Origin of the sequence: Marinobacterium stanieri, assembly GCF_900155945.1 — a bacterium.
GTDB classification, from domain to species: domain Bacteria; phylum Pseudomonadota; class Gammaproteobacteria; order Pseudomonadales; family Balneatricaceae; genus Marinobacterium; species Marinobacterium stanieri.
Genome location: NZ_FTMN01000012.1, coordinates 57,672 through 115,342, shown reverse-complemented (window position 1 = coordinate 115,342; position 57,671 = coordinate 57,672). Strand labels below are relative to the sequence as shown.

Below are 57,671 nucleotides of genomic sequence, written 5' to 3'. Positions count from 1 at the left end.
CGAGCGCAGAATCTGCAGTGCCGGCAGGGTCTGTCGCAGCATGGAAAAGTGTACCCGCGAGCCTGAACCGCCCATCACATCCAGCAGAGGGCCCTGGGTCTGGCGCCACAGCAGGACGTCTTCGGGAACACCCTGGGCACCGGTACGGGGGTCAAAGGTGAGCCAGCGGTCGCCATCATGCACCTGCAGCCAGGGTTCAAGCGTCTGCTGGCGGCGTGCGTCTTCCAGTTTCAGGCCATCGGCAATGCGCGCCGGAATTCCGGCCGAGTTGAGCAGTTGCACCAGCGTGCTGGATAACGATTCCTGGCCGAGCAGCAGGCGGGTGTTCTGGTCTGGTGTTTGGCTGGTCAACAGGGTGATCAGCTCACGTGTCAGGCTGGCAGGGCCACTTGAACGCGCTTCAGCCTGTTGCAGCAGTGCGCTGGCGGCTGTGGCAGCGGGCTCTTCCAGAAACACTTCGGTGGCATCTACCGGGCCGGGCTCCAATGGTGCTTCCTGAGCATAGGCATCAGGAATCAGACGCGTCTTGAAATAGAGTGTCTGTGGGCCGCTGGCATTACGAATAGTCCATTCGGCGCGGCGGTCTTTCTGCTGTTCGGTGATGGCAAAGCCATAGCCGGGTGAAGCGGCTTGCTCGGTCAATGTATAAAAACCGGGCGGCTGCTCGGGGATGTTCAAATTAACTTTGACGGGTTCACCCCAGGCTTCAAAGTCGATTCGCGCTTCGACCAGCCAGACGGGTTGCTGCTTGCCGGGCAGCCAGGGCACACCCATCTGGACATGACGAATGACGGCCAATGTCAGGCCCGCCAGAATCAGCAACATGACGGCCAGGTAAAAGGGGGCACGTGAACGACGAATCATTGTGAGTCTTCCTGGCTATCAGGTGTCTTGAGCCCTTCGGGCAACTGAGTGACGTGTTCCCGCCCGACATCGATCAACATGACATCGCGCAGGACGTTGCGGCCAATCAATACCGGATAGGTCAGGTGGCCACGATCATTGAGGGTAAATTCGGCACTCTGGCGATGGTCGCCAATGACAAACGGCAATTCGACAACCGGACGGCGTTCAGCTTCTTCACTGTTGGCCTGAATAATGCGGGCGCGTCGGGACAGGGGGCGCTCCAGCACGATGGGCTCCTCTGCTTCGGGGTGGGCGATCTCAAATCTGACCCAGTCTTCGCCGTCACGCTCAAAGGGCTGAATGTTGGTGGCGTGCAGGGATGAGGTTGTTGCACCGCTATCGATACGTGCATCAAAGATTAACCCAGGTGTTGCCAGGAAAAATTTCTCTACTTCCCCGACCACCAGCTTGCCCTGGTAACGGCCACTGGTCTGATTGGTAGTGGGTGAAGGATTCGCCGGGCGAGCCGGCGGGCGCGTGTACTGGAGTTGAGCCAGAGAACGGCTTTGCTCTTTCAGCGCAGCACTCATTTCCTGGTGTTGATAGCGCTGGGTCTGGTTCAGCGTATCCAGCTGTTGCTGGTTTACGGCGGCCAGAGTCTCCAGGCGGCTCTGCTGTTGATGCAGTTGCTGATTCAGCTGGTTCAGGTCGGCCCGCTCGATAAACAGATAACGGTCGTGGCTGCAGGCACTGAGCAGAGCGGCAAACAATACTAAAGAGAAGGCGCGGCGAAGCGTACCTTTGGATGTATGCATGGAAATTCTCTCCAGGACACAGCGCGGATGCTGGTCTGCAAGGCTGTTTAGGCGTTGGTTCTGGCGCGAGTCTATCCAGCGATGGCTGAATGAGGGATGAAAGTGAGGGTGTGGGTGCCGGCACAGGTCACCCACGGCTGGAGAGTTCCAGACAGCTCTTCATCAGTCCGGATGTTCGCTGTAAGGATTGTTATAGTGTATCTAATTGGAGACATTGATCAAGATTGAAATGACATAGCCGCAGGTATTCTTATGACGAAGCCGAACCAAGCTTGATGCGAAGCGGGCATTTACAAGGGAAGCGCCTGGGGGCGACAGTAAGCTGAGCAATCAAGAAACGGATAATAGAAGAGGGTGTGCTTGAAACAGGTATCACGGGCCAAGCAGACAAGCAGACAAGCAGATCCTGCACTGTAGCTGCAGCCTAAGCAGACTGTTTACAGATGACAGGTAAATGGTACACGTACAAAAAGATGGCCAGTTGCGACCAAAAGGAGCGATTAGGGTGAATCTCTCTTTCGGTAGCCAGGCAGCCAATCCAATTGGCCCTTGGCTTTGCGTCTGCCGCTCTTGGGGCAGTTGCCTTTTCGGGAGAGATTCTTTCGCTGGAGTAATAAGTCGGATCGCTGACACAGCCAAACCTAGGGTGATAGTAGCAGCAAAAAACCTCGTCTGCCAATTTTTGAGCCTTGATGTGGCTCAAAATTAAGACATTATGTATTCGAAAAGGGACATATAAGGGGTATGAAATGGCGCCCCAGGCAGGACTCTAACCTGCGACCTGCCCCTTAGGAGGGGGCTGCTCTATACAACTGAGCTACTGAGGCACGCACAGGATTCTAACGCTAAGCAGGTGTTTTTACTAGGCTTTACCCAGGCTTCGCTGGCCTTCGTAGCGGCCCTCGTCACCCTGGTTGTTGTAGACTGTGTTGCTGCGGGCATGGCCCTGAAGTAGCGCCAACAGTTGGTCGGTATTTTGTTTACTGCGTAACAAAACCTGCTCGTTGCGCAGGTTGAGTTTTTTGATCGTGTCGAATTGCTGCTCCAGTTTCTCCCAGGCCTGAGTCAACAGCTTATCGGCTGGTGCCGGCAAGCTGGCGAAGAAGGTAAGGACGGACTCGGACGTAGACGCGACCTGATACTGACGCAGCATCTCATCACGTGCCTTGATGACACGGTCGAGTTCGGACAGGCAGGTTACCTTTTGCTCGTTATTCTGAGTCAGCGCACCGGTGTCACGGTCCTGCAGAGCCTGCAGCTCTGTTTCCAGCAGCGGTTCAAGCTGTTCAAGCAGCTTGGTGCTCTGGTCCAGCAGGCTTCCCAGCTGGGCACTGAAATTGGCATCGGGCACGTTGGCTGACATCAGCGTTATTCACCTAAAAGGCTGTCGAGCTCAAGCATACTATCGGCAATACGCTCGTTATTGATCTGGTAAGAGCCGTCTTCAATCGCTGCACGAATACGAGCAACACGGTCACTGTCGACACCACCGTTATCGGAGCTGTCTACAGACGAACGCTGCAGAGCCTGTGCGGTATCACTGATTCGCACGGTATCCGCACGCTCGCCTCGCTCTGGTGTTGTCGCTGGCTGGCCGGCGGCGCCTGACGGGGTGCTGCTCTGCTGGTCGCTGACTTTGCCACGGTTGCCAGCCGACGAAGCCGGGGACAGGCCGGGAAAATCGATAGCCATTTTAAATTTCCTCGCAATCTGTTCTGTGCAAGGGTATCGGTCGCCTTGAAGAAAACTTTAATATTTTTTGTTGCTGGTCAATAAGTGCATCCGAGAGCACTTGAACACTCCGTTGAGTATAGCGAAATGATAGCAGCCTAGCGAGTTGATCAGGGAACCTGGACCCTGCCCGGGCCGGTGATGCGTGCCCGAATTTCGATATTGGAGCGACGGTTGAGCACCGATATCACTTCACCTTCCTTGCCATTTTCTTGAGCAATCCCTTCGGTGCGGATCACGACACTGCCACGCCTTGTTTCTATGACTACCGGGTCGCCTCGCTGGACCGCCTGTGCCTGCGTCAGCATGCGAGGCGTGATGGCGGTATCAGTACCGATGCTGATGCGGGCGACACGCCCAACGACATCCTGCTGGCGCTGAAAATAGTCACCTCTGAGATTGCTGATCTCGCGTTCACGCAGTGTCAGCTTGCCGGCGGACAGACGGCTGCCTTTGACGATCGGGCTGGTGGCGACCACAATCGTTTTGTAGTGCTTGACTGTACCGGTAACAAACAGGCTCCACCGCGGTTGATTACAACTGACCTTTGCCGTGATGCGCTGGCCGCTGTGAAAAGGCAGTTTGACCTGTAAAGGGTTTCTGCAGGGTGACAAGCGCAGCTGTGAGGGGATGGGGTTGAGCTGAATCTGTAGTCGGCTGTCTGGTACTTTGGTGAGAAAGTGTTGTTTAATGGCTTCAGACACCTGAACGTTGATCTGTTCTGAGATAGTATTAGCTGAAGCTGAAACGGCGAATAGCCACGATAAGACTATGGCCAATGCAGCGGTAACTGGTGTTAAATTGGAAGTACTCACGCGGGTGTCCTGGCTGAGCGAAGCCGGGCTAAACTTTTTATCAACGACCTCGGGGTTGGTTAGATCATGTCAGGGATCCTGGATACTGTAAACCTGCGCACGCAGATGGTGGGCCAAAACCGCCTGGAGCTGTTGCTCTTTGGCCTGGAAACCAGTCAGAGATATGGCATTAACGTGTTCAAAGTGCGTGAAGTGCTGCAATGCCCCGATCTAACCGAAGTGCCGCGACAGACCTCTTCTATCAAGGGTATGGCGCATATTCGTGGCGAGACCATTCCGGTGCTGGACCTTTCGGAGGCGATCGGCCGGGCGCCTATCCCCCATGAAGACCAAGCCAAGTGCTTTCTCATCGTTGCTGAATATAACCGCCGCACCCTCGCGTTCATGGTGCGCAAGGTAGACCGTATTCTGAATACCCAATGGGATCAGATCATGGCGCCGCCGAAGGAGATCGGCAACGAAAACTATCTGACGGCCGTGTTTGAGTACGAGAAGAAACTGGTTGAAATTCTGGACGTAGAGCAGATCCTGGCCGATCTTTATCCCATGTCCACCGACGTGAGTGATGAAGTGGCAACTCATGATGTGCGTGAGCGTGCTCGCGAGCATCATGTACTCATTGTCGATGACTCGGCTGTTGCGCGAAACCAGATGCAGCGCAGTCTTGAAGACTTGGGTGTGAAGGTATCCGTGGCCAATAATGGCCGCCAGGCGCTGGAAATGCTGCATGAGCTGCTGGACCGTCAGGTCGATGTGGAAAAACTGTTCCTGATGGTGATTTCCGATATCGAAATGCCGGAGATGGATGGCTACACGCTGACTTCGATGATTCGGGAAGACACGCGTATGGCCAAGTTGCATGTCGTTTTGCATACGTCTCTAAGCGGTGGTTTCAACGTTTCCATGGTGAAGAAGGTCGGTGCCGATGGCTTCCTGGCCAAGTTCAACCCCAATGATCTGGCAGGTGTGGTGGTAAACCGTATCCGTCAGGTCGAATCTGCACAGTAAGTTATACACAAAGGGACCCGGCCTGTGAGCAGTGGCTTCAGCATTACGCCGACAGAGTTTAAGGAGTTCAGCGCTTTTCTGGAGAAAAGCTGCGGTATTCTGTTGGCGGAACACAAGCAGTACCTGGTGCAGAGCCGCTTGAGCAAGATCATGCAACAGCAGGGCTGCGGTGGTCTCAGCGACCTGGTGATGCGCCTCAACCGGCCCGGCGGCAACACGCTGAAGGAGCAGGTCATCGATGCGATGACCACCAACGAGACCCTGTGGTTCCGCGATATTCATCCCTATGAAATTCTGCGTAACAAGCTGCTGCCAGAGCTGAAAGCTGAAAATCGATTCCAGAAACTGCGTATCTGGTCAGCGGCCTGCTCGACGGGGCAAGAGCCCTATTCAATCAGCATGGTGATTGACGAGTTCAAGCAGGGCAATCCAGGTTCATTTTCGTCTGGCGAAGAAATTCTGGCGACCGATATCTCTTCCACGGTGCTTGAACAGGCACGACGTGGTGAATATGAAATGCTGGCTCTGGGACGCGGGCTGTCTCAGGATCGCCTGCACAAGTTCTTCCAGTCCTCGCCTCAGGGTAGTTGGACGGTGAAGCCGAACATCAAGAGCCGTGTACGTTTCCAGAGCCTGAACCTGCTGGGGCAGTACAGTACTCTGGGTCAGTTCGACCTGATCTTTTGTCGAAATGTGCTGATCTATTTTTCCTCCGATGTGAAGTTGGAGATTCTGCGCAAGATGCACAAACAGCTGCGTCCTGGCGGCTACCTTCTGCTGGGAGCTTCAGAATCCCTGTCCGGACTGAACGACCTCTACAAAATGATCCACTGCCGTCCGGGTATTATCTACCAGGCGATCTGATCTCATTCAGAGCGGCAAGTGCCGCTCTTGCCGCCTTGCCGGCCCGCTCTTGCCGCTTTTTACCTCCATTTGCCGTCATTTACTCCTCCGGTTTCGCTATAGCCCAGTAATAACGTGATTCTTCTCTGTTGGCATGCTGATTGCTTTATTTAATGGCAAAACGGGTAGCGGCAATCTTCTGGAGGCATGTGAATGGCGATCAACTTCGATTCAGCACTGGGTGTACATGATGATGCGCTGGCATTACGTGGCCGCCGTGCAGAAGTGCTGGCCAACAACATTGCCAACGCAGATACCCCCAACTTCAAGGCACGTGATATCGACTTTGCTGCCGTTTTGGCCGGTGAGCAAAGCGATAGCTATGAACTGTCTCTGGAGCAGACCTCAACCGGGCACCAGGATGCATTTCTGTCACCTGACACCGCAGCGGACTTGATGTTCCGTACAGCGGTTCAGCCATCGGTGGACGGCAATACGGTCGAGCTGCAGGAAGAAATGGCGCGTTACACCGATAACGCCATCCGCTACCAGGCTTCTTTCCAGTTCCTGAACAGCAAGTTCAAGGGACTGACATCTGCGATCAAGGGTGAATAAGCATGTCACTGAGTAATGTATTCGACATCGCCGGCTCCGCCATGACTGCCCAGACTGTGCGTCTTAACACCACGGCCAGCAACATGGCCAATGCCGAAAGTGTCAGCTCCAGCGAAGAAGAGACCTACCGTGCTCGCAAGCCGGTGTTCTCGCTCAAGGAAATCACCCAGGAGCAGATGCCGGAAGATTATCAGTCGCTGGTGCCGGGGCAGGGTGTTCAGATTGACGAAATCGTGGAAAGTGAAGCGCCGCTGCGCATGGCATACGAACCCAACCACCCGATGGCGGACGAGCGCGGCTACGTGTACTACCCCAATGTGAATGTGGTTGAAGAGATGGCGGACATGATATCGGCGTCCCGCTCTTTCCAGATCAACGCCGATATTATGAATACGGCCAAACAGATGCTGCAGCGTACGCTGACGCTGGGCCAGTAAGGCAGTAAGAGGATTGCGCCATGAGTAACGTAAACGGCGTCGGCAATAACAATATTTACGACCAGATCAACCAGACAAACCAGAGCCAGTCAAAGGCCTTGGATAGTCAGTCTGAAGACAGCCAGATGTTCATGAAGCTGCTTATTGCACAGCTTCAGAACCAGGATCCGACCAGCCCTGCTGATCCGGCTGATTTCATGCAGCAGATTTCAACCCTCAGCAACGTGGAAAGTATCCAGAATCTTGCCAGCACTATGGAAAACATGAGTAGCACCATGCTCAGTAGTCAGGCTGCGCTGCAGGCTTCTTCCATGGTGGGGCAGCGAGCCTATGTAAATACCAATATTGCCCAGTTACCGCAGCAGGGCGGTACAGTCGATGGCCTGGTTTCCACCGATATCAGCGCTGGTGATATTCGCATCTCCATCATGGACGGCAGTAACAACCTGGTCGATCAGGTCAGCATGGGGGCAATGCCTGCTGGTGATCATAACTTTGTATGGCAGGCTCATGAGGACTTGCCGGCAGGCAATTACAAGATTGTTGCCGAAGCGGCTACAGGAGCTGATGGCAGCTACGAAGAAGTGGCCACGTACATGGGTTTCAACATTAATAGCGTCACTCTGGGGCAGAACGGAATTGGTATGAAAGTGAACACCAATATCGGTTCTATCGATATGAGTGATGTGAAACAGCTCGGTTAAGCGAGGACAGAATTATGGCAGGTTTCAGTACAGCAGTTACAGGTCTGAAGGCATCTACTACCATGCTGGATGTGGCCGGTAACAACATCGCCAACTCAAGCACTGTTGGTTTTAAAGCCTCCCGCACCGAGTTCGGAGACATCTATTCAACCGCTGTTGTTGGCGCTGGCTCCTCGAATACCCCGGGGTCAGGTGTGACGGTTACCGATATCGCGCAGGATTTCAGTGCCGGTACCATCGAATTCACCAACAATAACCTTGATCTGGCGATCAATGGTTCAGGTTTTTTTAAACTGGATGATGGTCAGGGTGGCGTGACATATACACGCTCTGGCGCATTTGAGCTGGATAAAGAAGGTAATATTGTCTCCAAAACCGGTAAGTTCTTGCAGGGTTATGGGTTGGATGCCGACGGTAACCGGTTGCCGGTAGAGAACATGAAGGTGACGGAAAAGGAAAGTCCGCCCAAGGCAACAGAAAATATTGATTTGTCGTTTAACATTGACTCACGAGAAGATGCAGGGGGCCTTCTACCTGTATACAACAAGGATGAGCCAGGTTCTTTTACCTACACTACGACTGATCGAACCTTTGATAGTCTGGGTAACGAGCACACCATCAAGTATAACTTTGCCGAGCAGCGCCCGGTGCGTCAGGTATATGACTATGCGCTGGATCCGGCAGCAGGATACCCAACCATTTCAGGTGTAACCCTTGTAGCAGGTGATTTCGATGCTGCAACAGGTGCTTTGATTGATAATTCCCCAACGACGACCGGTTATGATGATCTGGCTTTGGCTGATGATCGAATTGATTTGTCGACCTTGAATTATGATGCTGCAACAGGGCGTTTGAGTTTCGAGCTTAAATCCTGGGCGAGTGACCTGGGTGACCTTGTAGTGCGGGATGGCGCTCTGGCAGAAGCGACCCAAATTAATACCGATGTTGATGACATGTACCGTGACGCCAATGAAACGCGTACTTACAACATTTCTATCAATGGTGACAAAAGTACCGAGCTCGGTGTGGATGGCAGTATAGAAATTGCTGGTGTCAGCATCCCTATCTCCTCTACAGATAATGCCGAAGAAATTGTAACGGCCATTAAAAACCGGGAAGCCCAGATTCTGGACCGCAACCCGGAAGTTGAATCCATTGCGATCGATACCAGTGGCACAGTTCCGACTTTCACCATCCGCTTCAAGGCTGATGAAGGTAATGTGGATGACAGTGCGAACAATTTTATTCCCAAAATTTCCACCGATGCGGCAATTCCTGCGGCTTCTGGCGATTTGGTTATCGGTGATCAAACCATTAATAATGCCAGTGGACAGGTGACCGACCAGGCAATTGGCTTTGATTCAGTGGTGCAGGGCGATAACAGCTATCAGGGTAACTATCGCATGTATGCTTACCTTAACAATGAAGAGCTGTTGGATATCGGTAAGCTGCAGGATCCGGGTGAAGGGCTGGAGAGTGAGCCTGGACCTATTTTGATCAGCTTTAACCCCTCGAATGGTTTGCTGCAATCTATTAATGGCGAAGATTTCCCGGCTGGTGGCCAGGTGCCATCAATTACGATCAGCGGTGCTGATCCGGCCAATGAGCTGACAGAAATTTCCCTGGATCTGGCGGGTACTACTCAGTTCGCATCAGCTTCTATTGTGAAAGCATCACAGCAGGATGGCTATACCAAAGGTGACCTGATTGGGGTGACATTTGCCGGTACTGGTGAAATGATTGCTTCATACAGCAATGGTGAAAACCAGTCCCTGGGTGTTGTGGCATTGGCTACTTTCGAAAACCAGGATGGCCTGCAGCCGAGCGGTGATACCGAGTGGATAGCGACATTGGACTCCGGTGCTGCAATTGTTAACCCTCCAGGTACCGGCCTGAATGGCACGCTCCGCTCTGCTGCCCTTGAAGCGTCGAACGTGGACCTGTCTGAAGAGTTGGTGAAGCTGATTGAAGGTCAGCGTAACTACCAGGCCAACTCCAAGACGCTGGAAACCATGAACACGATTACACAGGCGATTCTGCAGATCTAACAATTCGGCAGTATCGAATTCTACTAAACCGGGCTTTGGCCCGGTTTTTTCGTTTATGGCATGTACTTTGCTTTATATCTGCTAAAGCCACCAAAACGGCAATCCTTTACCGGAGCAGTTGATGGACAAGGTACTTTACGTTGCCATGACGGGCGCACGCGAAAACATGCGGGCCCAGCAGGCACATGCCAACAATCTGGCTAATGCCACTACCACTGCCTTCAAGAGTGATCTTGAACAGGCCCGTTCCATGCGTGTATTAGGCGATGGCTATGAGTCGCGCGTGTATTCCATGAGCGAGCGCCCAGGCAGCAATATGGAATCCGGCACCTTGATGCAAACGGGGCGTGATCTGGATATTGCTGTAGATGGTGATGGCTGGTTGGCGGTGATTGGTCCTGATGGTAATGAAGTTTATACCCGTAACGGTGCTCTGCAGATCAATGCCGCCAATCAGTTGGTAACGGGCAGTGGCTTGCCGGTTATGGGTGCCGGCGGTGCGCCCATCGTGATACCCCCTGCGGAAAAAGTTGAAATCGCAACGGACGGCAGCATTTCCATTCGTCCCCTGGGCGAGAATGCGGTGGATATTGCGTTGATTGACCAGCTTAAGCTGGTTCAGCCTGAGCAAGGCGCCTTGTACAAGGGGCAGGATGGCTTTATGCATACTGATAACGATGTGCCTTTGCCGCCCGGACTGAATGTGCAAGTACGTTCCGGTTACCTGGAAGCCAGTAACGTAAATGCGGTGGATGATCTGACATCGATGATCAGCCTGTCTCGCCAGTTCGAAATGCAGGTGAAAATGATGAAAACCGCCGAAGAGAATTCATCCAAGGCCGCCGAAGTGCTGAGCCTGAGCTGATAAGGAGTTAACAACATGCATGGTGCACTGCACGTCGCAAAAACAGGCCTGAGCGCTCAGGATACCCAGCTCAAGGTCATCTCCAATAACCTGGCAAATGTCAGTACCGTTGGTTTTAAAAAAGATCGCCTGGAATTTGAAGATCTGCTGTATCAGGTGCGCCGTCAGCCAGGTGCCGAGACCGGCGCCGACTCTCAACTGCCGTCAGGTTTACAGGTCGGCAGCGGGGTTCGCACGGTAGGTACTCAGAAGCTCTTCTTTACCGGCGATATGCAGATCACCGACCAGCCTTTTGATCTGGCGATAAATGGCCGTGGTTTTCTGCAGGTGCAGATGCCTAACGGCGAAATTGGTTATACCCGCAACGGTGAGCTGCACTTGGACAGCGAAAACCGCTTGGTGACGGCAGAGGGGTATCCGATTGAGCCAGAGATTACCCTTCCAGGAGAAGTGACCAACTTCTCGGTGGGTGGTGATGGCACTGTCAGCGTATCAGTGGCCGGAGACCCTGAGCCTACCGTTCTGGGGCAGCTGGAAACAGCTGACTTTGTGAATCCGCAGGGGCTGCTGGCAATAGGCCAAAACCTGTTTACAGAAACCGGCGCCAGTGGCGCGCCCATTATTGGTGTGCCGGGTGAAGACGGTCGGGGCATTATGAAACAGGGCATGCTGGAAGGCTCCAATGTTAATGCAGTGGAAGAACTGGTGGATATGATTACCACTCAGCGTGCCTATGAAATGAACTCCAAAGTCATTTCTACAGCGGATGAAATGCTTGGCTACGTAAGCCAGCAGCTCTAACGTATTAAGTCCTGGGGTGTGAGAATGAAATCGTTGATGCGGGTAGGTGTTTTGTTGGCTGTAACAGGGCTGGCTGGGTGTGTGAATAAGCCGCCTGAGCCGGATAATCCCTATTATGCGCCAATCCAGCCTGCACAAATGCAGCAACCCAAGGCAATTGATGGGGCCATTTACCAGGCCGGTGCGGGCATGGATCTGTACAGTGACGGCCGGGCCTATCGTGTGGGCGATATTCTGACGGTTGAGCTGACCGAAAACACCCAGTCGTCAAAGAGTGCATCGACTTCAGTGGGCAAAGACAACAGTCTCTCTATTGGCGCACCTAATGTGCTGGGCCGAGATCTGAGTGTGTTTGGTAATCCGCTCAGTGCTTCAGCCGAGTCCAGCAGCAGCTTCGATGGCGATGGCAGCTCTGATATGAGTAACAGCCTGAGTGGTAATATTACCGTTACGGTCCACCAGGTGTTACCCAATGGCACCATGCTTGTACGCGGTGAAAAGTGGCTGACGTTGAACCAGGGCGATGAGTACATTCGCATCAGCGGGTTGGTCAGACGCCAGGATATCGGGCCGAACAACAGCGTAGAGTCTACCCGTCTGGCTGATGCGCGCATTTCCTACAGCGGCACGGGTGCTGCACATGACGCCAATGTGATGGGCTGGATGTCACGTTTTTTTATCAGCCCGCTTTGGCCGTTCTGAGGAGTCTGACATGCGTACTCTATTGAAGTCACTTACAGCTGTCTTGGTTCTCACGCTCACTGCATTTTCAGTACAAGCAGAGCGTTTAAAAGACATTACCAGCGTGGCGGGGGTGCGCAGCAACCAGCTGGTGGGCTATGGTCTGGTTGTAGGTCTGGATGGCACAGGTGATGGTACCAACTTCACGTCACAGACCTTCCGCAACATGCTTAACAACTTTGGTGTTGCGATTCCGGATGGGGTAGATCCGGACTCCGATAATATCGCCGCCGTGGCGATTCATGCTCAGCTTCCGCCATTTGCCAAACCGGGCCAGACCATTGATATCACGGTATCAACCATCGGAGATGCAGATAGCCTCAGGGGTGGCAGTCTGCTGATGGCGCCCTTGAAAGGTGCTGACGGCAACATTTACGCGATGGCACAAGGGAACCTGGTAGTGTCGGGCTTTGGTGCTGAAGGCAATGACGGTTCGCGCCTGTCGGTGAATGTTCCCAGTGTCGGCCGAATCCCAAATGGCGCCACGGTCGAACGCACCGTACCCAATGCCTTTGCCCGTGGTGACAGCCTGATGTTCAACCTTAATCATCCAGATTTCACCACCGCACGACGCGTTGCCGAACAGATTAATGGCTTGCTGGGCCCGGATATGGCGCAGGCGCTGGATGCGGCGTCTATTCGTGTCCGAGCACCCCGCGACCCCTCACAGCGCGTATCCTTTCTTTCTGTATTGGAAAACCTGGAAGTAGACCCAGGCCAGGAGACTGCCAAGGTCATCATCAATTCCCGCACCGGTACCATCATTATTGGCTCGAATGTGCGTGTGTCACCCGTCGCCATTACCCATGGTGGTCTGACAGTGGCGATCAGCGAAAACCTGGATGTGAACCAGCCCAATGTACTGGGCGGTGGTCAGACTGTAGTGACTCCGCGCAGTGAAATTGAAATCGACGAAGGCTCTGGGCGCATGTTCGAGTTTGCACCGGGTGCAACCCTGAGTGACATCGTAGAAGCGGTGAATCAGGTTGGTGCTGCACCGGGCGATTTGATGGCGATTCTGGAAGCGCTTAAACAGGCCGGCGCGCTCAAGGCTGAACTGGTGGTGATCTGATGGCGATTAAAAGTGGCTTTGACCCATCCACAGCAGGGCTCTATACCGATCTGAACCAGCTGAGTCAGCTTAAGAACCAGGCGGGTAGTGATGAGCAGGCTGCGCTTAAAGGCGTAGCGAAAGAGTTTGAGCAGCTTTTCATGAACATGATGCTCAAGAGCATGCGTCAGGCCAGTGATGTCTTGGCCTCAGATAGCCCGTTCAACTCGGGTGATGTGAAGTTTTATCAGGAAATGTTCGACCAGCAGATGACGCTGGACCTGGCGCGCAAAGATAGCATTGGCTTGGCCGATATCATCGTTAAGCAGCTGAGTCAGAGAGCTGATGGAGTAGTCAGCCCCTCTTCAGACCACGAAGACGAAGATGCATCCAAGCAGAACCTGACAGAGCAGATGTTAAACCGTGCCCTTAATACGGGGCCGGTCAGCCAGCCAGCCGGTTTTGCCTATACTGCGCCGGTTGCTGAAACCAGCGCCAATGAGAATGAAACTGGTGATCCGGTTGATGATGAGTCAAAGCCGGAAGTCGCCTCAGCTCAATCAGAGAGTGAACAGCAAACACAGCATCAGCGTTTTGAAACCCCTGCTGAGTTTGTACAGGCATTAATGCCGCTGGCCGAAAAGGCTGCCAATGCATTGGGGGTCGCACCTACAGTCCTGTTGGCGCAAGCGGCACTGGAAACAGGCTGGGGCAAGTTCGTTACCCGTGACACTGGAAGCGGCAAGAGCAGTTTTAACCTGTTCAACATCAAGGCCGACAGTCGCTGGCAAGGTGATGCCGTTCAAGTGCAGACACTGGAATACCGTGGTGGTGTGCCGGAGAGGGAACAGGCTCGCTTCCGTGCCTATCAAGACTATGCAGGCAGCTTCAATGATTACGTGGATTTCCTGCAGAGCAACCCACGCTACCAGCAAGCCCTGGAGCAGGCTGAAGATCCGAGTAGTTTTGTACGTGAACTGCATGCTGCCGGCTATGCGACTGACCCGGAATACGCCAATAAAATCGAGCGCATTTTTAACGGTGATCTGCTGGCAGCGCTGGGTCAGAACGCTCAAGAAGGCTGATGTCTGGCCGATAAGATACATGTCTGATCGGCAGTGGAGCCGGTCACCGGAGGAACTATGAGTTACGGTTTGCTGAACCTGGGTAGCCAGGCACTGACATCCAATCAAACAGCCCTGAACGTCGTCGGTCAGAACATCGCCAACGTCAATACGGATGGCTATAGTCGCCAACGCCCGGAGTTTGCTTCGCGTGAAAACATAGGTGGCGTGGAGGTCTACGACATTGCGCGCATCGCCGACCAGTTCCTCAACAAGCAGATCTGGGCAGACTCTTCCTCCTATAACAGCTCTGATATCTACAAAACCTACGCGGAAGAACTGGATAACCTTCTTGCTTCGGAAGCCACCAGTATATCCACAGCCATGGATAACTATTTCGGTGCGCTACAGACCGCTGTGGATGACCCTACCAGTATTCCCAATCGTGAACTTTTTGTCGCTGAAGCTCAGGCATTGGTACAGCGGCTGAACGATATGGATGCGAACCTGTCCCGTCAGAATGAAAGCCTGAATGGTCGTCTGGAAAGTGGGGCGTCCGAAGTAAACGCAGTGGCACGTAACCTTGCACAGATTAACGATAAGCTTCGCATTGCATCAGCTGCTGGCACAGAGGTAAATGAGTTACTGGATAAACGTGATGCCGCGCTTGATCAGTTGGCGGAGCTGGTAAATTTTACGACTATCGAAGATACCGGCACGGGTGCGATGAGCGTATTTGTCGGTAATGGCGAACCCTTGGTCATTGGAAAAGATGCCAACGAACTGGTGGCTACCCAAGACCCTGCTGATGCCAGTAAACGTAATATTTCGCTCAGAATCGGCAATAATATCAGTGATATTACTGGCCAGATCGGTGGTGGCGAAATTGGTGGTTTGTTGGACTACCGTGACACCATTTTGGATACAGCTCGAGATCAAGTTGGCGTTATCACGCTTGCGTTTGCTGACACCATGAACCAGCAGCATATGCAGGGTATGGATTTGGATGGTGAGTTGGGTGGACGATTGTTCACTGATATCAATTCCGCCTCTGCCATGAGTAACCGTGTTCTGAGTGATGGTCGAAATACAGCCAACATCAGTAGTGCGCTGGTTCGTATTGAAGATACTGGTGAGCTGAAGGCCAGTGAATATCGCCTGGTGATGAACTCTGAGGATGACTTTACACTCATTCGCGAGAGTGACGGAAAACGTTGGGACTCGTCCGATTTCAATCAGGAGATGGGAGCCTCTTCCGATGTGGATGCTGATCGAGAGTTTCATGTTGATGCTACGACGGGCGAGCTGACATTGCGTGTTGATGGCTTCACCTTATCGATGGAGCCCCAGAGTGGAGGTTTCGCATCTGGCGATCAGTACCTGATCCAACCGATGCGAACGGCTGCTTCAGATATTGATACTGTGATACAGGACGCCCGTGATCTTGCATTGGCGGCACCGGTAAAAGTAGAAGCTAATGGCAGCAATGCAGGAACTGGTGTAGCCAGTATTGCTGTCATTGATCGTGCTGTCTTGGAAGCGAGTGTTGATCAAGACAGCCAGGTACTCACTCCACCCATTCGTATTGAATTCAGTGAGGCGGAGGTTCCGGCTGGGTCTGGAAATGTAGAGACGGTATATCGCGTATTTGATGTGACAGACCTCAGTAACCCCGTCGAAATTGACGACGATGCTGACCCGTTGACGCCTATCCAGCCTCAGGTATTTGCAGCCGGGGAACCACTGCAATTACCAGCTGATTACGGTTATGAGGTCGTGATTAACAATCAGCCGGCTGCGGGCGATACCTTTGATGTTACATATAACGAAGGTGGCGTTTCAGATAACCGAAATGCACTGATCATGTCGGATCTCCAGTTTGACAAAACAACGGTGGATAATGCCTCTTATCAGGACCGATATGGTCAATTGATTGAGCGAGTTGGGACCCAGACCGCTGTGGCACAAATTAATGCTCAGGCAAGCAAGTCTGTGCTGGATAGTAATATACAAGCTCGCTCAAGCATTAGTGGTGTCAACTTGGACGAAGAGGCGACCAAACTGATCCAGTTTCAGCAGGCCTATTCGGCTTCAGCCCAGCTGATCAGAGCCTCTCAAACCATATTCGATGCCCTGATTGGCGCTGTGTAAACGGAGGCCTTATGCGTATTTCAACTTCTCAAGTCTTCATGTCCAACCTGGATAATATCAGTCGGAACAACGCTGACCTGTTCAAGACACAACAGCAATTATCCACGGGTAAAAACGTTTTACAGCCGTCCGATGATCCTTTGGCTGCAGCGCAGATCATAAAGTTGAAGAAAGAGATTGCCCGTAATGACCAATTCCAGGGCAATATCGATGTTTCCCAGCGCCGCCTTGAGCAGGAAGAAATTGCGCTGGATCAGTTGAACAATATCAATATTCGTTTGCGAGAGATTACCATTAAGGCTGGTAGTGAAGTCTTAACCGCAGCTGACAGGAAGTCGCTCGCGGCAGAAGTTGACGAGATGACTCAGCAAATGCTTGGTCTGATGAACACCAAGGATGTTCAGGGAGAGTATCTCTTTTCAGGCTACAAGGGCGATACGGCTGCCTATGCCTATGATGAAGCATCAGAACAATATGTTTTTCAGGGCGATAGTGGGCAACGATTGATTCAAGTAGGCCCGGACAATCGAATCGCGTCTACCGATTCCGGCCAGAAGCTGTTTGAGCAAATTCAGGCCCCAGAGCTGCCCTATGTCAGCAATAACCCTGAAGGTGTTCTCAACGGTGTATCCCTGGTTAATCGGGATAAGTTGGAAGAGGTCATGGCTGATAAGGAGCTGCCGCTTGATATCACCGTGCAGGATACAAGTACTGTACCGCCTACGCTTCTTATCGAAGATGCTGCAGGCACTGTTTTGTTTGATAACAGTGCTGATCCTACCGACCCGCAAAACCAGCTAGGCAATGAATTAGGCATCAGCCTGGGGATAAATCCAAGTGTGCCCCCAGCGCCGACGGGCCCCTTCAGTGCCGAAGTAGACTTGCGCGCAGAGAAGACTAATCCGTTGAACATAGCGCTGAAATTGCAAGAAGGTCTAGAAGGCCTGGACTTGAGCGACCCTGAACAAAAAGAAGCATTTCGAACCTTAGTAGCTGATACGCTGGATACGCTAACCCAGGCAGAAGAAAGCAATATTCAGGCGAGGACCTCGCTGGGCGCCCGTATCAACGCATTGGAACAGCAGGAAACCGTTAATACTGACTACCAGCTGTTTACTAAGGAAACATTGTCATCGTTCGAAGACCTTGACTATGCAGAGGCTATAAGCCGTTTTGCGCTTCAGCAAAATGTGCTGGGAGCTGCATATCAAAGCTTCTCAAAAATTAAAGAAATGAGTCTTTTTAACTACATTTAGGGAATTCAAAACTCACCATATGCTTTACGGGCCTTTTTGCTGACCTTGAGTTTACTAAGTGTCCGGTTAGCTTCATCTCGTTGCTGCTGAAGAAGAGATGAAGCTTGGTTTTCCAGCTCACGAGACTGCTCAATGATTCGCCGGATCTGAAGCAGAGTTTCTTCATCGTCCGGTTGGTGGCTGAGGAGATCAAGTTCGGCAATGAGATGCTGACGTTGCTGTTGAATACTATCGATACTACTGAGTTCTCCTGCCTTGGCCGCGTCAACAAGAGCCAGGGTGGATTGTAGTAGTCTAAGAGCACATTCCTGAATTGGTTTCATCAGCTTTTAGGCCTTCTTAATATCATGGTGAAAGAGCGTCGTTGAATTTTTGTCTTTTTATTCAATAGATTGAATTCAAAAAAGAGAGGTCTACGGCAGTGCAAATTTTGGTTACCGGCGGCGCAGGCTTTATTGGATCTGCCTTGATCCGCTATCTCATTCAATCGACACAGCACTGTGTAGTCAACCTCGATAAACTCACCTATGCTGGCAATGATCTCAATCTGGTTTCAGTTGCTGACTCAAATCGTTATGCCTTTGAACAGGCAGATGTCTGTGACCGTAGAGCAGTAAAAGAAATTTTTAATCATTACCAGCCCGACATGGTCATGCACCTTGCAGCTGAAAGTCACGTTGACCGTTCGATTGACGGTCCTGCAGCTTTTATAGAAACCAATGTGGTCGGTACCTATACAATGCTGGACGTGAGCAGGGAGTATTGGCAGCAGTTGTCCCCTGATAGGCAGATTACTTTCCGTTTTCACCATGTGTCTACAGATGAAGTATATGGTGACCTGCCACACCCGGATGATGATCCGCAGGCTCGCGAGCATCTCTTCCGGGAAGAGACTGCCTATGCGCCCAGTTCACCTTACTCTGCCAGCAAGGCCAGTTCAGATCACTTGATTAGGGCTTGGGGAAGAACCTATGGTTTGCCGGTTCTGGTGTCAAACTGTTCCAACAACTATGGTCCCTGTCAGTACCCGGAAAAGCTGATCCCGTTGGTGATCTTGAATGCTCTCAGTGGCAAGCCAATACCTGTTTATGGTACAGGAAATCAGATTCGTGACTGGCTATACGTGGACGATCATGTCAGGGCGCTATATGCGGTGATTACCCGGGGTAATGTTGGCGAAACCTATAACATTGGTGGCCACAGTGAGAAACGAAATATAGAAGTTGTCGGGGTGATCTGCGACATACTGCAGAAGCTGTTACCCCCGGTAATCTCTGCCACCCATATGCACGAAGGTGCCATCAAATATCGGGACCTGATCCAACATGTTGAAGATAGGGCCGGCCATGATCGTCGCTATGCCATTGATACCGGAAAAATTCAGCGCACTCTGGGCTGGGTACCGCAGGAAACATTCGAAAGCGGGATAGAAAAGACGGTTCGCTGGTATCTGAATAATCTCGAATGGTGCCAACGTGTCGTTGAAAATAACACGCCTGCGTAAACAGGAGGGCAGTGATGAAAGGTATCATTCTCGCAGGAGGCAGCGGTACACGCCTCTACCCGATTACCAAAGGAGTGTCCAAGCAACTCTTGCCCATTTACGACAAGCCTATGGTCTACTACCCCTTGTCTGTCCTGATGCTGGCTGGAATCCGGGAAATTCTTCTTATTACCACTCCCGAAGATATCCACAGCTTTGAACGACTGCTGGGCGATGGCAGAGAGTTTGGCATAGAGCTGAGCTATGCGGTCCAGCCAAACCCGGATGGCTTGGCCCAGGCTTTTACCATAGGTGAAGACTTTATCGGCGGTGACAGGGTATGTCTTGTGCTGGGCGACAATATTTTTTATGGCCAGGGATTTACACCCAAGTTACGTGAAGCGGTCGCCCGTACGCAAGGCGCGACGGTTTTTGGTTATCAGGTAAAGGATCCTGAAAGGTTTGGTGTCGTGGAATTTGATACGGGCTATCGGGCGATTTCTATTGAGGAAAAGCCGCTGCAGCCCAAATCGAACTATGCTGTCACCGGCCTCTATTTCTATGACAATGAGGTTATCGAAATCGCCAGGTCTGTTGTTCCGTCGAACCGGGGAGAGCTGGAGATCACCAGTATCAACCAAGCTTACCTCCAGCGAGGCTCCCTGAATGTTGAGCTGCTAGGGCGTGGTTTTGCATGGCTGGATACGGGCACCCATGAAAGTTTGCTGGAGGCCGCCCAGTTTGTGGAAACTATTGAGAAGCGGCAAGGTTTCAAGATCGCCTGCCTCGAAGAAATTGCTTGGCGCCAGGGCTGGATTTCAGATCAGGATGTGCTCATGGCCGCTGAAAGACTGTCCAGCAGCATTTATGGACAATATCTGGAGCGAGTTGTAACGCTATGACGATAGATTTGTCACCTATAAATCAGTACTACACCGGAAAAATTACGCAGCATGGTGCTAGCTCAAAAGGGGTGGACTGGAAGGATGAGCAGGGGCATGCATTAAGGTTTGAGCAGTTTCTGCCCCTGTTCAAGACGGATACTGTGTTCTCGCTGAATGACTTGGGCTGCGGTTACGGTGCTCTCTATGGCTACTTGGTGGACAGAGGTTATGAGGTGGCCTATAGCGGCTATGACATATCCGAAAAAATGCTGGTGGAGTGCATTAAGGCTTACCCCGATACCGATATGCAGCTGACCAAGTCTGCCAGCATACAGCAGGGGGCAGACTATTCTGTTGCCAGTGGAATCTTTAACGTACGGCTGGGTATGGATGACGAGGCATGGAGTGAATATGTCGAGAGTGTACTGGATAACCTGTTTGAAAGCAGTAAGAAGGGGTTCGCATTTAACTGCTTGACAAGTTATTCAGACGAAGACAAGAAAAGACCCGATCTTTACTATGCTAACGCTCTTGATCTTTTCCACTTGTGTAAAACCAAGTATTCAAGAAACGTATCACTTATACATGACTATGATCTATATGAATTTACGATCATAGTGAGGACTTGATCACATGAGCTATGATCCCAGTGTTTTTACATCGTCCGACATTGGCCAGTTACAGGCACGAGACGAGTTATTCGAGCTGTATCAAAGCTACCAGGCTCCCCAAAATGAGTTGGAAAGAAGTCTTCCTCTGTTCATGAGAGCGTCGCTGCTAGCCAGGGTTCTGGCAGTTCAGGAAGTGTTTCTGGCTGGTATGAAAACCCCTGGGTGCATCATGGATTTTGGCACTTGGCGGGGCATGATTCCCGTACTATGCGAAAACCTGAGAGCTGTTTATGAGCCTATGAATACGCAAAGGCGTATCTATGCCTTTGATACGTTCGAAGGCTACTCTGGGTTCACCCAAGAGGAGGTCCAAGTCGATAATATATCGGATGGGAAATATTCCGTTGAGGAAAATTATGAAGTTTTACTTGGTAAACTTCTAAATATCCATGAGCGAAATAATGTCTTGGGTAGCATAAATGGGAAACATAAAGTAATTAGGGGGTTAGCTGATGAAAAAATCGATGAAGTCCTGTCCCAAAACCCCGGTCTAACGCTTTCTCATGTTTTTTTCGATTTGAACTGTTATGAACCTACGGAAAAAGTGATGCGATCAATACTGCCTCGGTTAAACAACGGTGGTGTTATTGCGTTATGGCAATTTGGTCGTGAAGAAATTCAAGCTGAAAGTCGAGTATACCTTGAGCTTATAGCTGAAAAAATCAAGGGTACCCTTAAAATGTGCAAGACCTATCCTTCTCTTGTTTACTTTGTTAAGGAGTCGTGATGGACCGGATTGCAATTGTTGGTAATGGGATTCTGTCGCTTGCTTCTGCCTGGAGAGTCCTTCAGAAAAACCCTGCTGCCAGGGTGACCATCATCGGGCCCAAGGCACGTACAGGGTCTGCGTCTCTTGCTGCTCCAGCGATGCTCAATAGCTTTGCTGAACTGGTTATGGGATCTCTTGACCATCCTATCGACCGCAAGAAATTTAGTGTAAGCCAGTTAGCTGCCCGTGCCTGGAGCGATTTCCTTGCTGAAATGCCCGAGTATGAGGTCTCCAGACCTGGCATTGGCAAAGGCACCTTTGTGCTGAATAACGGCAGCACGGACGTTTCAGAAGACGAAAGCTTTGATGCCATTGTCGATTACCTTGAAGAGTTTAATGAGGCTTACCAGTGGGTCAGGCCTACGGAGATACCGGGTTATTCGCCTGCAGCATCAGGGCGGGCACTGCGCGCGATTTATATTGAGCGTGAGAACTTCGTCAACAGTGAACAAGTCATTCAGTATGTCGAATGTGCTCTGGAAAATATGGGGGTCAGTTTTATCGATGACTGCGCGGCATCGCTGGAGATGACATCAGGGATAATATCCTCGGTACAACTGAGGTCTGGTGAGTGTGTTAAGGCCGATAGCTACTTGCTTGCCCTCGGAGCCAATCTTACCAAGCTGATGTCTGACTCAGGCATTGATGTTGAAATGCCAAAAATATTCTATGGCAGCGGTGTTTCCATCGAAATACGGCCCCGGGAATCGAAGCTCTCAAACTGCGTTCGAACCCCGAACAGGGGGTTGGCCTGCGGTATTTATAGTGCCCCTCGGACCCAGGATACTGTTGTCATCGGTGCCAGTAATTATGTGGCGGACTATGCATTGGATTATCCCAGAATCGGCAGCCTTGAAAGCCTGATGAAAGGGACCATGGAGCAGTTGAACAGAGATTTCTACAATGCAGAATTGGTCAACCCGCGTGTGGGCTGGAGACCAACCAGTGAGGATACTTACCCTGTACTGGGGAAGTTAAGCATTGAAAACCTGGTCGTTGCCAGTGGGACCAAGCGCGACGGGTTTCACATGTCACCCATTCTCTCCGACTATATTTCCGACCTGCTGTTGAATGGAAACTCTGAGCTTGATGAGCTTTTCTCGGAGTGGAAGCCTGAAAGAGCACTGATCAGGACATATACCCGTGAGAAAGCGGTTACCGAAATTGTAAAGCATAAACTGAGTGCCATGTATCAGCATGACTTTGTGCCGCCCAAGAGCGCCATGCTGGCTGAGCTGACAGAAAGCATACGAACTGAGGTCGAGTCATTCCATGACAGCTTAGGAGCGAAGGATTGGGGCGTTCATCCTGAGTTATATGATTTGTATCGAAATGGCTATATAGCAGCCGAAAAATGAAAAGGGTTGCTATCTCTCAATCGAACTACATACCCTGGAAAGGGTACTTTGACTTGATCAATTCGGTTGACGTTTTTGTGCTGTACGATGATGTCCAATATACAAGGCGTGACTGGAGAAATCGAAACAAGGTCAAAACATCCACGGGCGTGAAGTGGTTGACAATTCCCGTTGATGTCAAAGGGAAATATCTTCAGAAAATTAATGAAACCCAAGTGTCAGATCCGCTTTGGAATATTCGGCACTGGGAGGAAATAAAGCGTCTATACGGGAAAACGCCTTATTTTTCGCTCTATGCCGAACAGTTTGAGATGTTTTATCTGAGCTGCGGCCATAAATACCTCAGTGATATCAACAAAGAAGCTATTTCCCTGATAAATCGTATTCTTGGCATTGGTACAACGATACTGAACTCCTCGGACTTTGTTATGGAACAGGGGCGTACTGAGCGGCTATTGGATATTTGCAAGCAAGTCGGCGGTACAGCCTATCTGAGTGGCCCGACCGCGCAGGCCTATTTCGATGAAGGCCTTGCCCAAAGCATGGGAGTAACGGTTGAATGGATGGACTATGGCGGCTACCCTGAATACCCCCAGCTTTACCCTCCATTTGAACATGGCGTAACAATTCTTGACCTGTTGTTCAATACCGGCCCGGACGCAAGAAGGTACATGAAGAGCTTCAGTGAATGAACATTCCTTTTAACAACCCCCCTCACACCGGCAAGGAAGAGCAATATGTCCTTTCGGCCATCCATGACCATCGCTTGGCTGGCGATGGTAACTATACCCAGCGCTGTCATGGCTGGTTTGAACGGCAGCTACCCGCCCAGAGGGTGCTGATGACTCCCTCGTGCACGTCAGCACTGGAAATGGCGGCAATTCTGGCGGATATCCAGGCCGGGGACGAGGTCATCATGCCAAGCTTCACATTTGTCAGTACGGCCAATGCCTTTGTCTTGCGTGGGGCTAGAATTGTTTTCGTCGATGTGTGCCCGGACACCATGAACATTGATGCGAGCAAGATCGAAGCGGCGGTAACGGATAAGACCCGAGCGATAGTACCGGTTCACTATGCCGGAGTGGGTTGCAACATGGAGGCTATCCTGTCGGTTGCCGAGCGCTACGGGCTGGTTGTGATCGAGGATGCGGCTCAGGGGATACTGTCTAGCTACAAGGGGCAGAGCCTTGGAAGTATTGGTCATCTGGGTACCTTGAGTTTCCACGAGACCAAAAACATCAGCAGTGGAGGAGAAGGTGGGCTGTTGATCGTCAATGACAGTCGTTTCATTGAGCGTGCTGAAATCATTCGGGAAAAAGGCACCAACCGCAGTCAGTTCATTCGGGGGGAGGTGGATAAGTACAGCTGGGTTGATGTTGGCGGCAGTCATCTGGCTTCAGACCTGCAGGCCGCATATTTGTGGGCGCAGCTGGAAGGGGCTGAAGAGATCACCCAATACCGCCTAGCGGTTTGGCAGCGTTATTATGATGGCCTGCTTGCTCTGGCCAATAGTGGAAAACTTAGGCTGCCAAGGGTGCCGCCATCCTGTCGGCACAATGGCCACATATTCTACCTGAAGGCTCATAGTCTTTCTGAGCGCGAAACATTGCGACAATATTTAGCTACACAAGGGATACAGGCGACGTTTCATTATACCCCCTTACACAGCTCATTGGCCGGGCAAAGGTATGGCTACTTTTCTGGCTATGACCTATACACAACCTCTGGCAGCGAATGCTTGCTGAGATTGCCTCTATGGTATGGCATTACATTCGAAGAGGTTGATCGCGTGATTGAGCAGGTAGAACTTTTTTACCGGTAAGTACCCTTACATCGGGCCTGTAAATCTGATTGTGTAACTCCTACGATTATTGAGTGACCCCCTGCATTGATAACATGCGGCGGAAGCTCTTCTTAAAGGATGACAGTGAACTGAAAGTAGTCCCCCTCACTGCACAGCAGGCTTCCAGTAAATCTACGTTGTAGATCTGAAATTGGAAGCCCGCATTGAATCGCTTTATTCTCGAATAGTGTGGCCGCTTGCAAGGTCATCTGATATGGCGTGTGCGGTCACATTGAATTCTTTATAGGCTGCCATGGGCAGGCTTACAGCTTACCTGATTGAAATGGGAGGTATCACACTGCATCAGATAATTGCTTATATGCTTGAGCAAAAGTATCGGCAGAGGATTGTCTTCCATATATTCTACGTGATAGTGATTTGTTTCTTTGGGTAAGCTCAGAATTATTCATGCTTTCAATTGTATGGGCTTTTTTAAATTCCTCATAGTCATGCGCAAAAAAACCTTGCTTCAGAATTACTCGAGACCATACTGGGTTTAATGACTTAAGCCCTGAAACCGTTATTTCTTTTCTCATTACCACGCTGACACCAAAATAAAAACATGCAGCAACATGCCCAAATCCTTGTTGTCTGTTATGAGCCGATATATAGATTTCTGCAGACCCTAAAACCTTGTAGTAATCAGATTTTTTTATATGTTTTGTTAAAATGTGAACATTTTTTATACCTAGGTTTTTAATTTCTTCTTTAATGCTAATGAGTGACTCATCATTTCCATTGTATGTATACGGAATTATAACAGTGTAGTTTTTTATGTCTTGTTTTAAAGCGAGTGACCTCAGAATATCAATATGGTTATTTGATGGGTCTCCGCTATTACCAACAAAGATTAATTTTTCTTTTATTTCTGGAACAGATATGTCTTCGTACCCAAAGTCATATTTTATTTCTAAAGATGGCTTGGGTGAAAACGTATCATTGAAAATTCTAATCTCATCATCGAGGCTAGTTGCTACGTAACTAATATTATTATTCACAAATCCAATAAAATCATTGTTATTCAAATTGCCATATAGATCACCTCCCCATAATGTCCATATACATGGTTTTTCCCCATTTATCTTTTCAATTGCTTTAAGTTGCCATTCAAAGAATATTCCATGAATAAAAACGGCTGTAACGTTTGAATGTAGACACGTTTTTATGACATCGTGTAGATCATCTGAGGCATTAAAAAAATATGCTGAATTGTTTTTCGTTATATCTACATCATAGTTGACCACTGCTCGTGTCTTTTCAATAAAGATAATACTATTATAATCTTCTATATATTTTCCATTACTCAGAGTGTCTAGAAGTGGTTCACTGTGCATATTATTAAAGCATAAATGGACAAAAGTTTTCTTGTTAGGGTTGATTGATGAGATTTCTCTACTTTTTTTCTCTTCACTTTGAAGGGGGGGTGATAAATCTTGCTGGACTTTATCACGTGTCTCTGTGCAAGAAATGCTTTCCGTGGCAAGTCCTTTAGCATGTCTTCTCCAAATTGTTCTTAACACAATAGAAAGTGTATTTGCGTACTCCTTATCTGCACAAACATTAGATTGTAAAAATATTGTACGCAAGTTTTCTCTTATTATAGATAGGCTGGATAAGTCTGATGTCAGTTCTAAAACCCTGGTCTTATATTGGGAAAAACTGTCAGTAACTAGCTCGTACATACCTGCGTTCTTGATATGTGATGCAGAATGTCGACCTGCAAAAGTTGGCCCTGTACAAGTCACAACAGGGACGCCCATTAACATGGCTTCACAAGTTGTAAGTCCACCCGAATATGGCCAAGTATCTAATGCTATATCAACACGGTTATATGAGCGCAGAAGCTCTTGGTGTGGGGACGGTCCTTCCAGAATAAGTCGGTCCTTGTCTATTCCCATAGCTTCCATTTCTTGGGTTATGCGTTTTACTAACTCAGGACTATTAAATTGGAAGCTTTTTAACAACAAACGTGAATTGGGCGTCAAGTGCATGATGTCAGCCCAGCACGAAAGTATGACTTTATTTATTTTAGTTGGATTGTTAAAACAACCGAAAGTTATGTATTCGTTATTTAGTGCTGGTAGCGTATTGACAGCAGGTGTGTATTCTGGGGGATCATAACAAATATAGTCATGAGGCATTTTGATCAGTTTTTCTGTATAATATTGATCGTGCCCTGTCGGCGTCTCAATGTGGTCACTGAGCAAGTAGTCGATGGCATCCACTGCCGTGGTGTTAATGAGGCCACCGACCCATTTTATGATAATGGGGGCAGGCTTCATTGCAATAGCTGACATTCTGGAGCCGTTATTGTGTCCTGCAAGGTCTATAAGGATGTCGATTTTTTGGCTTTTTATATGCTCAAATAGCTCAGGACCAAACAGCTGTGTTATACGGTGCCATTCACTACAGCAATTTGCTATACGAGTAGTGATGTCGTCTCTCGCATCATTGCTACTGAATGCAATAAAGTCTGCTTGTTCTTTTGGGAAGGCTTCCAGAACCGAGGTTATCATCTGTCCTACTGGGCTGCGTTTGAAACCATCCGATATCAAACCAATACGGAGCTTCTTTTCCGGCTCCATGCTGAGATGCTTATGCTCTGTTTCCTGCCATGCAGGAGCGTATTGTTCTTGCCATAACTTGCAGGCTTTAAAAATTTCGTCTCTGGATTTGTCTGGATGATAGTGCAAGGTTGTCAGGTAATTTGAGTACGCTGAAGCATCATCGCCGCTGAGTGTCATCGCCTGCTGATAGCACTCTAGAGCGCGATCCAGATTGCCCAGATCTCGTTCAATATTACCAATGTCCATCCAGTGCCTGAAGTCGGCTGGCTGGAGTTTGGCAAGGTGTTCAAATAAGCCTTTGGCTTTTTCCAGCCGGTGAAGGGCCTTTAGGGCTGAGGCTTTTAGCTGAAGTAACCCTGGTTGCTCGAGGTTCGTTCCCAAGCAAGAGTCGCAGACGTTCAGGGCTGCTTGGTATTGGCCTATGTTGTAATGCATAAGTGCAAGGTCATTACAGAGCTTTGCATCTTTTTGGTTGGTGTTATATGCCAGTGATAAGACTTCAATTGCTTTGTTTATTTGGTCGGCTCTGCGAAGTGCTGCAGCGTATTGCACCGCAATAGATGCATCTTCAGGGGCTAGTTCAAATGCACGTTTCGCTGGTGATAAGGCACGTGCGATGTCACCCTCTTGTAAGTGCCAGGCTGCAAGCCCTTTCCAAACGGCGGGATTGTTAGGGAGGCGTTTGCACTGCTGTTCTAGCTGCTTTAACAGACTCTGCCCCTGATTCGTCTGAGCAGTTCTTGTTGCTTGTTGTTTCCTGTTACGCGCTTTCTTAGCCATGAATTAGATCCTGCCCTTATCTTTGCTCAAAGGTTACTTAAAAATTCCATTTAAATGAACGCTAGATGCGCTGTTCTGGAGTAACTACTGGCGTGGATCCTGTGGAACTTCTCTCGATCCAAGCAGAGGTGTGAAATCAATCTGAATTTTTTCTAAAGCCCTGCTGCAGGGTGCCGATAACAGGATCACAAGCAGACAATGCTGCTCAATTTATACTTCATTGCACAATGGCCGAACAGGCTGCCCTATTGAGGAGAACGACTCATGGCAATGGTAATCAACTCAAACATCATGTCGCTCAATGCTCAGAATCAGCTGAACAAGAGCCAGAATGACCTGAACACCTCGATGGAGCGCCTGACCAGTGGTAAGCGGATCAACTCCGCTGCTGACGACGCGGCAGGTCTGTCCATCGCAAACCGTATGACCTCTCAGGTCCGAGGCTTGGATCAGGCGGTTCGTAACGCTAATGATGGTGTTTCTCTGATCCAGACCGCGGAAGGTGCACTGGACGAGTCTACCAACATTCTTCAGCGTATGCGTGAGCTGTCAATCCAGTCCGCGAACGGAACCTATGATACTGGTAACCGCTCAACCTTGAATGCCGAAGTTGAACAGCTGAAAGAAGAACTGACTCGAATTGCTGAAACTACCAGCTTCAACGGTCAAAAAATTCTTGACGGTACGTTGGGAGATATCTCTCTGCAGGTTGGCTCAGAAGCGAATCAGACTATTGATTTCAGCATCGGTGCACTTGACTCTGAAAACTTGGGTGTTTCCGATTCTGCGGGTGTTGGTTCAATTAGCCGGACTGCAGATGGAGCAGATGTTGCCACTGCGGTTACAAATATGACTCAGCTGGGCACCGGTGACCTGGTTATTAATGGTGTTTCCATTGATGCAGCTGACTCTTCAGCAGACAATGCATCTTCAGCGGGTAAAACTGGCAGTGCTCTTTCTACTGCTGCGGCAATCAATGAAAAATCGGACCAGACAGGCGTTACTGCAGTCGTAGGTGAAACTACTCTTGGCGGTGCATCAATGACCGCGGGTGACGCGGCTGGTACCGTTACTGTAAACGGCGTTGCAATCAGCGTTGAAACTACCGCAGATGCCGCAACTACCCGTGCTGCGATTACTGACGCAATTAACGCTGAAAGTGATCGTACTGGTGTCCGTGCCGTCAACACCGACAGTGACGATGGCGGTATCACTTTGGTTGCTGATGACGGCCGTAATATTGCCTTGGAGCTTGCTGGTGTCACATCCGCTCAGACTGGTCTGGGTGGTAATGATGGCGCGGCTCGAATTGCTACTGGCACTGTAACGCTTGTTTCTGACAGTGGAAGTGATATCACTATTGAATCTGGCGCAACAGGTAGTGCTGCTGATGCTGGTTTCCAGGAAGGCTCCTACAGTGGCGCCGCTTCTCAGGTTTCTTCAAATTTGAATGACAGTACAACAGCGCTGGTTGCCGGAGATGTTGTGATCAATGGCGTGTCTATTGGTGCCTCGTCAGCTGTTGATGATACAGCCTCTAGTGTCAATAAGGATGCGAGTGCGATTTCCAAAGCTGCTGCCATTAACGAGGTCTCTGACAAGACAGGTGTTACAGCTGTCGTAAATGAAAATATCGTTAATAACGATACAGCTCAGACCAATGCAGGTAGTGCAGCGGTGTCCGGCACCATCAACGGTGTTTCAATTCAAGCATTCACAAGTACCACAGACAACAGCATTAACCGTCAGACTTTCGTTGATGCAGTGAATGCTATTTCTGATCAAACAGGCGTGACTGCTGTCGATACAGGTGAAGACGGCACTACCGCAGGCGGCGGTGTGCAGCTGATTGCCGAAGATGGCCGTAATATTGAACTGAATGTTACCAACGGCTCCGAAGTTGGTGTGGCAGCAAACTCTACCTTTATTGGTGAGTTTACTCTCAAGTCTGATAGCGAGATTACTGTTTCCAACGGGTCTACAGGTAATATTGCCAATTCGGGCTTGAAGGTGGGTACTTACGGCGGCGGTGAAGATGGCTCATCTATTGCCAACATCGACATCAGTACTGCTGCAGGTGCTCAGAAAGCAATTGGCGCAATCGATAACGCGCTGGAAAAGATCAACGAGACTCGCGGTGATTTGGGTGCGGTTCAGAACCGTCTGGACTTCACTATGAATAACCTGTCCAACATCTCCGAGAACGTGTCTGCAGCTCGTTCACGTATCGAAGACGCTGACTTTGCACAGGAATCAGCAAACCTGTCCCGTGCTCAGGTATTGCAGCAGGCTGGTACTTCCATGCTGGCGCAGGCCAATGCCGCTCCCCAGCAGGTACTGTCTCTGCTCCAGTAAGCCTTCGACAGAGCTAAAAAGAAAAGGCCACCTTCGGGTGGCTTTTTTGTATAAAAAATAAGCTAAAGATAGTCTCTTGGTGGCCGACATAGAGGCTACGGGGCAGTGCGTTTCATCTGCCTGTAACTGGGGCAAGCGGAGCCGGGTGTGTCATAATGGGATTCTTGCTTGTATGAATAACAGTAGATCACTGGGGGTCATATGAATATCGACTCTTCGGGCGTAGGTAGCGCCCAGGCAATACAGCAGGGTACATCTTCTCGTCAGATGGCAGATGCCGGGTCGACGAATGCATCGGCAGTACCGGTTCAAACGGTTAATGCTTCGTCTGAATCAGTGCAGCAGACGAACGCTACTGAGAAAACTGCGGCTTCGATTGAAGACTTGCAGGAAGCTGTTGAGAAAATGAACCAGCTCATGGATAGCTACAACCGCTCGCTTCAGTTCTCGGTAGATGATTCTACGGAGGATGTGGTGATTAAGGTTGTGGATCGAGATACAGATGAGGTTGTACGACAGATTCCTTCGGAAGAAACTTTGAAGTTTTCTGAGTTTCTTGAAGGAATGGTCGGTCTCATCTTTGATGAACGTGCATAGGCTTGCCAAAGCGGAATTTGGCGTTTGAGAGTCCAGGAGGTTAATTGTGGCAAATAATATTATTTCTTCCCTTGGTGGCGGGTCAGGGATAGATACGTCGAACCTGGTCACTCAGCTAACCGAGCTTGAGCGCGCACCTCAGGAAAACCGCCTCAATAGCCGTCAGGAAAAACTCGAAGCACAAATATCAGCGTATGGCACTTTGAAGAGTGCCATGTCTGAGTTTCAGAGCATGCTATCGCCTCTGGCAAACCCGGATACCTTTGCCGCGCGCTCGGTTGCCTTTCCTGATACTGACCTGATCACACCAAATTCTCTGGATCCAGGGGCTCAAGCAGGTAGTTATCAGATCGAAGTGCTGGACGTTGCTCAGGCGCAGACCCTCGTTATGGCAGCCAATAGTGATAAAGATGCTGCTCTGGGGGCAAGCGGTGAGCTGAGCATTCAGTTTGGTACCTGGACATATGCATCCGGAAACCCGGACACTTTCGGTGTTAATGCTGATAAGCCAGCGTTGAACATTGAGGTTGAAGCAGACGATACACTTGCAACTCTGGCTGAGAAGATCAATGGCAGTGACTCTGGTGTCCAGGCCAGTGTCATGAAAGTGGACGACCAATATCAGCTGATGTTGACCGCGCCATCAGGCGAAGACAATGCAATGTCTGTAACGGGTACTGATGATGGCACCGGTACGGACGCAACTTTCTTGCAGGGACTTAACTTTAACGAGGCCGGCCTGTCCGCTGGCGTTACTGAGACTCAGCAGGGCAGTGATGCAGTTCTAAAGATCAATGGCCTGGAAGTTCGCCGAGAAACCAATGAAATTGATGATGTTATTGATGGATTCAATTTCACGGTCAACAAAGCAAGTGTCGGGGAAAGTATCAATTTCTCGGTCGAGTCGGATTCCAGTGTCGCTGATCAGGCGATTCGTGATTTTGTTGAAGCTTACAACAGCTTCTATGAGACGGCGAAAAACCTTACCGGGTACAGCAAGGACGAAAACAACCAGACAATTCGGGGTGATCTTGCCACTGACGGTACGGCCAAATCCTTGTTGAGCCAACTACGTTCGGTAATAGGCTCTGAGGTTGAGGGGGTCGAATCGGGTTTCACCGCGTTGACGAACCTGGGGATTCGTACTGAGCTTGATGGTACCTTGTCGATCAATGAAGCCGAGTTCAGCTCGGCCATGAATGACAACTTCGACCTGGTTGCGGACCTATTTGCTCAGAAAACATCCTCCAGTAGCAGTTTTCTGGAGGTGGGTGTCGGCACCCGGGGTAATGGAGCTCAGCCTGGTAGCTATGAGGTCGTCATTACTCAGGACCCGGCTAAAGGTGAACTGGTTGGTGCAGATATCCAGAACCTGTTTGATACGCCTCTGGATACAACCGGTGGTGGCTATACTTTCAGCTTGGAGGTCAACGGAGTTGCCTCAAGTACAATTACCCTTGATGGGATTTATAATTCAGCCGAAGAGCTCAGGGCTGATCTGCAGTCATTAATCAATGGCGACAGCAATCTTAAGTCTTCCAATGCTGCGGTAGATGTTGGCTTTGATGCGGTCACAGGTCAATTCAGTTTTACGTCGAGGGAATACGGCGATACCTCTACGGTCAATATCAGTAACCAGTCTGCGTCTATGGACGCGCTTGGTTTGGGGGCAGCGTCTGGTGTTGTCAGTACGGCAGGTCAGGATGTTGCTGGCACCATTAATGGTGAAGAGGGCTTTGGTGCAGGTGAGGTCTTACTGCCTGCTCTTGGTTCCTCTGGTTACGGTCTTAACTTCACTGCCAAGCCAGGGTCTGCTGCTTTAGGCAGCTTTACGGTCGGCTTCTCTCGAGGTATGGGCGGGGAGCTCAGCTCTCTGATTGATCGCTTTCTTGCCAGCGATGGGGCCATATCGACACGTGAAGATAATATGGATAATCAATTGGATGGTATCGCATCTGATCGTGAGGATCTTGACCGCCGTATGGAGCAGTATGAGACGCGTATTAGCGCCCAATTCCTCGCCATGGAACGGATTATAAGCAGCCTGAATGCTACAGGAGACTCCCTGGATGGTATTCTTGACAGGTTGCCATTTACTGCACAAAACAACTAGTTCTAGAACCGTTTTCCCAATCACGAGATTTTTAGCGCATGATCAACAAAGCCCTTAACCAGTACAAAAGCGTCGATCTGAATACCGCTGTCGAGGCAGCAAGCCCGCACCAGTTGATCAGCATGTTGTTCCGTGGTGCACTGGAAGCTCTTGCCAAAGCGGCTGGTGCTATTGAGCGTAAGGATATTCAGCTGCGTACGCAGCAGATTAACAAGGCCAGCGAGATCATCGTTACTCTGAAAGGCAGTTTGAACCTTGAAGAGGGGGGTGAAGTTGCTGAAAACCTGGATGGCCTTTACGACTACATGCTGCGTACCTTGATGCAAGCCAACCGTGAAAACGATGCTGCCAAGGCCAAGGAAATCAGCGAGCTGATCGTTACCATCTCTGAAGGCTGGTCACAGATTCCGGCTGAAGAACACCAGACTACTTCCTACAAGGAAGGCTGAGTTGATAGGTTGTGCTGTATTTACTCGAAGCCGGGCATAGCCCGGTTTTTTTATAATTTTTATCTAGGACTAAACTTAAATATAATTAACCTTTAGTTAAATTGTTATTAAGGTTTTTCTTTAATATTTCAAATATCATTCCCTCCTGCGCATATTTATATACCATAATAGTGCTTATCGTTGCAGTGGTGCGACATTTTTGATTTTCGACACCATTTGGCAACATGTTCTGATTTTTAATTTTAAAAAATACTCTTTAAAACAGTATTCTGCTGAATTAACATGTAGCACGATTTTAAACTGGGCTACCAGGAATTAATTCAATGGAACTGAATTTAATAGTCGTCAATGGGCAACATTTTGGCTCGGGCGCCGAGAGTGTTTTGGTCGATGTGGATGTTTTTTCTATCGGTCGAGGCACGGATAATTCTTGGGTATTGCCTGACCCCGACCTGCATATCTCTAGTAAGCATTGTGTCATTCATCGCAAAAACAACGAGTTCCATTTAACTGATATTAGTACCAACGGTGTGTTCCTGAATGGAGCAGATGAGCCTGTTGGTCGTGGTTCAAGTATCGTCTTGAAGCAGGGTGACTTATTTACTGTAGGGGGCTTCGAAATCAAAGCAGAGCTCTCAGATGTTGGTGCGCCTGAGAGCGTCGGTGAATCTTTTGATGAGTTGTTGTCAATGGATTCCCCTATCGGAGAAACACCTGACTTTGCCAAAATCATTGCGCCAGTTCCTGATCTGGGTTCTCACGGCGCTCATTTAGATAGTCCCCAGATTAACCGTATAGCACAGAAAGTGGTTCCTCCTGAAAAGGAAACTTTCAGGGTGCCGTCTGCCTCCGAGGTTTCACCAGCATTCAGCGGGCCACCCGATGAGCGAGTTGATACGCCAGTTAGCGGGGCAATTCCCGAGAACTGGCTTGACCAGTTGGAAGGAACAACAGTTCCCCCTGTAATCGCTTCAGGCGGGTCAACAGCCGTTACAGGTATGGCCGACGAGCCAGATTTTCAAACCCAGCATGATACTGAAGCGTTTGTGCAGCAGGATTTGAATCGGACGCCTGTTGTAGAGACTGAGGGCTCCTCCGAGGCTTTTACAAGCACTCCACAGGTTGAGCTTTCTGAGGCGCGAGCGGCAAACACTAATCCGTGTAATAACTCAAAAAGTGACTTTGAGTTGTTTCTTGAGTCTGCTGGTGTTTCAGCTGAGCTCAACCGAAGCGATAAAGATACAAGTGAGGTCGCAAAGGAACTGGGTGAATTGTTGAGAATCCTGTTACAAGGAATTGTTGAAGCCTTGGCAACGCGGAGCCTGGTGAAAGGTGAGTTCAGATTGCAACAAACCATGATCAGACCCTCCGAAAACAATCCGCTCAAGTTTTCTCCAACAGGTGTGGAGGCGCTCAAAATTATGCTTATGTCAGGTTCTTCTGCATATATGAGCTCTTCTGCTGCGGCTACGGAGGGGTTTCGTGATGTTCAGGCACATCAATTGGCTATGATGTCTGGTATCCAATCTGCATTTGAAAAGTTGCTTTCAAGGTTTGACCCTGGCCAACTGGAGGATGGTTTTACACGCAGGCCCAGGTACAAAAGCAGAAATATTATGGGGCGTGAGCAGATTGACTACTGGAAAGAGTATAAAGACTTTTATGAGGAAATTTGCTCTCTCATGAAAGACGACTTTCAAAGCCTATTTGCCAATGAGTTTGGTAAAGCTTATGAAGATCGACTAAGGCAGTTGAAATGAAACTGTATTGTAAATGGGTAGTTTTAATTTTTGCTGTGTTGCATCTCGCCGGGTGTGCCAGCAAGAACCCTATAGAAGCCATTCTTAATCCACTTGATGGTATTGAGGAAGTTTTGGTGGATAAGGGAAAGCCCATTAAGCTCGAAATGTATATTGATGCAAATACAGATATAAACCCTGATGACAGTGGGCAGGCATCACCTCTTGAAGTTCGAGTTTACCAATTTGAAAATATCAATGATTTTCAACGGAAAGACTTTTTCTCATTGTATCAAGGAGCCAGTAAGCCCGAAGGGCTTTTGGATGAGCAGTATTTGATATTGCTTCCCGGAGGTAATGAAAGTATCAGCACCGATTTGAACCCGCGAACCCGCTACATAGGTGTCGTCGCGGCGTACCGTGATATCGATGAGTCTAGCTGGCGTGACTCTTTGCAGGTGCGAGATTCGCGAGGTTTTTTGAGTCGTATTATTTCCTCGCAAAGAGCCATGCGGATCGATGTGGTGGCGGAACGGTCCGCAATTGAAATGGTAGAGGGCGAATAAAGGATTATGAGTTGGCATCGCAAGGTTGCGTGGCTTGAAGGGATGTTTATCCGGCCGCAGCATTTTCAACAGCAGGACCGCTATTTAGAGCAAATGTTCAGTGAGACACGTGCTCAACTTCACCCATATGGATGGGGGGTCAGTGCGCTGGAGTTTGATGACTCCGCGTTGCGCCTGGGTAAGGTTGTGATCAGGAAGTGCCGTGCCATCATGCCTGATGGCAGCCTGATTGTTATCCCGGCAGAAGACGATGTTCCCGAACCGCTTGAGCTGACGGTTGAGGATGAAGGCAGCCTGGTATATTTGGCTACGCCTATCTGGCGGGCAGGAACTAAAGATATAGATCGTCAGGTGCAAGCGGATACGAATGCCCGCTACCGGATATCCAGTCTGGAAGTTCCCGATGTAGTCGCAGGATCAAGTACATTGGCAGATATTGAAGTTGCAGGAAAGAAAACGCATCTTCTGCCCGCTCGAGAATATCATCACCAGTTTACGGGGATACCTGTTGCACGTATTCGGTCAGTAAAAAACCAGTCGGTTGAGCTGGATGAAAACTATGTGGCGCCAACCCTGAATGCAATGCATTCAACCTTGATATCAAAAGTTTTGAATGAGGTGCATGGGTTAACACAAATGCGAATTATGGCGCTTGCAGATAGACTTAATTCTGCAGCAGGTGGCGGATCCGTCGAGGTGGCGGATTTTTTACTTTTGCAGTTGCTGAACCGGCAAGAACCTTTACTTGAGCATTATACCAAAACAGATCATCTGCATCCGGCTGAGCTGTACCGTGTGCTTGTGCAGTATGCCGGTGAATTAGCCACATTTACTGCGGAAGGCAAGAAGCTGAGAGGCCGACCGGTTTATCAGCATGAGGATCTTCAACAGACATTCGAAGCATTTGAGGCGGTATTGCAGCAGCCACTTGGTACGATGCTTGATCAAAATGCAATCAAGATTGAGCTCGAAGAAAAAGGGTATGGAATCCGCGTCGGTTATATACCGGAAACAGAATCTGAATCTCTGTTTGTACTCTGTGTCAGAGCGGATATGCCGCGGGAGGATCTAAGGAGCCTGTTGCCGGCCCAGGCCAAGATTGGTCCGTTGGAGCAGATTACCAGTCTGGTTAACCGGCAATTGCCAGGTGTCCGTTTGGAGCCCCTTCCTGTCGCTCCACGTCAAATCCCCTACTACAACGGCGCTGTGTACTTCGAGTTGGCCACTCAGGGAGTCTTGTGGCAACAGATATGTGAGTCCAGAGGTTTGGCATTGCATATTGGCAGCCAGTTTCCTGGTATTCAACTGGAATTGTGGGCAATCAAATAACCACGCTGTAAATGGAATAGGTGGAAATGGATTTCAGCGGTGATCGTACGGTCGTTATTCCAACACCCGGCGGGCAGTCAGGCTTTTCTGAACCTGCAACGGACCCTCATGATCGAGCGACTGGGCAGTGGTCGACGCTTTTTGATGACTGTGATGGCAAGGTGAGTTCCGGCTTCAATCGTCTGGAAAATGCTGCCTTCAAGTTGTTGAGCCTGATTCCTACTATCAGGCGCTCACATTCCAATCCCAGTGCGGGTTTGTTACGCCAGCAGATGAGCGAAGAAATTGAGCAGTATGAAAATAATGCTCGTCAGTCAGGTGTTGACATCAGAACTGTGATGATGGGGCGTTATATATTATGCACAGTTCTGGACGAAGTTGTTCTGAATACCCCTTGGGGAGGGCAGAGTGATTGGCAAACACGCAGTCTTCTAAGCATTTTTCATAATGAAACTTGGGGAGGGGAGAACTTTTTTATCATGTTGACCCGGCTTGAAAAAGACCCGGGAGCCAATGTGGATCTTCTCGAGTTAATGTATATCTGCCTGACACTTGGCTTTGAAGGTCGATACGCCCTGGAGGCAGACCGGATGGGAAAGCTTGCAGAGATCCGTTCTCGCTTGTATCGAGTGATTCGGACCCAGCGTGGTGAGACCATTCGACAGCTTTCACCTCATTGGCAAGGTGTCGCCAGTGCAAATCGAAACCTTCGCAGGTTTGTCCCTCTGTGGGCTTTTACAGCGGTGATGGCAGGTGTGCTGGCATTATTGTTTTTCACCTTGCTATACCTGCTAAACCAAATATCGACCCCCGTGTTTCGTGATGCAGCGAATCTTGCTGAAAGTGTAAGTACTTCTTTCGAACGCCAACGTGTTGTTGATCTCTCGGCCCTGCAAAAGTTGCGTATTTTTCTAAAGCCGGAAATCGATGAAAACCTGGTGGCTGTAGAGGAACGTGATAACCGTGTGCGAATAATCTTGCGGGGGGATCTGTTTTTCCGTTCTGCACAAGCGGGAATTATTGCCAGTTATGAGCCCTTGCTGAAGCGAATCGCCCAGGCCCTGTATGAGGTTGAAGGCAAAGTTCTGGTGGAAGGGCACTCAGATAGTCAGCCAATCAGTACTTTCAAATATCCATCCAATTGGCATCTCTCTTTGGCTCGAGCGGAAGAAGTGGCCGATCATTTGGCCGCTTACACACGTGAATCTGAACGTTTCGAAGTGGAAGCAAAGGCCGACACCGTTCCGGTTGCCGACAACGGTAGTGCAGAAGGAAGAGCCAAGAACCGCCGAGTAGAGATAGTGCTGCTGTCCAACGTTGTCTGGCGAACGGGTGAGGGAGAATAATCATGCGCTTTTTGACTGCTTTGGCTTCGCGGCTCAAAACACTGTTTGGCCTTTTGGCGCTGGTGGTTATTGCACTGCTGATATGGTTTGTTCTGCCAGCAGTAATGATTGGGGGAAATGACCCCTTCGGTTCGGCGTTAACCCGCGGTGGAATGATTGCCGGCATGTTTGGTATGGCCTTGTTGTACAAAGCTAAAACCTATTTTCAGAATAAGCGCAAGAATGAACAGCTTTCGTCTGAGATTGCCTCGAAACCGGAAGCCGAGAAGGCACAGCCTGCCCAAGGTGAAATTGATGAACTGAAGGAAAAGTTCGACACAGCGCTTTCCATGTTGAAAAAAGTCAAAACGCGGGAAGGTGGGCGCGGCAGCTATCTGTATGTCTTACCCTGGTACGTGATGATAGGCCCACCCGGTGCAGGCAAAACAACAGCCTTGGTCAACTCTGATTTGCACTTCCCACTGCAAGATTCTGTCGGCGCATCAATCAAGGGTGTCGGAGGAACACGTAACTGTGATTGGTGGTTCACTGATGAGGCTGTGTTGCTTGATACGGCTGGGCGTTATACCAGCCGAGACTCACAATCAGAGCAGGATGAAGCGGAGTGGCAGGGCTTCCTTGAGTTGCTTGGGCGTTACCGCAAGCAAAAGCCTATCAATGGCATCATTATCAGCTTTCCTGTCGAGAGTTTGCTCAAGCTCCAGGAATCTGAACTGATTGCGCATGCCAGGCAAATCAAACAGCGTATTCAGGAGTTTCAGGAACGTTTCGGGATACGGTTTCCTGTTTATATCTGCTTTACCAAGTGTGACCTTTTGCCTGGGTTCAGTGAATATTTTGATGATCTGGACAGAGAAGAAAGGGAGCAGGTGTGGGGTATCACCTACCCATACGAAGGTGATGAAGAGCAGGATGTTGTCCCAACTTTTTTGACGGAGTTTCGCACCCTACAGGATCGAATTCAGTCACGAGAGCTTGAGCGCCTGCAGGTGGAGAATGATCTTGGGCGCCGCAATCAGATTTATCTGTTTCCCCGTTCATTTGGTCTGCTGCAGGGCTCTATCGTTACTTTTTTACAAGAGGTATTCAAATCCACGCGCTTTGAAACGCAGCCAATGTTGAGAGGGGTGTATTTCACCAGTGGCACTCAGGACGGCACGACTTTGGACCGTGTAGTGAATGCTCTGGGTGCACGGTTTGGCCTTCGGGCTGAAGCGCAAGGTCTCAGGCCAGGCAAAGGCAAGGGGTACTTCCTGCGGCACCTGTTCCAGAAGGTTATTTTTGCCGAAGCCGGTCTAGCCGGTACCAACATCAAGCATGAGAAGCGGATGTTTATTTTCCATATGCTGGGATATGCATCTGTCTTGCTGCTGTCGCTTGGGGTGGCTGGTTACTGGGGCTATGGTTTTGTGGAAAACCAGGGGCTGGTTCAGCGTGCTAATGCAGCTGTCCAGGCTTCGAATGAAAGCATTGCTGAAATAAGTCGCTATGACCAGAGCGTGCTGGCGCCCGCCACCGCGCTGGAACAGGTAAGGCAATTGCCGGGCGGGTATGCCGACCAGCAAGCCAGTTCCATCCCCTGGTGGCACTATCTGGGTCTGAACCAGGGGGACAAAATTGGCCAGGGAGCAGTTTCGGCTTATCAGCAGTTGCTCTATAAGGGCTTTTTCCCACGCCTGCTGTTGCAAGTCGAGCAGCGCCTGCATGACCGTCAAAACAACGCCGATTACTTGTATGAAACACTGAGGGTGTATCTGATGCTGACGTCGCCTCAGCATCTTGAATCGACCGCGGTGCAGGGGTGGTTTAAACGTGAATGGGAACACCGTCTACCACAGGGAACAAGAGGGAATGATCGAGAACAGTTAGAGGCACATTTACATGCGTTGCTTGAGTACCTGCCTCAGGAGTCAGATGTCGAGCCGGATACCGAGCTTGTAGCTGGCGTTCGTCAAATCCTGAGTACGCTGCCTCCCGCTCGGCGCCTGTATTTCCGGCTTCGACAAAATGGCCTTGCTGATCCTGAGCTAACACCCTTTCGTTTAGTGGATGCCATCGGCAGCCAGGCTGTGTACATGTTCAGGTTCCGGAATGGCCAGCCGATCACAGCCGATGTGAACGGGTTTTTCACGCGTGAGGGTTACAGGAAATATTTCCTGGAGAAGCGTGCTGACTTATTAGGGCGCTATCTGAGTGATGAATGGGTGATGGGTCAGGAGTACGGCCTTGAGTCTATTGGCGTCAGTGCAAACAAGATGGAGCGGCAGCTGGAAGGAATGTATTTGGATGAGTACCTTCAGGTCTGGAGAAACTATCTGGATCAGGTGGACTTTACCCCGATGAACAGTCCGCGGGAGACTCTTGGAGTTCTGCGAGAGCTGGCCAGTAAGGATTCCCCTTTGGTTGATCTGCTCAAGGCAATTGCCTATCACACATCTGATGAGGCTTTTGCCAGCTTGCCTGAGGTTGCTGATGTAGATAACAGCACAACAGATGGTGATACTTCAGCCAATCTGATTAATACCGGTGAGGCACTTGCACTTAGAGATCGCTTGCCAAACCCGGTCGTTGAGTACTTTGCGGACTTGAACGTCTTGGTCAGTGCAGAGGAAGATCGGCCGGCACCGATTGAAGGGACAATCAGAATGCTGGATGAACTCTATGTTGAGATGAAAGCAATGGATGGCGCTCTGAACAGAGGACGTACTGCATTCCAGGCTTCATCTGAACCCATGGGATCTTCTTCAGTTCTGCAGGATATGGATGCGGAAGCATCACGACAGCCCGTGTTTCTTGCCGGCCTTATGGGAAAAATTTCCCAGAGCGCGAAGCGTCATACAACCTCGGATGCAAGGCAATATATGAGCCGGCGCTGGGAAAACGATGTGGTGCGACACTGTAAGAAAATGATTGAAGGGCGCTACCCATTCAACAAGCGCAGTCAGCGAGAAATTACGCTGGATGACATGACCGCCTATTTCGCACCAGGCGGAACACTTGATCAGTACTTTAACGATGTTGTGATAGACCATATCGATACTTCCCGTCGTCCCTGGCGGTGGAACTATAGCCAGGGTATCAGCCTGGGCTTCTCCGATGATGTACTTCGCCATTTGGAATTGGGTCGATCTATTCGCGATACCTTCTACAGAACAGGTGCTAACAGCCCAGCCGTTTCCTTTGAAATCAAGCCTGTGCGGATGGATAAATCGATTTTGCGGATGAGCCTTTCTATCGATGGTGAACAAATGGGATATGCGCACGGTCCGGTCACTGGGCGTCGTTTTGTTTGGCCGGGAGCCAACAGGGCTTCTGGTAAGCGTGGTATCGCTCGATTGGTGGTCGTCACTCTTGAGGGTCAGGAATCCATTACCGAGCAAGGCGAGTGGGCGTTGTTCAGACTCTTTGATCGTGCTGATGTGAAACGTTTGGATGCCGAGCGTTATGAATTGACCTTCCAGCTGAAAGGACGCTATCGCGTTTCAATGGAGGTGAAGGCGGGGAGCGTATACAACCCGTTCCAATTAGCTGAATTGCGACAGCTGAGGTGTAACTGATGTCCGGGGTAGAAATTGGAATTTACGGCAAGCTCCCCGCTCATGGGGATTTTGTCAGCCTGCATACAAATGCCGAACTGACGGCAGGTTTGTACGACTGGTGCAATGATGTGATCTACGCAAGTCGGACGAAGATGGGGGAGGTGCCTTGGCTGAAAGCGTATTTGGTATCACCTGCATGGCGCTTTTGTATGCTTGTGCCTGATCAGCCAGCACAAGCGACTGCAGGGGTGATGCTGCCTAGTGTAGATGCGGCCGGTCGCTATTTTCCTCTCTTTCTGTTGTTCCAGCTGGATGCCGAAAGAGTGCCTACGGCATGGTTGTTCAAGGAAGCTGAACCCTTGTTGACTGCTCTTGAACAGTCAGGAATTGAAGCCCTGCAACGCCAGCTGGATGTAAAAGATCTTCAGCTACTGATTCAGCAGAAAACCTCCAGTCTGGCGTTGGGTGATGCGATGACGTTGCCTAACAGTACCGAACTGGTTCAGCGCCGCCTTCCGCTGGTGCTGGATCTCATGGTCGGTGATGTAGGTGGGAGCCTCTGGTGGTCATCCATGTCGCTGAACAGCAAGGACAAGCCTTTTTGCAGTTTTGCCGAGCTGCCTCAGGCCAGTGAATATGAGGCATTGATAACCGGGAATGGATTCTGAGCAGTATGACCACACCAGGATGGAATGGCCACGGACAAACGGATGTAGGCATGGTTAGGAGCGAAAATCAGGATAGCTTCGCATGTCTTAACACCTGCGGAATTTGGTGTGTCGCTGATGGTATGGGTGGCCACAAGGAAGGCAGCATTGCCAGTCACTTGATCACGCAAAGCCTGGAGAGCCTGGAGGCACTTGAGTTCAGAAGTTTTTCTGAATTGCTCAATAAGGCGCAGCTGGTCTTGGATGAGGCAAACACTGCGCTTTGCGATATGTCCAAAAGTTTTTATGTCGACGATGTTATCGGAACAACAGTTATAGCCTTACTTATCCATGAAGAGCAGGCAGCCGTGCTTTGGGCCGGAGACTCGCGACTTTATCGCATGCGAGGCAATAGCTTTGAACTGATTACCCGAGACCATACCCAGTACGAAGCCTTGGTCAATCAAGGTGTTATTTCCACAGACACACCTGAGGGAACTCATCCTGCCAGCCATGTTTTGACCAGGGCTCTGGGTGTGAACACTCATACCAGTGTGGAGTTGAAATATCTTGATCTCGAAATTGGTGACCGTTTTTTGCTTTGCAGTGACGGGCTGTCCAACATGATTGAACAGTTAGAGCTTGGCAAAACGCTTTATTACAGCGAGGACAAGCAACGGGCGGTTGCCAATCTCGTCAACATGGCTTTGGCACGTCAGGCCAATGACAATGTCACCGCGCTGATTGTAGACAGGGAATAAGTGATGAAAGTCGGTTTGAGAGTCAGTCTTATAGCGTCTTTGTTGTTACTGCAGGGCTGTGTTATGAACGCCAAGAAGGAGGAAGCCCCCTATGGAGGGCTGGCCCTTATTGGTGTGATTCATGAGCCTGAATTTGCAGTTCTGCCACAGACCAGCTATCTGGGGTTGGACCAGGTTGGGATTCTTGCTCTTAAAGAAGAAGGGGAAGACTCACGTACTGCCTTTAAGCAAGCTGAGCAATCCTTGTTAGAGTCTGCTGATTATATACAGGCCAGAAAACTGCTGGGGCGTGTACTGTTTCTGGTACCCAACCATCAGCGTGCCAGGACGCTGATGTACACACTGGATGCCGATCTGGATCAGAAGCTGAAAGCTTTGAATGTCGATCCGGAAATGCTTGAGCCATACAGAGTCAAGGCCAGGGAGAGTTTGCCTTCTTTGTCCCGACGGTTTTTGGGTAAAGCGGATTATTACCCGTTGTTGATGCGAATGAACGCGCTCAAATCGGCGAACATTGTAGCGGGGCAAACGTTGTTGCTGCCTGCCAAAGAGGTTAGGCCAGCCCGTCGTCAGCCTGTGGTATCTCGCCCTGTCGTTACTACTGACCCTGAAGAGACCCAGTTACCTCCGGTTGAAAATATCGAGTCTGAACCGACAGGCGAAGCGCTGATTGAAGCAAATGTATCAGAGCCTGCTGCCGACGATGAAGCGGTCGAGCAAAATTCTGAAGTTGAAGAACCGGATACCGAAGTAGTCGCACCAGATGAGGAAGCGGCGGACGACACGGCTGATGCTCAGGAGACAGAGCAAGATGAAGCACCAGTGGAGCAGGGCATCGCTGAAGTTGAGTATTCGGATCAGGAAACACTAGCGTTTCAGGCATATGGCCGGGGGGATCTTCAGACTGCCTATGAACTGCTCAAGGGGCAGCCAGGACAGCGTGAAGGCCAGGTGGATGCGCTCTATCGCACACTGAAAAGATCACTTGTTGAAGTGCCATATGCGCGCGGATTGCAGCTGTATCAGGCGCAAAGACTTGATCAGGCGATCGCTGAGTTTGACAAGGTGCTTTCAGTGGAACCTGAACATGGGCAGGCCTTACTGTACAAGGCCCGCTGTGAGGAACTGCTGGACCGTTTGCGGACAATTGATTAGAGGGGAAGCACATGGAATCAGCTCTACTCGAACCTATCAGCGACGAGTGTATACATGGTGAAGACCTGCGTGAGCATCCAGAGTGGTCGGTCGATTTTCATGCGCTAAGAGATCAGCGTAACGCGATAAGGGCTCAGGAGCGTAAGGTTCTTGACTTGGGGGACCTCTATGCACTTGCTGCAGATTGGCAGCCTATTAAGCAACAGTGTCTGGAACTGCTACAAACGCGTACAAAAGACGTGGAAATATTGGCTTGGCTTATTGAAGCCAGTGTGCGCATAGATGGGTTTGCAGGTTTGGCGGAGTCGCTGGAACTGGCTGAAACCATGTTGGAGCGTTTTTGGGGAGGATTGCACCCTTTGCCTGATGACGAAGGCATCAGTGCAACGCTGTTTCCACTGACGGGTCTGAACGGTGACAACGGCGAAGGTACGTTGATCATGCCTGTTCGAATGGCACCGGTGTTGACCACCCACGAGGGCGAAGCTGTTTCTACCTGGGACTACATCAAGTCCTGTGAGTTGGCACAAATTCAAGATGAAACGCGCCGTAAGCGCAAGATAGAAGACGGCACCAAGACCGTTGAGCAGTGGCAACAGTTGATTTTGGGGCGGGATCGAGACAGCTTGCGTGCTTCAGCTCATGCTATTGACGCCTGCAGAAAGCGCTTCTCGGCGATTGATCAATTCTTGTACGAGCGTTGCGGGCATGATGCGCCACCGACCTCTGCGATCAAGAATATTCTGTCACTTGCCTGGGAAGCCCTCAGCAGCTTTGCCAAGGTAGATGAATCTATTCTGCAATCATCGACTGAGTCTGATTCGGAGCCTGTAACTGAGCTTCAAGCAGAAGTTGAACCGCCGGATACACAAACGACACCAGTGCTTCAACAAAAAACGGCAGCTCAATTTGAGCCTGAGCACTATGTGCCGGCCTCCAGAGATGAAGCGCTTGTGATGGTGTCCAGGTTGAGTTTGTACTTCAAGGAATCTGAGCCTCATTCACCGCTTTCTTATCAAATGGAAAGAGTCGAGCGCTGGGGACGTATGGAGCTCGCGGAGCTGATGGAGGAGTTACTGGATGACGAAGCGGTTCGTGGGCAGTTCTTCAGATTGATTGGTCTGTCCGGGTCTCAATCTTGAGGCATGGGCTCACGCACAAAAATGGAAATTCAAGCGAGGGAAAACAATGGCGATTGAGAGTATTCACAAGAAACTTGCCCGGGTTCGAAAGCCACGTGTACACATCACCTATGATGTCGAGACTGAAGGGGCCGTGATTCAGAAAGAACTGCCCTTTGTCATGGGCATTATGGGGGATTACACCGGTAATGCTCCAGGTGTGTCGGCCAAAAGCCTGAAAGAAAGGAAATTTATTCAGGTGGATAACGATAATCTCAATGATGTCATGGCGCGCATGCAGCCAGGTTTGAGCTTCAAGGTCGATAACAAGCTCAAAAATGATGATAGCTCCATGTTGGTAGAGCTGGATTTCCGCTCAATGGATGACTTTGAACCCGGGAAAGTGGTCGAGCAGATTGAACCACTGAAAAAGCTGCTTGATACACGCAATAAACTGCGTGACTTGCTGACCAAGGCAGATCGCTCTGAAGAGTTGGAATCTCTGCTTGAAAAGGTTCTGCAAAACACCGACGACATGGAACAGCTTGCCAAAGAGCTCAACAGCAGACCGAACGATTGAGGACAGGTGACCAAGGATGAGTGAAACAACTACAGCTCTGAAGTCTGAATCGGCAGTACTGGTTGAAGATTCTGCCAGTCTTTTGGATCAGGTAATTGGTGCGACAAAGCAAACGGAAAGCGATGAAGCCAAAGATCTGCTTAAAACCCTGATTGATGAAGCGCTTGAAGGGACCGTGGTGTGGGATCGCAATATTGCCAAAACGATCAATCATGCCATCTCCATGTTGGATACAAAGCTGTCAGAGCAATTGGCTGCGGTGATGCATTCCGAAGAGTTTCTCAAACTGGAAGGATCCTGGCGCGGGCTCAAATACCTGACCGATAATAGTGAGACCAACTCTTCGCTCAAGCTGAAAGTGCTCAACCTGAGCAAAAAAGAACTGTTCCGGGATTTGGACCGTGCAGTCGAATTTGACCAGAGTGAGATGTTCAAGAAGCTGTATGAAGAAGAGTTCGGTACACCAGGTGGTGAACCCTTTGGGGCTGTCATCGGTGATTATGAATTCACCAGCAAACCGAACGATATTGAACTGCTTTCCAAAATGTCCAACGTTTCGGCAGCGGCATTTTGTCCATTCATTTCTGCTGCAGGCGCTGAGCTATTCGGGCTTGAGAACTGGACTGAGCTGTCTCGACCCAAAGATCTTGAGAAGATTTTTGACTCCAAGGAATACATCAAGTGGCGCAGCTTCCGAGAGTCAGAAGATTCGCGTTTCGTTTCCCTTACCATGCCACGTGTGCTGGCCCGTCTTCCCTATGGGTCGCAAACCAACCCGGTTGATGCATTCGGCTACGAAGAAGCACCTATCGATTCAGACGGTATTGCCCGTGAAGCAAGCCATGATGACTACTGCTGGATGAATGCAGCCTATGTCATGGGCGCGCGCCTGACCGAGGCTTTCTCCAAAACAGGCTGGTGCACAGCGATTCGTGGTGCGGAGGCTGGCGGTCGGGTGGACAACCTGCCGACGCATATCTTCACCAGTGACGATGGTGACCTGGATCTGAAGTGCCCCACGGAAATTGGCATTACAGACCGTCGCGAGGCGGAGTTGTCCAAAATGGGGTTCTTGCCTCTATGTCATTATAAGAATACCGATTACGCAGTGTTCTTTGGTGGCCAGTCAACACAGAAACCGGCGCGCTATGACCGCCCTGAAGCGACTGCCAACGCGGCTATTTCAGCACGCCTGCCTTACCTGATGGCTACGTCACGTTTCACTCATTACCTCAAGGTTATGGGGCGCGACAAGATTGGTTCTTTCATGGAAGCGGATGATGTTGAAGCCTGGCTTAACCGCTGGTTGCTCAATTACGTGAATGATAACCCGGACTCAGGTCAGGATATGAAAGCCAAGTATCCGCTGCGTGCCGCAAAGGTTCAGGTAACGGAAGTACCGGGTCAACCGGGGGCTTACAACGTTGTCGCCTGGATGCGCCCCTGGTTGCAGTTGGAGGAGTTGACCGCTTCCATGCGTATGGTCGCACGTATTCCTCAATTGGGCGGCAAGTAAGCTTCAATGGAATGAATAGGTCGGGCCTGAGTTGCCCGGCCTTGATGAGCAGGGATGGAGAGCGCTTGTGGATAATGCGTGGCTGCAGGAGCTGATTGACGCTGTGGGGCATGACGTCTTGCGTCAAAAGCCTACCAAAATACAGATCTTGCACAGCTTGAACCAGCAGATCGCACACATTGACCAACTGCTTCAGCGTCAGGTGGATGAGGTACTGCATCATCCGGATTTTCAGGCACTGGAGTCTGCGTGGAGCGGTTGTCGTTACCTGCTGGAGCAATTGGCATTCGATCCTCAGGTTAAAGTGAAACTGCTGGATGTTTCCTGGCGGGACTTGCACCGTGACCTGACACGCGCGATTGATGTTGAGGAAAGTGACCTTTTTGCCAAGGTATACAGCACCGAGTTCGGCACGCCAGGTGGTGAGCCTTTTGGCGTTATGCTGTGTAATCATGACGTCAGCTTGACGCCAGCGACCCATGGTGTGGATGACCTGCGTGTGCTGCAGGGGCTGGCAGCAGTCGGCGCGGCAAGCTTCACCCCATTTATATTTAATGCATCTCCATCATTACTGGATCTTGATGATTTCAGCGGCCTGCACACAGGTCTGGACCTGGATACGACCTACCGGCAGGCGCGCTTCATCAAGTGGAATGCCTTGCGTGAACAGGAGGACGTCCGTTTTATTGGGTTGGCTCTGCCCGGGGTGTTTATCCGCAAACCCTATACATTCAGCCGCCTGAGAACCGATCGTTTCGTTTACAGGGAACAGGTCACAGGGGAAAGAGACTACCTCAAAGTGGGCGCTATTTTCCCTCTGGGGGCTGTTATCGCACGTTGCTTCATGCATACCGGCTGGCTCGCTGAAATCACCGGGAAACGTTATTTTGGTGGAGGTGTAGTGCCCAGCCTGAATATTCACACGTCTGATGTCGATACCCAGCCAGTGATTTCGTCCCAGGTCATGATACCGGATGCTCTTGAGCGTTCTTTGTCTGATTTGGGCTTTATTCCATTGTGTTACTCGGCCCACGCCGGACCCGGCGTGTTTTACAGCACGTCTTCGTTGCAGCGCCCTACGCGGTATGACACGCCCCAGGCACAAATCAATGCTCGCTACTCGGCAATGTTGCAATACGTGCTATGTACCTCCCGTTTTGCCCACTTTCTAAAAGTATTGGTAAGAGACAAGGTCGGTTCTTTTTCGACAACCGATGAATGCCAGCATTTCTTGCAGCGTTGGATCATGCAGTACGTCATGTCGACGGATGAAGCCAGTGAAGTGCTGCTGGCAAAGTACCCGTTGAGAGAAGCCCGGGTTCAGGTGAGTGAGCCGGCAGGTGGCCAGGGGGCCTACCAATGCACGGTGCATTTGAAGCCGCACTTTCAGCTCGAATCAATTGAAACCTCGATACAGTTCAGTGCCGAGGTCGTGACTAATCGGATGACAGGATCATGATGAATCTCATGGAGATAGGAGATCAGTTTCGGAATGGTGATCTCGAAACTGCACTCATGCAGGCAAAGGAATATGTGCGTGATAATCCCGATTGCGAGGAAGGGCGCAGTCTGTTGTTGCAACTGTACCTTTTCGTAGGTGAATACGAAAAGGCAAGTAAGCAGCTCTCGGTACTGGAGCTCAACCATCAGGCTGATCCTGCCTCCTATATCAATCTGAAATTGATTGCAGAGCTGGTCAATGCGGCAATATCCCGCCAGGCATTCTTCAGCCAGGCCGGCGGGCTGCCCATCATGTTTGAGGAAGACAGGGTTTGGGTCGAGTCCGCCTATGAGCTGATTCAGGCGTACCAGCAGGGAGCCCTGGTCCCTGGTGAAACTGAGCAATTGCTGGAGCGAGCTCGGCAGGAGCTGACTTTTAAATGTGAAACTCAAGACGAGCCGGAGTATGGCAGCTTGGCTGAACCTGATGATCTAACAGCGCCACTCCTGGAAGTGTTCACTCCCAAGAGTGGCTATGCCTGGCTGGCCTGGAAAAATATCAGCAGTATCGAATTTTTCCCTTATGAAAAGCCGATTGATTTGATGTTTCGTCGCGCGTTGGTCAAGCGTGTGAATGATGAGGCTTCCGCTGCACCGCTTCCGGTCTACATCCCGGCAATTTATGCCAAAACGCCGGTTACCGATGCCAATGCCCGTATGGGACGTCTGACGGACTGGGTAGCGTCAGAGGCTGCTGGGTTAGTACACGGCGTTGGTCAGAAATGCCTGTTAGTGGGGGATGAACTGGTGCCTTTGCTGCAGATTCGTAATCTGGAGCGGGAGGAAGCTCGGGGATGATGTCTGAAGACGCTTTTCAGGCACCGTTTCTGCAGATGCTGCTGGATGATAATCCGGACCGTGCCGCAGATGATTTCTCCTCGCCGGCCATCCGCTATCGCGCCTACAAGCAGAGTGTTATGCGGGACCTGGAGAACCTCTTGAACAATCGTTGTCGGCATGGTGACGAGGCAGTAACAGGCTCTGGAGAAATGTTGCTGACCTATGGTGTGACTGATTTTGCGCATATCAACATTTCTGCGTTGAGCGGGCGGGAAGCTCTGCGTCAGAAAATACTGGACACCATTCGAACCAATGAGCCTCGCTTGAGTGAAGTGCAGGTGGAACTCCTGGAGCGTTCTGCTGAGCAGGACCGTCTGGGCTTTCGAATCGATGCACGCTTGCGCATTTTTACAGATGCTGAACCGGTTGTTATTCAAGCGGCATTTGAACCTTCTCGCAATATCTTCAGCTTTCAGCCGGTGCAACGATGAGCAACGTTCTGATTGATTACTATCAGCGTGAACTGAACTACCTGAAGCGCAGGGGAGAGGCGTTTGCGGAAGAGTTTCCTAAGGTTGCTGCACGCCTGCAGCTGACGGATGACCAAGCACGTGACCCCCATGTTGAGCGCATTATTCAGGGCATTGCATTTTTGAACGCAAGAGTCCGAAAAAAACTGGATGATGAGTTTCCCCAGTTATGCCAAACCCTGATGGATGTGATTTATCCACACTTTCTGCGGCCGCTGCCCAGTTATTCCATCATCAGTTTTGAGCCGGACAAGGATTTGTCGACGCTGGCTTCTATTCCTGCGGGTGAGGACGTTCATGCCGATGTTGACGAGCAATATACCTGTCGATTTAAAACAGTCTATGACGCACAGGTTTTGCCGTTAAAGCTTGAAAGTGCACGTTTGCAGAGCTATCCGGTGGATGCGCCAACTCCAGGCCAGACATCCGAACTGGAGTCGGCTCTTAAGCTCCGGCTGGTAGCCATTAACCCGGATGTGGAGCTTGAAACAACTGGTATTAGCAGGCTGAGATTCTTTATCAAGGGGAACCGGCACTACAGCTTTGCGCTTTATGAACTTATTCACAATCATGCACTGACGGTTGGGGTTGCAGATAATCAATACGATGCCAATGCCGTGTTCATGGATGCGAGCAATGCCATTCAACAAGTGGGATTCAGCGAGCACGAGGGCATTTTTGACTATCCGGAGCAGTCGTTTCTGGGGTACCGGCTGTTGACGGAGTACTTCAATTACACGGATAAGTTTCTGTTTTTTGATATTGAACTTGATGACGCGGCTCAAGCCAAGTTGAACGGCCAGGCATTTGATGTATTTCTCTATTTCAACAAAAGCCTCCCGGATATTGAAGCAACTGTTGATGCCGGTAACTTTGTACTGAATGCGACGCCCCTGCTTAACCTGTATGAACAGTTTGCAGAGCCAACCCGCCTGACACACCAGGAATATGAGTATCCGGTAATTGCGGATGCACGCCACCCGGACAGCGTGGAGGTGTACAGCATTGATAGTGTTTCGGTGAGTGCTGACCAAAGTCAAATCGAAACGGTACGGCCTTTTTTCGGCATCCATGGCTGGGATGTAAGTCAACAATCTTGTGCCAGTTGGCACTCGCGTCGCGAAGAGAGGGATACCGGCAATACGCGTAGCCAGGTATTCCTGTCGTTAATCAATAGCGACGAACTCATGGCGCAGCAGGAGGAAGCGGTCGTACTCACACGCTTGAAATGCTTCAACGGAAACCTGCCCAAGCGGTTGAGCCAGACGTGGAGCCAGCCACCTTTAGTACTCAGCAGCGGTTCTTCAGCTGTTGGTAAAATTTTGATGGAAACCTCGTTCAGTGATGTGGTCCGCCCCCAGTTGGGTGACGACACTTATTGGAACCTGCTTTCACATCTCAATCTGAACTACGTGTCTCTCTCCGCAGATGAAGCTGGTACTTTGGTGTTGCGCAAAATGCTGAGCCTCTACAACAGCAGTCGCAGTCGGGAAAATGCCAATGCAGCTGATGCAGTTAGAGTCAGTCGTGTCGCTCCGTCTACCATGCGCATGGTTGATGAGCGCGGGATACCCTTTTTCTGTCGCGGCAGTCGCGTCAGTCTTGGCATTGATTCTACCCGTTTTTCCGGGAATAGCCCTTTCCTGTTTGCCTCTGTCCTGGAGCGTTTCCTGGGGTTGTACACCCATGTAAATGCGTTCATCCAGCTTAGTGTCGAACTGGATGGTGAGGAAACACCGCTCAAGGTCTGGCCCGCCCGGGCAGGAGAGCAGGCGCTGATATGACTGCGAAAGCACGACTGCCGAATACGCATTTCTTTCAACTGCTCCGGCGGCTGGAAGTCGATGCTCTGAGGGTTGGCCGGAATGCTGCACCCATAGGGCGTGACTATCCACTGCACAGTGAGTTCGCAGAATTCAGGGTCTTACAAAGCCTGGATTTCCCTCATGCGGCCTGTGTCAGGTTGGAACCCTTGCAGTCGCAGGGGTACACCAAGAACCTTTTACATGTGGCCTGTTTCGGGCTTACCGGTCCGGCCGGTGTGCTCCCGGTCCACTACACCGAACTGTTGAAAGAGCGTCATCGGCTTAAAGATGCTGCCTTTATTCGTTTGCTGGATGGCTTTAATTCACGCGCGATCAGTTTTATGTATCGGGCCTGGCGCAAGAATCGCCTTCCTTTGGGGGAAGAGCAGCAGTTGCAACCGGGGCAAGGGCACGAAAAAGGTACTGGGCACCGTGTGCTTCTGGGTTATTCAGGCCTGAGAAATGAATCGGGTGTAAGCGCGGTGAGTACCGAGAGTGAAGCCAAGGCACTCTATTTCTCAGGCTTCTTCAGTAAGCGGCCACGACATGCTTTGGGACTAAAGCGGATTATCGCCAATGCACTTGGATGTGCTGTCAGCATTCAGCAATTTCACGCTCGCTGGTTTGACCTTGATGATGATCAGGTACACATCACCGGGCAGTGCAACAGCACCCTGGGGCGTGATTTTGTCATTGGCAGCGCAGTGTACGAAGGTGCCTGCAGTATTCGTATTCGTACTGAGCCGGTCAACTTGAGTCTGTTTGCAGCATTGCAACCGGGCAAGCCCCGCTTTGTGCAGCTACAGGAATTGGTTCAGCTGTATTTGGGGCAGGATTACTACATAGACCTTCAAGTGGTGCTTAAAGGTCGTGAGAGACCCGATTTAGTCATGTCTGGGGCGACGGATACATCTAAGGCGTTTGGTTTGGGTGAGGGACTTTGGCTGGCGACAGGGCCATCGTTGGTGGATTTGGAAGACACAGTGCACGAAGTGAGTCGTTAACGGGGCAATACTATGGACCAACTTGGACGTTACAAGCTGCAAGGGATTATTGGCGAAGGCGCAATGTCGCAGGTGTACAAGGCTTATGATCCGGTTTTGCAGCGCACACTGGCGATCAAAGTATTGCGGCCGGAGTTTGCTGAAGATAAAGAACGCCTGAGGTTCTTTCTCAATGAGGTACAAGTATCCGGCAAATTGAATCACCAGAATATCGTCCACATTTTCGATGTGGGTGAGGTCGACAACATGCCGTTTATCGTTATGGAGTATGTCGAATGCCAGAGCCTGGACGACTGGATTCGGGAGCAGTCGGAGCTCGAGCTGGATACAACGATTGATATCGTTTCACAGATAGCTTCGGCGCTGGAATATGCACATGAAAAGGGCATTATTCACCGCGATATCAAGCCCAGTAACATCCTGATAGAGCCCAGTGGCCGGGTACGGCTGACAGATTTTGGCGTGGCATATCTGCATGAACACACCGAAGTCGGCTGTGGAGAAGCCATCGTGGGTACACCGTTTTACATGTCGCCAGAACAACTGGCTGGACACTCGCCCGACCGTCGCAGTGATCTGTACTCGTTAGGCGTGGTGTTCTACCAGATGGTCTTTGGACAGTTGCCGTTTGAAGCCTCCAGTATTCGAGACCTGATGGCGTTGATTCAGCAGTCGGATGTTGACCTGTCCACCTCACGCTGTCCACATGCCATCAAAAAGGTCATACAGCGTCTCCTGCATAAAAAAACCTCCTTTCGTTATCCAAGCGCTGCTGAGCTGATCAAGCAGCTGGATGCGCTGGAAATCGAATTGTCGGCGCAGGACCCGAGCTGGAGCGAAAAAATCAATGCCAGCTGGCGCTATACCGCTATTGTTGCCACCACGCTCAGTGTGTTGTTGATGGGTGTGCTGGTGCTGACTCTTAATGACCTTTCCGGCAACTTGTCAGGCGTGCTCAGTAGTTATGGACGCATGCTGGTGCAACAAACCCGAGAGCAGGTTGATGAAGCCCTGTTGCTTGGTGACGAGCTCAATCTGGGCATTACGGTAGAGCGCATGTCTACGAACACTGAGATTGCGTATTTGATTATTACCGATCATCAGCATCAAATCGTAGCCGCAAGTCATAGCGAGCGTGTTGGCGAATTGTATCGTCCACCGCTTGAACTGGAAAAACTCGAAGAAAGCCAGAACGTCAGCATTTTCGAACGTCAGATGGACGGGGAACGTCTCTACCATATGACTTCTCCCATCATATTCAATGAAAAGCAGATCGGTGCTGTTGTTATGGGGCTGTCTGCAGGTTCGATCGATGATGTGTGGGATAGCACCGCATGGTCACTCGGAGCCTTTGTGATTTTGGCCTGTGTATTGATCACGGTTGTGGTGTATTACCTGTGCCGTTTTTTTGCCGGGCAATTCAAACAGTTGGCGCGAGCTCTGCAAAGCCTGTACGTCGGCAACTACTATACCCGGCTGGATGTGACGCGCATTGACGAGATTGGTCATGCCAGACGTCAGTTCAATGAATTGGCCGAACAGATGGAATCCTTCATCCGGGAGTCCGATCCCGATATTGAAAAAGAGGCACTGCCCGAATCGGATATTCAAGAAACCGAAGACAGGACAGTTGTTATCAAGAAAACAGAGGATGTTACATGAATATGCGTGCCCTGATAGGCAAACTCTCGGATACCAGCCGCGTCGCTTTTGAAAAGGCAGCCGCGCTGGCGGTCAGCCAACGTCATTACGCTATTGAGCCTGAACATCTGTTGCTGGCGCTGACTCAGCATGAAGCAACAGGCGTACGGAGGGCATTGAACCGTCATGGTGTTGATACCGAACGCCTGGAAAATGAACTGGTGGCATGCTTTGAGGTATTTGACCGTGGCCACAGCAGTGCCCCGGCATTTTCGCCGAATGTAATAGAAATGATTCGTAAGGCGTGGCTTCTTTCCAGTCTGGAATACGGTGAAGGCGAAGTGACAGGCATCGCCTTACTCGTTGCTGTCTTCAAGGAAGAAGCGTTTAGTCTGCCGCTGTTTAGTCATCTGCCGAGCCTTGCAATGATAGACAGTGATGCCTTTGTCCGTAATGGCGCGCGTTTAATTCGATTGGAGCAGGAATCGGCCGGCGAACCGGGAACTCAAGCAACCGAGCAGGCTGCGACCGAAGCGGCTCCAGCCTCTACCGGTCGCCCTTCAGCTCTGAGTGCATATACACAGTGCCTGACGGCCCAGGCGCGCGAAGGAAAGCTTGACCCTGTCGTCGGGCGGGAGCCTGAGATTCGGCAGATGATCGATATTCTTTGCCGTCGTCGCCAGAATAACCCGATCTTGACCGGCGAAGCCGGGGTGGGCAAAACGGCGGTTGTCGAAGGTCTGGCGTCTCGCATTGTCGATGCGGAGGTTCCGGATAGCTTGAAAGACGTCGAGATTCATATTCTTGATTTGACGCTTCTGCAAGCGGGCGCAGGTGTTCGCGGGGAGTTTGAGAACAGACTCAAAAGCGTGATTGAAGAGGTCAAGCAGTCGAGTCGCCCCATCATTTTGTTTATCGATGAAGCCCATACACTGATTGGGGCCGGTAATTCCGGAGGGCAGGGTGACGCAGCCAATATTCTCAAGCCAGCACTGGCACGGGGTGAGCTTCGCACTATCGCAGCGACAACCTGGGCGGAGTACAAAAAATACTTCGAAAAAGATGCAGCGCTGACCCGGCGCTTTCAGGTCATCAGGGTCGATGAACCAGAGCCGGAACAGGCAATGCGCATGCTGAGAACATTGCAGCCGGCATTTGAAGAGCACCATCAAGTGATGGTACTGGATGAGGCAGTGCGTGATGCAGTGCTGCTATCAAAACGATACATATCCGGTCGGCAGCTACCGGATGTATGCGTATCTGTCCTGGACACAGCTTGCTCCCGAGTGAACCTGGAACAGCGCAACGCACCTGCCGCCCTTGAAGATATTAAAGCCCGTCTGGACCAGTATCAGAAAGAACTGGATAGTGCGCGTCGTGAGCACAGGGCTTACGGGGGAGATGATCAGGATATTGATAACTTTGTGGAGCGAATTGCTGCCTTGCAGGAACAGCAGCACGCATTGGAGGCGCGGTGTCAGCAGGAAAAACAACTGGTTGAACAGATTCTTGAGCTGCGCCTGACCCTTAGTGAGCAGGCTGAAAGCCAGGATGAAGTCATGCGCGGCAAGCTGGATGATCTGCGCGGGCAGTTGGCACAGGTTCAAGGCGAGCAGCCTCTGGTGCGCCCCCACGTGGATAGCCAGGTTGTGGCTGAAGTTATTGCCGGCTGGACCGGTATTCCGGCCGGTCGCATGGTGTCCAGTGAAATACAGAAAGTGCTGGGTGTGCAGGACGCACTGAAGGAGCGCATCATCGGGCAAGATCATGCACTCGAAGCTGTGAGTCAAAGTGTTCGTATTTCCAGCGCAAAACTGCGTGATCCAAGACAGCCGATTGGTGTCTTCATGTTCTGTGGCAGCAGCGGGGTAGGTAAAACCGAAACCGCGCTGGCATTGGCCGAGTTGTTGTATGGAGGAGAGCAAAACCTCACGGTCATCAACATGTCCGAGTTCAAGGAAGAACACAAGGTTTCACTTCTGATGGGATCTCCTCCGGGATATGTCGGCTACGGTGAAGGTGGCGTATTGACGGAGGCCGTTCGCCGCAAGCCTTACAGTGTGATTCTGCTGGATGAAATGGAAAAAGCGCACCCCGGCGTACAAGACATTTTCTATCAGGTATTCGACAAAGGCTCCATGAAAGATGGTGAAGGGCGGGATATCGATTTCCGCAATACTCTTATCATCATGACGACCAATGCGGGAACCGAGACTATTTCACGTGTGTGCGCAGACCCGGATACCAAGCCGGCTGCTGAAAAACTGGAAACACTGGTCAAGGATGAACTTCTGACCCATTTCCGCCCCGCATTTCTGGGACGTAGTCGCTTGATTCCTTTCCTTCCGCTTCATGATGACGTCATGGCCGGCATTATCCGGTTGCAACTGGCACGTGTAGGGGAGCGTCTGAGTGAACAGTATCAGGCTCAGTTCACCTTCTCGGATATGGT

General features: G+C 50.5%; 49 protein-coding genes, 1 tRNA gene and 1 riboswitch (2 of these 51 cut by a window edge). Of the genes, 42 read left to right on the top strand and 8 right to left on the bottom strand.

Annotated elements, in window-relative coordinates:
• The 6 genes from BW956_RS20335 to flgA all read right to left on the bottom strand — a co-directional run.
• Positions 1-864, bottom strand: the 5' portion of a protein-coding gene (locus BW956_RS20335) for a UUP1 family membrane protein (protein ID WP_076465908.1). Its footprint begins 660 nt before the window's first position; the window shows 864 of its 1,524 coding nt (coding positions 1-864); it begins with the start codon at positions 862-864; its stop codon lies beyond the left edge, outside the window.
• Positions 861-1,661 (bottom strand): ATP-dependent zinc protease family protein, encoded by an 801-nt coding sequence (locus BW956_RS20330; protein WP_076465906.1) that lies wholly within the window; start codon positions 1,659-1,661, stop codon positions 861-863. Before BW956_RS20330 ends, BW956_RS20335 begins: the two co-directional genes overlap by 4 nt.
• A gap of 517 nt (positions 1,662-2,178) precedes the next feature.
• A riboswitch (cyclic di-GMP riboswitch) is annotated at positions 2,179-2,255 on the bottom strand.
• 156 nt (positions 2,256-2,411) lie between these two features.
• Positions 2,412-2,488 (bottom strand) — tRNA-Arg (locus tag BW956_RS20325).
• 35 nt (positions 2,489-2,523) lie between these two features.
• Positions 2,524-3,024 carry a flagellar export chaperone FlgN gene (gene flgN / locus BW956_RS20320; protein ID WP_076465903.1) on the bottom strand — a complete coding sequence of 167 codons (501 nt, stop codon included), beginning with the start codon at positions 3,022-3,024 and terminating at the stop codon, positions 2,524-2,526.
• Positions 3,025-3,029: 5 nt separating this feature from the next.
• Entirely contained in the window at positions 3,030-3,353 is a 324-nt protein-coding gene (gene flgM, locus BW956_RS20315; RefSeq protein ID WP_076465900.1) for a flagellar biosynthesis anti-sigma factor FlgM, read from the bottom strand.
• Between the two features lie 149 nt (positions 3,354-3,502).
• The gene (flgA, locus tag BW956_RS20310; RefSeq protein ID WP_175612049.1) at positions 3,503-4,096 is read right to left on the bottom strand and encodes a flagellar basal body P-ring formation chaperone FlgA; all 594 of its coding nucleotides are present in this window, start codon (positions 4,094-4,096) and stop codon (positions 3,503-3,505) included.
• Between the two features lie 177 nt (positions 4,097-4,273).
• Between flgA and BW956_RS20305 the strand changes: the two genes are divergently transcribed.
• From BW956_RS20305 to flgL, 13 genes are all read left to right on the top strand, one after another.
• Positions 4,274-5,215: a chemotaxis protein CheV gene (locus BW956_RS20305; RefSeq protein ID WP_076465895.1), complete on the top strand. Its 942-nt coding sequence runs from the start codon at positions 4,274-4,276 to the stop codon at positions 5,213-5,215.
• A 24-nt stretch (positions 5,216-5,239) separates the two neighbouring features.
• Positions 5,240-6,079 (top strand): CheR family methyltransferase, encoded by an 840-nt coding sequence (locus BW956_RS20300; protein WP_010325250.1) that lies wholly within the window; start codon positions 5,240-5,242, stop codon positions 6,077-6,079.
• A 192-nt stretch (positions 6,080-6,271) separates the two neighbouring features.
• On the top strand, positions 6,272-6,673 hold the full coding sequence (gene flgB, locus BW956_RS20295; protein WP_076465892.1) for a flagellar basal body rod protein FlgB: 402 nt from the start codon (positions 6,272-6,274) through the stop codon (positions 6,671-6,673).
• A 2-nt stretch (positions 6,674-6,675) separates the two neighbouring features.
• Complete coding sequence (gene flgC / locus BW956_RS20290) at positions 6,676-7,110, top strand: flagellar basal body rod protein FlgC (protein ID WP_010325252.1); 435 nt, start codon at positions 6,676-6,678, stop codon at positions 7,108-7,110.
• 20 nt (positions 7,111-7,130) lie between these two features.
• Positions 7,131-7,814, top strand: coding sequence for a flagellar hook assembly protein FlgD (locus BW956_RS20285; protein ID WP_010325253.1), 684 nt, complete (start codon positions 7,131-7,133; stop codon positions 7,812-7,814).
• Between the two features lie 14 nt (positions 7,815-7,828).
• Positions 7,829-9,862 carry a flagellar hook protein FlgE gene (locus tag BW956_RS20280; RefSeq protein WP_010325254.1) on the top strand — a complete coding sequence of 678 codons (2,034 nt, stop codon included), beginning with the start codon at positions 7,829-7,831 and terminating at the stop codon, positions 9,860-9,862.
• A gap of 121 nt (positions 9,863-9,983) precedes the next feature.
• A complete protein-coding gene (gene flgF / locus BW956_RS20275; protein WP_076465889.1) occupies positions 9,984-10,727 on the top strand; it encodes a flagellar basal-body rod protein FlgF in 744 nt (247 codons plus the stop codon).
• 15 nt (positions 10,728-10,742) lie between these two features.
• Complete coding sequence (gene flgG / locus BW956_RS20270; protein WP_076465886.1) at positions 10,743-11,528, top strand: flagellar basal-body rod protein FlgG; 786 nt, start codon at positions 10,743-10,745, stop codon at positions 11,526-11,528.
• A gap of 24 nt (positions 11,529-11,552) precedes the next feature.
• Positions 11,553-12,230 (top strand): flagellar basal body L-ring protein FlgH, encoded by a 678-nt coding sequence (gene flgH / locus BW956_RS20265; RefSeq protein ID WP_076465884.1) that lies wholly within the window; start codon positions 11,553-11,555, stop codon positions 12,228-12,230.
• A gap of 10 nt (positions 12,231-12,240) precedes the next feature.
• Positions 12,241-13,341 (top strand): flagellar basal body P-ring protein FlgI, encoded by a 1,101-nt coding sequence (locus tag BW956_RS20260; RefSeq protein WP_076465881.1) that lies wholly within the window; start codon positions 12,241-12,243, stop codon positions 13,339-13,341.
• Positions 13,341-14,405, top strand: a complete 1,065-nt coding sequence (flgJ, locus tag BW956_RS20255) for a flagellar assembly peptidoglycan hydrolase FlgJ (protein WP_076465879.1) — start codon at positions 13,341-13,343, stop codon at positions 14,403-14,405. The genes BW956_RS20260 and flgJ overlap by 1 nt, the downstream gene beginning before the upstream one ends.
• 69 nt (positions 14,406-14,474) lie before the next feature.
• Entirely contained in the window at positions 14,475-16,535 is a 2,061-nt protein-coding gene (gene flgK / locus BW956_RS20250; RefSeq protein WP_175612048.1) for a flagellar hook-associated protein FlgK, read from the top strand.
• Positions 16,536-16,546: 11 nt separating this feature from the next.
• Positions 16,547-17,791: a flagellar hook-associated protein FlgL gene (gene flgL, locus BW956_RS20245; protein WP_076465873.1), complete on the top strand. Its 1,245-nt coding sequence runs from the start codon at positions 16,547-16,549 to the stop codon at positions 17,789-17,791.
• Between the two features lie 5 nt (positions 17,792-17,796).
• On the opposite strand, the gene BW956_RS20240 is transcribed toward flgL, so the two are convergent.
• On the bottom strand, positions 17,797-18,114 hold the full coding sequence (locus tag BW956_RS20240) for a flagellar protein FliT (protein WP_076465870.1): 318 nt from the start codon (positions 18,112-18,114) through the stop codon (positions 17,797-17,799).
• Between the two features lie 98 nt (positions 18,115-18,212).
• On the opposite strand from BW956_RS20240, the gene rfbB reads away from it, so the two are divergent.
• Genes rfbB through rffA form a run of 7 tightly spaced genes read left to right on the top strand, consistent with a single transcriptional unit; the run spans position 18,213 to position 24,778 of the window.
• Complete coding sequence (gene rfbB / locus BW956_RS20235) at positions 18,213-19,295, top strand: dTDP-glucose 4,6-dehydratase (RefSeq protein ID WP_076465867.1); 1,083 nt, start codon at positions 18,213-18,215, stop codon at positions 19,293-19,295.
• 14 nt (positions 19,296-19,309) lie between these two features.
• The gene (rfbA, locus tag BW956_RS20230; protein WP_076465865.1) at positions 19,310-20,176 is read left to right on the top strand and encodes a glucose-1-phosphate thymidylyltransferase RfbA; all 867 of its coding nucleotides are present in this window, start codon (positions 19,310-19,312) and stop codon (positions 20,174-20,176) included.
• A complete protein-coding gene (locus BW956_RS20225) occupies positions 20,173-20,787 on the top strand; it encodes a class I SAM-dependent methyltransferase (protein ID WP_010325264.1) in 615 nt (204 codons plus the stop codon). Before rfbA ends, BW956_RS20225 begins: the two co-directional genes overlap by 4 nt.
• A 4-nt stretch (positions 20,788-20,791) precedes the next feature.
• Complete coding sequence (locus BW956_RS20220) at positions 20,792-21,556, top strand: TylF/MycF/NovP-related O-methyltransferase (protein ID WP_076465863.1); 765 nt, start codon at positions 20,792-20,794, stop codon at positions 21,554-21,556.
• A complete protein-coding gene (locus BW956_RS20215; RefSeq protein ID WP_076465860.1) occupies positions 21,556-22,956 on the top strand; it encodes an NAD(P)/FAD-dependent oxidoreductase in 1,401 nt (466 codons plus the stop codon). The genes BW956_RS20220 and BW956_RS20215 overlap by 1 nt, the downstream gene beginning before the upstream one ends.
• Entirely contained in the window at positions 22,953-23,648 is a 696-nt protein-coding gene (locus tag BW956_RS20210) for a WbqC family protein (protein WP_076465857.1), read from the top strand. Before BW956_RS20215 ends, BW956_RS20210 begins: the two co-directional genes overlap by 4 nt.
• A complete protein-coding gene (rffA, locus tag BW956_RS20205; protein WP_076465855.1) occupies positions 23,645-24,778 on the top strand; it encodes a dTDP-4-amino-4,6-dideoxygalactose transaminase in 1,134 nt (377 codons plus the stop codon). The genes BW956_RS20210 and rffA overlap by 4 nt, the downstream gene beginning before the upstream one ends.
• A 314-nt stretch (positions 24,779-25,092) precedes the next feature.
• Here rffA and BW956_RS20200 read toward each other — a convergent pair whose 3' ends face one another.
• Positions 25,093-28,146: a TDP-N-acetylfucosamine:lipid II N-acetylfucosaminyltransferase family protein gene (locus tag BW956_RS20200; protein ID WP_076465852.1), complete on the bottom strand. Its 3,054-nt coding sequence runs from the start codon at positions 28,144-28,146 to the stop codon at positions 25,093-25,095.
• Positions 28,147-28,410: 264 nt separating this feature from the next.
• Between BW956_RS20200 and BW956_RS20195 the strand changes: the two genes are divergently transcribed.
• The 22 genes from BW956_RS20195 to tssH form a co-directional block, all read left to right on the top strand.
• A complete protein-coding gene (locus BW956_RS20195; RefSeq protein WP_076465849.1) occupies positions 28,411-30,501 on the top strand; it encodes a flagellin N-terminal helical domain-containing protein in 2,091 nt (696 codons plus the stop codon).
• A 201-nt stretch (positions 30,502-30,702) separates the two neighbouring features.
• Positions 30,703-31,098 (top strand): flagellar protein FlaG, encoded by a 396-nt coding sequence (locus tag BW956_RS20190; RefSeq protein ID WP_083703173.1) that lies wholly within the window; start codon positions 30,703-30,705, stop codon positions 31,096-31,098.
• A 46-nt stretch (positions 31,099-31,144) separates the two neighbouring features.
• On the top strand, positions 31,145-33,211 hold the full coding sequence (gene fliD / locus BW956_RS20185; RefSeq protein WP_083703172.1) for a flagellar filament capping protein FliD: 2,067 nt from the start codon (positions 31,145-31,147) through the stop codon (positions 33,209-33,211).
• A gap of 38 nt (positions 33,212-33,249) precedes the next feature.
• Positions 33,250-33,660 carry a flagellar export chaperone FliS gene (gene fliS / locus BW956_RS20180; RefSeq protein ID WP_076465841.1) on the top strand — a complete coding sequence of 137 codons (411 nt, stop codon included), beginning with the start codon at positions 33,250-33,252 and terminating at the stop codon, positions 33,658-33,660.
• Between the two features lie 323 nt (positions 33,661-33,983).
• Positions 33,984-35,420 (top strand): type VI secretion system-associated FHA domain protein TagH, encoded by a 1,437-nt coding sequence (gene tagH / locus BW956_RS20175; protein WP_076465838.1) that lies wholly within the window; start codon positions 33,984-33,986, stop codon positions 35,418-35,420.
• Complete coding sequence (gene tssJ, locus BW956_RS20170; RefSeq protein WP_076465835.1) at positions 35,417-35,965, top strand: type VI secretion system lipoprotein TssJ; 549 nt, start codon at positions 35,417-35,419, stop codon at positions 35,963-35,965. The genes tagH and tssJ overlap by 4 nt, the downstream gene beginning before the upstream one ends.
• 6 nt (positions 35,966-35,971) lie before the next feature.
• Positions 35,972-37,294, top strand: coding sequence for a type VI secretion system baseplate subunit TssK (gene tssK, locus BW956_RS20165; protein WP_076465832.1), 1,323 nt, complete (start codon positions 35,972-35,974; stop codon positions 37,292-37,294).
• A 26-nt stretch (positions 37,295-37,320) separates the two neighbouring features.
• Complete coding sequence (gene icmH, locus BW956_RS20160) at positions 37,321-38,640, top strand: type IVB secretion system protein IcmH/DotU (RefSeq protein ID WP_076465829.1); 1,320 nt, start codon at positions 37,321-37,323, stop codon at positions 38,638-38,640.
• A gap of 2 nt (positions 38,641-38,642) precedes the next feature.
• Positions 38,643-42,197, top strand: a complete 3,555-nt coding sequence (tssM, locus tag BW956_RS20155; RefSeq protein WP_076465826.1) for a type VI secretion system membrane subunit TssM — start codon at positions 38,643-38,645, stop codon at positions 42,195-42,197.
• Positions 42,197-42,847 (top strand): type VI secretion system-associated protein TagF, encoded by a 651-nt coding sequence (tagF, locus tag BW956_RS20150; RefSeq protein WP_076465824.1) that lies wholly within the window; start codon positions 42,197-42,199, stop codon positions 42,845-42,847. Before tssM ends, tagF begins: the two co-directional genes overlap by 1 nt.
• A gap of 5 nt (positions 42,848-42,852) precedes the next feature.
• Positions 42,853-43,587 carry a PP2C family protein-serine/threonine phosphatase gene (locus BW956_RS20145; protein WP_076465821.1) on the top strand — a complete coding sequence of 245 codons (735 nt, stop codon included), beginning with the start codon at positions 42,853-42,855 and terminating at the stop codon, positions 43,585-43,587.
• Between the two features lie 63 nt (positions 43,588-43,650).
• Positions 43,651-44,742: a LysM peptidoglycan-binding domain-containing protein gene (locus BW956_RS20140; protein ID WP_076465818.1), complete on the top strand. Its 1,092-nt coding sequence runs from the start codon at positions 43,651-43,653 to the stop codon at positions 44,740-44,742.
• Positions 44,743-44,753: 11 nt separating this feature from the next.
• On the top strand, positions 44,754-45,884 hold the full coding sequence (gene tssA / locus BW956_RS20135) for a type VI secretion system protein TssA (protein ID WP_076465815.1): 1,131 nt from the start codon (positions 44,754-44,756) through the stop codon (positions 45,882-45,884).
• Positions 45,885-45,930: 46 nt separating this feature from the next.
• Complete coding sequence (tssB, locus tag BW956_RS20130) at positions 45,931-46,443, top strand: type VI secretion system contractile sheath small subunit (protein WP_083703171.1); 513 nt, start codon at positions 45,931-45,933, stop codon at positions 46,441-46,443.
• Positions 46,444-46,459: 16 nt separating this feature from the next.
• Positions 46,460-47,959: a type VI secretion system contractile sheath large subunit gene (gene tssC / locus BW956_RS20125; protein WP_076465813.1), complete on the top strand. Its 1,500-nt coding sequence runs from the start codon at positions 46,460-46,462 to the stop codon at positions 47,957-47,959.
• A 67-nt stretch (positions 47,960-48,026) separates the two neighbouring features.
• Positions 48,027-49,418 carry a type VI secretion system contractile sheath large subunit gene (gene tssC / locus BW956_RS20120; RefSeq protein WP_076465810.1) on the top strand — a complete coding sequence of 464 codons (1,392 nt, stop codon included), beginning with the start codon at positions 48,027-48,029 and terminating at the stop codon, positions 49,416-49,418.
• Entirely contained in the window at positions 49,415-50,257 is an 843-nt protein-coding gene (locus tag BW956_RS20115) for a type VI secretion system accessory protein TagJ (RefSeq protein WP_083703169.1), read from the top strand. Before tssC (BW956_RS20120) ends, BW956_RS20115 begins: the two co-directional genes overlap by 4 nt.
• A complete protein-coding gene (tssE, locus tag BW956_RS20110; RefSeq protein WP_076465804.1) occupies positions 50,254-50,730 on the top strand; it encodes a type VI secretion system baseplate subunit TssE in 477 nt (158 codons plus the stop codon). The genes BW956_RS20115 and tssE overlap by 4 nt, the downstream gene beginning before the upstream one ends.
• On the top strand, positions 50,727-52,553 hold the full coding sequence (gene tssF / locus BW956_RS20105; protein WP_076465801.1) for a type VI secretion system baseplate subunit TssF: 1,827 nt from the start codon (positions 50,727-50,729) through the stop codon (positions 52,551-52,553). The genes tssE and tssF overlap by 4 nt, the downstream gene beginning before the upstream one ends.
• Complete coding sequence (tssG, locus tag BW956_RS20100; RefSeq protein WP_076465799.1) at positions 52,550-53,578, top strand: type VI secretion system baseplate subunit TssG; 1,029 nt, start codon at positions 52,550-52,552, stop codon at positions 53,576-53,578. Before tssF ends, tssG begins: the two co-directional genes overlap by 4 nt.
• Before the next feature lie 12 nt (positions 53,579-53,590).
• A complete protein-coding gene (locus tag BW956_RS20095) occupies positions 53,591-55,240 on the top strand; it encodes a serine/threonine-protein kinase (protein ID WP_076465797.1) in 1,650 nt (549 codons plus the stop codon).
• On the top strand, positions 55,237-57,671 hold the 5' portion of the coding sequence (gene tssH / locus BW956_RS20090) for a type VI secretion system ATPase TssH (RefSeq protein WP_076465795.1). 211 nt of this gene lie beyond the right edge of the window; only the first 2,435 of its 2,646 coding nucleotides appear in the window; the start codon lies at positions 55,237-55,239; its stop codon lies beyond the right edge, outside the window. Before BW956_RS20095 ends, tssH begins: the two co-directional genes overlap by 4 nt.

Bases quoted from the DNA above. Each gene is read 5' to 3' on its own strand.
- flgM (WP_076465900.1), bottom strand. From the start codon at position 3,353: ATGGCTATCGATTTTCCCGGCCTGTCCCCGGCTTCGTCGGCTGGCAAC.
- flgF (WP_076465889.1), top strand. From the start codon at position 9,984: ATGGACAAGGTACTTTACGTTGCCATGACGGGCGCACGCGAAAACATG.
- tssB (WP_083703171.1), top strand. From the start codon at position 45,931: ATGGCGATTGAGAGTATTCACAAGAAACTTGCCCGGGTTCGAAAGCCA.
- tssM (WP_076465826.1), top strand. From the start codon at position 38,643: ATGCGCTTTTTGACTGCTTTGGCTTCGCGGCTCAAAACACTGTTTGGC.
- tssC (WP_076465813.1), top strand. From the start codon at position 46,460: ATGAGTGAAACAACTACAGCTCTGAAGTCTGAATCGGCAGTACTGGTT.
- BW956_RS20190 (WP_083703173.1), top strand. From the start codon at position 30,703: ATGAATATCGACTCTTCGGGCGTAGGTAGCGCCCAGGCAATACAGCAG.
- flgH (WP_076465884.1), top strand. From the start codon at position 11,553: ATGAAATCGTTGATGCGGGTAGGTGTTTTGTTGGCTGTAACAGGGCTG.
- flgC (WP_010325252.1), top strand. From the start codon at position 6,676: ATGTCACTGAGTAATGTATTCGACATCGCCGGCTCCGCCATGACTGCC.
- flgN (WP_076465903.1), bottom strand. From the start codon at position 3,024: ATGTCAGCCAACGTGCCCGATGCCAATTTCAGTGCCCAGCTGGGAAGC.
- flgL (WP_076465873.1), top strand. From the start codon at position 16,547: ATGCGTATTTCAACTTCTCAAGTCTTCATGTCCAACCTGGATAATATC.
- BW956_RS20240 (WP_076465870.1), bottom strand. From the start codon at position 18,114: ATGAAACCAATTCAGGAATGTGCTCTTAGACTACTACAATCCACCCTG.
- tssG (WP_076465799.1), top strand. From the start codon at position 52,550: ATGACTGCGAAAGCACGACTGCCGAATACGCATTTCTTTCAACTGCTC.
- BW956_RS20220 (WP_076465863.1), top strand. From the start codon at position 20,792: ATGAGCTATGATCCCAGTGTTTTTACATCGTCCGACATTGGCCAGTTA.
- BW956_RS20210 (WP_076465857.1), top strand. From the start codon at position 22,953: ATGAAAAGGGTTGCTATCTCTCAATCGAACTACATACCCTGGAAAGGG.
- BW956_RS20195 (WP_076465849.1), top strand. From the start codon at position 28,411: ATGGCAATGGTAATCAACTCAAACATCATGTCGCTCAATGCTCAGAAT.
- BW956_RS20215 (WP_076465860.1), top strand. From the start codon at position 21,556: ATGGACCGGATTGCAATTGTTGGTAATGGGATTCTGTCGCTTGCTTCT.
- tagH (WP_076465838.1), top strand. From the start codon at position 33,984: ATGGAACTGAATTTAATAGTCGTCAATGGGCAACATTTTGGCTCGGGC.
- BW956_RS20280 (WP_010325254.1), top strand. From the start codon at position 7,829: ATGGCAGGTTTCAGTACAGCAGTTACAGGTCTGAAGGCATCTACTACC.
- BW956_RS20115 (WP_083703169.1), top strand. From the start codon at position 49,415: ATGATGAATCTCATGGAGATAGGAGATCAGTTTCGGAATGGTGATCTC.
- tssF (WP_076465801.1), top strand. From the start codon at position 50,727: ATGAGCAACGTTCTGATTGATTACTATCAGCGTGAACTGAACTACCTG.
- rfbA (WP_076465865.1), top strand. From the start codon at position 19,310: ATGAAAGGTATCATTCTCGCAGGAGGCAGCGGTACACGCCTCTACCCG.
- BW956_RS20260 (WP_076465881.1), top strand. From the start codon at position 12,241: ATGCGTACTCTATTGAAGTCACTTACAGCTGTCTTGGTTCTCACGCTC.
- BW956_RS20305 (WP_076465895.1), top strand. From the start codon at position 4,274: ATGTCAGGGATCCTGGATACTGTAAACCTGCGCACGCAGATGGTGGGC.
- BW956_RS20095 (WP_076465797.1), top strand. From the start codon at position 53,591: ATGGACCAACTTGGACGTTACAAGCTGCAAGGGATTATTGGCGAAGGC.
- tssE (WP_076465804.1), top strand. From the start codon at position 50,254: ATGATGTCTGAAGACGCTTTTCAGGCACCGTTTCTGCAGATGCTGCTG.
- tssA (WP_076465815.1), top strand. From the start codon at position 44,754: ATGGAATCAGCTCTACTCGAACCTATCAGCGACGAGTGTATACATGGT.
- tagF (WP_076465824.1), top strand. From the start codon at position 42,197: ATGTCCGGGGTAGAAATTGGAATTTACGGCAAGCTCCCCGCTCATGGG.
- BW956_RS20330 (WP_076465906.1), bottom strand. From the start codon at position 1,661: ATGCATACATCCAAAGGTACGCTTCGCCGCGCCTTCTCTTTAGTATTG.
- rffA (WP_076465855.1), top strand. From the start codon at position 23,645: ATGAACATTCCTTTTAACAACCCCCCTCACACCGGCAAGGAAGAGCAA.
- BW956_RS20225 (WP_010325264.1), top strand. From the start codon at position 20,173: ATGACGATAGATTTGTCACCTATAAATCAGTACTACACCGGAAAAATT.
- icmH (WP_076465829.1), top strand. From the start codon at position 37,321: ATGGATTTCAGCGGTGATCGTACGGTCGTTATTCCAACACCCGGCGGG.
- fliS (WP_076465841.1), top strand. From the start codon at position 33,250: ATGATCAACAAAGCCCTTAACCAGTACAAAAGCGTCGATCTGAATACC.
- tssJ (WP_076465835.1), top strand. From the start codon at position 35,417: ATGAAACTGTATTGTAAATGGGTAGTTTTAATTTTTGCTGTGTTGCAT.
- tssK (WP_076465832.1), top strand. From the start codon at position 35,972: ATGAGTTGGCATCGCAAGGTTGCGTGGCTTGAAGGGATGTTTATCCGG.
- flgB (WP_076465892.1), top strand. From the start codon at position 6,272: ATGGCGATCAACTTCGATTCAGCACTGGGTGTACATGATGATGCGCTG.
- flgG (WP_076465886.1), top strand. From the start codon at position 10,743: ATGCATGGTGCACTGCACGTCGCAAAAACAGGCCTGAGCGCTCAGGAT.
- BW956_RS20145 (WP_076465821.1), top strand. From the start codon at position 42,853: ATGACCACACCAGGATGGAATGGCCACGGACAAACGGATGTAGGCATG.
- BW956_RS20200 (WP_076465852.1), bottom strand. From the start codon at position 28,146: ATGGCTAAGAAAGCGCGTAACAGGAAACAACAAGCAACAAGAACTGCT.
- BW956_RS20285 (WP_010325253.1), top strand. From the start codon at position 7,131: ATGAGTAACGTAAACGGCGTCGGCAATAACAATATTTACGACCAGATC.
- BW956_RS20140 (WP_076465818.1), top strand. From the start codon at position 43,651: ATGAACGCCAAGAAGGAGGAAGCCCCCTATGGAGGGCTGGCCCTTATT.
- flgJ (WP_076465879.1), top strand. From the start codon at position 13,341: ATGGCGATTAAAAGTGGCTTTGACCCATCCACAGCAGGGCTCTATACC.